Source organism: Streptomyces hypolithicus, from assembly GCF_052934925.1.
Genome location: NZ_CM128811.1, coordinates 5053022 through 5109249, shown reverse-complemented (window position 1 = coordinate 5109249; position 56228 = coordinate 5053022). Strand labels below are relative to the sequence as shown.

52 protein-coding genes, 3 rRNA genes and 1 pseudogene (2 of these 56 running past the window's edge) are annotated in these 56228 nt (G+C 69.2%); 17 read left to right on the top strand and 39 right to left on the bottom strand.

From position 1 onward, the window contains the following. Window positions 1-902, bottom strand: partial view of an APC family permease gene (locus ACU6WZ_RS24035; protein ID WP_447030280.1) — the 5' portion only. The gene continues 610 nt to the left of window position 1, outside the view; only the first 902 of its 1512 coding nucleotides appear in the window; the start codon lies at window positions 900-902; its stop codon lies beyond the left edge, outside the window. A 192-nt stretch (window positions 903-1094) separates the two neighbouring features. Here ACU6WZ_RS24035 and ACU6WZ_RS24030 point away from each other — a divergent pair, with 192 nt between their 5' ends. Next, window positions 1095-2741, top strand: a complete 1647-nt coding sequence (locus ACU6WZ_RS24030) for a PucR family transcriptional regulator (protein WP_447030279.1) — start codon at window positions 1095-1097, stop codon at window positions 2739-2741. 84 nt (window positions 2742-2825) lie between these two features. Here the strand turns inward: ACU6WZ_RS24030 and ACU6WZ_RS24025 are convergent, their stop codons facing one another. The 5 genes from ACU6WZ_RS24025 to ACU6WZ_RS24005 form a co-directional block, all read right to left on the bottom strand. Then, a complete protein-coding gene (locus ACU6WZ_RS24025; RefSeq protein ID WP_447030278.1) occupies window positions 2826-3923 on the bottom strand; it encodes a glycosyltransferase family 4 protein in 1098 nt (365 codons plus the stop codon). A gap of 243 nt (window positions 3924-4166) precedes the next feature. Then, window positions 4167-5885 carry a DNA repair protein RecN gene (gene recN, locus ACU6WZ_RS24020; RefSeq protein WP_447034220.1) on the bottom strand — a complete coding sequence of 573 codons (1719 nt, stop codon included), beginning with the start codon at window positions 5883-5885 and terminating at the stop codon, window positions 4167-4169. 122 nt (window positions 5886-6007) lie between these two features. Next, window positions 6008-6952 carry an NAD kinase gene (locus tag ACU6WZ_RS24015; protein ID WP_447030277.1) on the bottom strand — a complete coding sequence of 315 codons (945 nt, stop codon included), beginning with the start codon at window positions 6950-6952 and terminating at the stop codon, window positions 6008-6010. Continuing rightward, entirely contained in the window at window positions 6949-7764 is an 816-nt protein-coding gene (locus ACU6WZ_RS24010; protein WP_447030276.1) for a TlyA family RNA methyltransferase, read from the bottom strand. Before ACU6WZ_RS24010 ends, ACU6WZ_RS24015 begins: the two co-directional genes overlap by 4 nt. Before the next feature lie 7 nt (window positions 7765-7771). Continuing rightward, complete coding sequence (locus tag ACU6WZ_RS24005; RefSeq protein ID WP_447030275.1) at window positions 7772-8044, bottom strand: hypothetical protein; 273 nt, start codon at window positions 8042-8044, stop codon at window positions 7772-7774. A gap of 41 nt (window positions 8045-8085) precedes the next feature. Between ACU6WZ_RS24005 and ACU6WZ_RS24000 the strand changes: the two genes are divergently transcribed. Beyond that, a complete protein-coding gene (locus tag ACU6WZ_RS24000) occupies window positions 8086-8433 on the top strand; it encodes an SCP2 sterol-binding domain-containing protein (protein WP_447030274.1) in 348 nt (115 codons plus the stop codon). Here ACU6WZ_RS24000 and ACU6WZ_RS23995 read toward each other — a convergent pair. The 4 genes from ACU6WZ_RS23995 to ACU6WZ_RS23980 are packed head-to-tail and all read right to left on the bottom strand — an operon-like array spanning window position 8417 to window position 12544. Further along, complete coding sequence (locus tag ACU6WZ_RS23995) at window positions 8417-9268, bottom strand: ABC transporter ATP-binding protein (protein ID WP_447030273.1); 852 nt, start codon at window positions 9266-9268, stop codon at window positions 8417-8419. The genes ACU6WZ_RS24000 and ACU6WZ_RS23995 overlap by 17 nt on opposite strands. A gap of 53 nt (window positions 9269-9321) precedes the next feature. Further along, on the bottom strand, window positions 9322-10389 hold the full coding sequence (locus ACU6WZ_RS23990; protein ID WP_447034218.1) for a FecCD family ABC transporter permease: 1068 nt from the start codon (window positions 10387-10389) through the stop codon (window positions 9322-9324). Window positions 10390-10409: 20 nt separating this feature from the next. Further along, entirely contained in the window at window positions 10410-11459 is a 1050-nt protein-coding gene (locus tag ACU6WZ_RS23985; protein ID WP_447034217.1) for a FecCD family ABC transporter permease, read from the bottom strand. A 56-nt stretch (window positions 11460-11515) separates the two neighbouring features. Further along, a complete protein-coding gene (locus ACU6WZ_RS23980) occupies window positions 11516-12544 on the bottom strand; it encodes an HAD-IIA family hydrolase (protein ID WP_447030272.1) in 1029 nt (342 codons plus the stop codon). Window positions 12545-12648: 104 nt separating this feature from the next. Between ACU6WZ_RS23980 and ACU6WZ_RS23975 the strand changes: the two genes are divergently transcribed. Beyond that, window positions 12649-13932, top strand: coding sequence for a DUF1015 domain-containing protein (locus ACU6WZ_RS23975; protein WP_447030271.1), 1284 nt, complete (start codon window positions 12649-12651; stop codon window positions 13930-13932). 60 nt (window positions 13933-13992) lie between these two features. On the opposite strand, the gene ACU6WZ_RS23970 is transcribed toward ACU6WZ_RS23975, so the two are convergent. The 6 genes and pseudogenes from ACU6WZ_RS23970 to ACU6WZ_RS23945 form a co-directional block, all read right to left on the bottom strand. Beyond that, a complete protein-coding gene (locus ACU6WZ_RS23970; protein WP_447034215.1) occupies window positions 13993-14808 on the bottom strand; it encodes a tetratricopeptide repeat protein in 816 nt (271 codons plus the stop codon). 327 nt (window positions 14809-15135) lie between these two features. Next, window positions 15136-16215, bottom strand: a pseudogene (locus ACU6WZ_RS23965) (hypothetical protein); the annotation flags it as partial. A 124-nt stretch (window positions 16216-16339) separates the two neighbouring features. After that, a 5S ribosomal RNA gene (gene rrf, locus ACU6WZ_RS23960) occupies window positions 16340-16456 on the bottom strand. A 111-nt stretch (window positions 16457-16567) separates the two neighbouring features. Then, a 23S ribosomal RNA gene (locus tag ACU6WZ_RS23955) occupies window positions 16568-19691 on the bottom strand. A 301-nt stretch (window positions 19692-19992) separates the two neighbouring features. Then, window positions 19993-21532 (bottom strand): 16S ribosomal RNA (locus ACU6WZ_RS23950). Together the 16S, 23S and 5S rRNA genes form the textbook arrangement of a ribosomal RNA operon. Before the next feature lie 563 nt (window positions 21533-22095). After that, window positions 22096-22749 carry a DNA-3-methyladenine glycosylase gene (locus ACU6WZ_RS23945; protein WP_447030270.1) on the bottom strand — a complete coding sequence of 218 codons (654 nt, stop codon included), beginning with the start codon at window positions 22747-22749 and terminating at the stop codon, window positions 22096-22098. Window positions 22750-22900: 151 nt separating this feature from the next. On the opposite strand from ACU6WZ_RS23945, the gene ACU6WZ_RS23940 reads away from it, so the two are divergent. From ACU6WZ_RS23940 to ACU6WZ_RS23930, 3 genes are all read left to right on the top strand, one after another. Then, window positions 22901-23683 (top strand): sporulation protein, encoded by a 783-nt coding sequence (locus tag ACU6WZ_RS23940; RefSeq protein ID WP_447030269.1) that lies wholly within the window; start codon window positions 22901-22903, stop codon window positions 23681-23683. Between the two features lie 70 nt (window positions 23684-23753). Next, window positions 23754-24290 carry a YbhB/YbcL family Raf kinase inhibitor-like protein gene (locus ACU6WZ_RS23935; RefSeq protein ID WP_447030267.1) on the top strand — a complete coding sequence of 179 codons (537 nt, stop codon included), beginning with the start codon at window positions 23754-23756 and terminating at the stop codon, window positions 24288-24290. A 145-nt stretch (window positions 24291-24435) separates the two neighbouring features. Further along, window positions 24436-24942, top strand: a complete 507-nt coding sequence (locus ACU6WZ_RS23930; RefSeq protein WP_447030266.1) for an HNH endonuclease — start codon at window positions 24436-24438, stop codon at window positions 24940-24942. Window positions 24943-24984: 42 nt separating this feature from the next. On the opposite strand, the gene ACU6WZ_RS23925 is transcribed toward ACU6WZ_RS23930, so the two are convergent. The 4 genes from ACU6WZ_RS23925 to ACU6WZ_RS23910 all read right to left on the bottom strand — a co-directional run bounded on the left by ACU6WZ_RS23925 (window position 24985) and on the right by ACU6WZ_RS23910 (window position 28180). Next, window positions 24985-25752: a sulfite exporter TauE/SafE family protein gene (locus ACU6WZ_RS23925; protein WP_447030265.1), complete on the bottom strand. Its 768-nt coding sequence runs from the start codon at window positions 25750-25752 to the stop codon at window positions 24985-24987. A 62-nt stretch (window positions 25753-25814) separates the two neighbouring features. After that, window positions 25815-26744: an SPFH domain-containing protein gene (locus ACU6WZ_RS23920; protein WP_447030264.1), complete on the bottom strand. Its 930-nt coding sequence runs from the start codon at window positions 26742-26744 to the stop codon at window positions 25815-25817. A 160-nt stretch (window positions 26745-26904) separates the two neighbouring features. Beyond that, entirely contained in the window at window positions 26905-27333 is a 429-nt protein-coding gene (locus tag ACU6WZ_RS23915) for an NfeD family protein (protein WP_447030263.1), read from the bottom strand. Window positions 27334-27382: 49 nt separating this feature from the next. After that, a complete protein-coding gene (locus tag ACU6WZ_RS23910; protein WP_447030262.1) occupies window positions 27383-28180 on the bottom strand; it encodes an ABC transporter ATP-binding protein in 798 nt (265 codons plus the stop codon). A 125-nt stretch (window positions 28181-28305) separates the two neighbouring features. On the opposite strand from ACU6WZ_RS23910, the gene ACU6WZ_RS23905 reads away from it, so the two are divergent. Continuing rightward, window positions 28306-29091, top strand: a complete 786-nt coding sequence (locus tag ACU6WZ_RS23905) for an Rv1486c family protein (RefSeq protein ID WP_447030261.1) — start codon at window positions 28306-28308, stop codon at window positions 29089-29091. A gap of 87 nt (window positions 29092-29178) precedes the next feature. On the opposite strand, the gene ACU6WZ_RS23900 is transcribed toward ACU6WZ_RS23905, so the two are convergent. The 3 genes from ACU6WZ_RS23900 to ACU6WZ_RS23890 form a co-directional block, all read right to left on the bottom strand. Continuing rightward, window positions 29179-29430, bottom strand: coding sequence for a chaplin (locus tag ACU6WZ_RS23900; protein WP_447030260.1), 252 nt, complete (start codon window positions 29428-29430; stop codon window positions 29179-29181). A 184-nt stretch (window positions 29431-29614) separates the two neighbouring features. Next, entirely contained in the window at window positions 29615-30277 is a 663-nt protein-coding gene (locus ACU6WZ_RS23895) for a response regulator (RefSeq protein WP_447030259.1), read from the bottom strand. Then, window positions 30270-31415: a GAF domain-containing sensor histidine kinase gene (locus ACU6WZ_RS23890; protein WP_447030258.1), complete on the bottom strand. Its 1146-nt coding sequence runs from the start codon at window positions 31413-31415 to the stop codon at window positions 30270-30272. Before ACU6WZ_RS23890 ends, ACU6WZ_RS23895 begins: the two co-directional genes overlap by 8 nt. A gap of 199 nt (window positions 31416-31614) precedes the next feature. On the opposite strand from ACU6WZ_RS23890, the gene ACU6WZ_RS23885 reads away from it, so the two are divergent. From ACU6WZ_RS23885 to ACU6WZ_RS23875, 3 genes are all read left to right on the top strand, one after another. Next, on the top strand, window positions 31615-32316 hold the full coding sequence (locus ACU6WZ_RS23885) for an SDR family NAD(P)-dependent oxidoreductase (RefSeq protein WP_447030257.1): 702 nt from the start codon (window positions 31615-31617) through the stop codon (window positions 32314-32316). Between the two features lie 65 nt (window positions 32317-32381). Then, window positions 32382-33137 carry an S-adenosylmethionine:tRNA ribosyltransferase-isomerase gene (locus ACU6WZ_RS23880; protein ID WP_447034213.1) on the top strand — a complete coding sequence of 252 codons (756 nt, stop codon included), beginning with the start codon at window positions 32382-32384 and terminating at the stop codon, window positions 33135-33137. 235 nt (window positions 33138-33372) lie between these two features. Further along, on the top strand, window positions 33373-34116 hold the full coding sequence (locus ACU6WZ_RS23875; RefSeq protein ID WP_447030256.1) for a transglycosylase SLT domain-containing protein: 744 nt from the start codon (window positions 33373-33375) through the stop codon (window positions 34114-34116). 100 nt (window positions 34117-34216) lie between these two features. Here the strand turns inward: ACU6WZ_RS23875 and ACU6WZ_RS23870 are convergent, their stop codons facing one another. Continuing rightward, window positions 34217-36769 carry an ABC transporter ATP-binding protein/permease gene (locus tag ACU6WZ_RS23870; RefSeq protein ID WP_447030254.1) on the bottom strand — a complete coding sequence of 851 codons (2553 nt, stop codon included), beginning with the start codon at window positions 36767-36769 and terminating at the stop codon, window positions 34217-34219. A 192-nt stretch (window positions 36770-36961) separates the two neighbouring features. Between ACU6WZ_RS23870 and serB the strand changes: the two genes are divergently transcribed. Then, complete coding sequence (gene serB, locus ACU6WZ_RS23865) at window positions 36962-38179, top strand: phosphoserine phosphatase SerB (protein ID WP_447030253.1); 1218 nt, start codon at window positions 36962-36964, stop codon at window positions 38177-38179. A gap of 97 nt (window positions 38180-38276) precedes the next feature. Here the strand turns inward: serB and ACU6WZ_RS23860 are convergent, their stop codons facing one another. From ACU6WZ_RS23860 to ACU6WZ_RS23845, 4 genes are all read right to left on the bottom strand, one after another. After that, window positions 38277-38795, bottom strand: coding sequence for a SixA phosphatase family protein (locus tag ACU6WZ_RS23860; protein ID WP_447030252.1), 519 nt, complete (start codon window positions 38793-38795; stop codon window positions 38277-38279). A gap of 107 nt (window positions 38796-38902) precedes the next feature. Continuing rightward, window positions 38903-39115 (bottom strand): hypothetical protein, encoded by a 213-nt coding sequence (locus tag ACU6WZ_RS23855; RefSeq protein ID WP_447030250.1) that lies wholly within the window; start codon window positions 39113-39115, stop codon window positions 38903-38905. Between the two features lie 140 nt (window positions 39116-39255). Continuing rightward, complete coding sequence (locus ACU6WZ_RS23850) at window positions 39256-39372, bottom strand: SGM_5486 family transporter-associated protein (protein ID WP_447030248.1); 117 nt, start codon at window positions 39370-39372, stop codon at window positions 39256-39258. Window positions 39373-39393: 21 nt separating this feature from the next. Further along, the gene (locus ACU6WZ_RS23845) at window positions 39394-40707 is read right to left on the bottom strand and encodes a CynX/NimT family MFS transporter (protein ID WP_447030247.1); all 1314 of its coding nucleotides are present in this window, start codon (window positions 40705-40707) and stop codon (window positions 39394-39396) included. 56 nt (window positions 40708-40763) lie between these two features. Between ACU6WZ_RS23845 and ACU6WZ_RS23840 the strand changes: the two genes are divergently transcribed. Further along, the gene (locus tag ACU6WZ_RS23840; protein WP_447030246.1) at window positions 40764-41438 is read left to right on the top strand and encodes a FadR/GntR family transcriptional regulator; all 675 of its coding nucleotides are present in this window, start codon (window positions 40764-40766) and stop codon (window positions 41436-41438) included. Between the two features lie 83 nt (window positions 41439-41521). On the opposite strand, the gene ACU6WZ_RS23835 is transcribed toward ACU6WZ_RS23840, so the two are convergent. The 7 genes from ACU6WZ_RS23835 to ACU6WZ_RS23805 all read right to left on the bottom strand — a co-directional run bounded on the left by ACU6WZ_RS23835 (window position 41522) and on the right by ACU6WZ_RS23805 (window position 47208). Beyond that, window positions 41522-41881 carry a hypothetical protein gene (locus ACU6WZ_RS23835; protein ID WP_447030245.1) on the bottom strand — a complete coding sequence of 120 codons (360 nt, stop codon included), beginning with the start codon at window positions 41879-41881 and terminating at the stop codon, window positions 41522-41524. A gap of 188 nt (window positions 41882-42069) precedes the next feature. Next, window positions 42070-42837 (bottom strand): enoyl-ACP reductase FabI, encoded by a 768-nt coding sequence (fabI, locus tag ACU6WZ_RS23830; RefSeq protein WP_447030244.1) that lies wholly within the window; start codon window positions 42835-42837, stop codon window positions 42070-42072. Window positions 42838-42841: 4 nt separating this feature from the next. Next, window positions 42842-43561 carry a 3-oxoacyl-[acyl-carrier-protein] reductase gene (fabG, locus tag ACU6WZ_RS23825; RefSeq protein ID WP_447030243.1) on the bottom strand — a complete coding sequence of 240 codons (720 nt, stop codon included), beginning with the start codon at window positions 43559-43561 and terminating at the stop codon, window positions 42842-42844. A gap of 130 nt (window positions 43562-43691) precedes the next feature. Next, window positions 43692-44078 carry a PIN domain-containing protein gene (locus ACU6WZ_RS23820; protein WP_447034212.1) on the bottom strand — a complete coding sequence of 129 codons (387 nt, stop codon included), beginning with the start codon at window positions 44076-44078 and terminating at the stop codon, window positions 43692-43694. A gap of 5 nt (window positions 44079-44083) precedes the next feature. Then, the gene (locus ACU6WZ_RS23815; RefSeq protein WP_447030242.1) at window positions 44084-44371 is read right to left on the bottom strand and encodes a type II toxin-antitoxin system Phd/YefM family antitoxin; all 288 of its coding nucleotides are present in this window, start codon (window positions 44369-44371) and stop codon (window positions 44084-44086) included. Between the two features lie 331 nt (window positions 44372-44702). Next, complete coding sequence (locus ACU6WZ_RS23810) at window positions 44703-45557, bottom strand: helix-turn-helix transcriptional regulator (protein ID WP_447030241.1); 855 nt, start codon at window positions 45555-45557, stop codon at window positions 44703-44705. Between the two features lie 280 nt (window positions 45558-45837). Then, window positions 45838-47208 (bottom strand): IS4 family transposase, encoded by a 1371-nt coding sequence (locus ACU6WZ_RS23805; protein ID WP_447030240.1) that lies wholly within the window; start codon window positions 47206-47208, stop codon window positions 45838-45840. A gap of 317 nt (window positions 47209-47525) precedes the next feature. On the opposite strand from ACU6WZ_RS23805, the gene ACU6WZ_RS23800 reads away from it, so the two are divergent. The 3 genes from ACU6WZ_RS23800 to tyrS all read left to right on the top strand — a co-directional run bounded on the left by ACU6WZ_RS23800 (window position 47526) and on the right by tyrS (window position 51802). Continuing rightward, a complete protein-coding gene (locus ACU6WZ_RS23800; protein WP_447030239.1) occupies window positions 47526-49049 on the top strand; it encodes a TldD/PmbA family protein in 1524 nt (507 codons plus the stop codon). Further along, window positions 49046-50437: a metallopeptidase TldD-related protein gene (locus tag ACU6WZ_RS23795; protein ID WP_447030237.1), complete on the top strand. Its 1392-nt coding sequence runs from the start codon at window positions 49046-49048 to the stop codon at window positions 50435-50437. Before ACU6WZ_RS23800 ends, ACU6WZ_RS23795 begins: the two co-directional genes overlap by 4 nt. A 96-nt stretch (window positions 50438-50533) precedes the next feature. Continuing rightward, window positions 50534-51802 (top strand): tyrosine--tRNA ligase, encoded by a 1269-nt coding sequence (gene tyrS / locus ACU6WZ_RS23790; protein ID WP_447030236.1) that lies wholly within the window; start codon window positions 50534-50536, stop codon window positions 51800-51802. Window positions 51803-51956: 154 nt separating this feature from the next. Here tyrS and ACU6WZ_RS23785 read toward each other — a convergent pair whose 3' ends face one another. Next, window positions 51957-52232, bottom strand: a complete 276-nt coding sequence (locus ACU6WZ_RS23785; RefSeq protein ID WP_447030235.1) for a GlsB/YeaQ/YmgE family stress response membrane protein — start codon at window positions 52230-52232, stop codon at window positions 51957-51959. Between the two features lie 214 nt (window positions 52233-52446). Between ACU6WZ_RS23785 and ACU6WZ_RS23780 the strand changes: the two genes are divergently transcribed. After that, entirely contained in the window at window positions 52447-52821 is a 375-nt protein-coding gene (locus tag ACU6WZ_RS23780) for a DUF3099 domain-containing protein (RefSeq protein ID WP_447030234.1), read from the top strand. A 189-nt stretch (window positions 52822-53010) separates the two neighbouring features. Beyond that, the gene (locus ACU6WZ_RS23775; protein ID WP_447030233.1) at window positions 53011-53274 is read left to right on the top strand and encodes a hypothetical protein; all 264 of its coding nucleotides are present in this window, start codon (window positions 53011-53013) and stop codon (window positions 53272-53274) included. On the opposite strand, the gene moaA is transcribed toward ACU6WZ_RS23775, so the two are convergent. The 3 genes from moaA to ACU6WZ_RS23760 all read right to left on the bottom strand — a co-directional run. Continuing rightward, window positions 53257-54246, bottom strand: a complete 990-nt coding sequence (gene moaA, locus ACU6WZ_RS23770) for a GTP 3',8-cyclase MoaA (RefSeq protein WP_447030232.1) — start codon at window positions 54244-54246, stop codon at window positions 53257-53259. The genes ACU6WZ_RS23775 and moaA overlap by 18 nt on opposite strands. A gap of 181 nt (window positions 54247-54427) precedes the next feature. Next, on the bottom strand, window positions 54428-56062 hold the full coding sequence (locus ACU6WZ_RS23765) for a monocarboxylic acid transporter (protein WP_447030230.1): 1635 nt from the start codon (window positions 56060-56062) through the stop codon (window positions 54428-54430). Beyond that, on the bottom strand, window positions 56059-56228 hold the 3' end of the coding sequence (locus ACU6WZ_RS23760; RefSeq protein ID WP_447030229.1) for a DUF485 domain-containing protein. It continues 196 nt past the right edge of the window; 170 of the gene's 366 nt are visible here — the last part of the coding sequence; its start codon lies off the right edge, out of view — the gene reads right to left on this strand; the stop codon is at window positions 56059-56061. Before ACU6WZ_RS23760 ends, ACU6WZ_RS23765 begins: the two co-directional genes overlap by 4 nt.

Here is a 56228-nt window from a genome sequence, read left to right as displayed (position 1 = left end):
AGCAACCACTGGAAGGCGTCGACAGCCCACGCGCCGATGAACTTGTCCGTCGGATCGAAGAAGAGGTCGAGGGGAGAGGCGGAGGACGACACCTTGACCGCGCCGTCGAGGCCGTTGCCGGCGATCGTCATCCAGGAGACGTAGATGTAGAAGAGGCCCACGCCGATCACCGAGATCAGGGTCGCGCGCGGTATGACGCGCTTCGGGTCGCGCGACTCCTCGCCGTACATCGCCGTCGACTCGAAGCCGACCCACGACCAGAAGGCGAAGAAGAGCCCGAGCCCAGCGGAGCTTCCCGTGAACGCGTTGACCGGGTTGACCGGCTCGACGGGGATGCCGTCGGGGCCGCCACCCGCGAGCAGGACGGCGGTGGCGACGGCGAAGAGCACGGCGATCTCGGCGACGAGCATGACACCGAGGGCCTTGGCGGTGATGTTGATGTCGAAGTACGCGAGAACGCCCGTCACGGCGAGCATTCCCACGGCGTACACGATCCAGGGAACGTCTATTCCGAGCTGGTCGGCGACGGTCGTCTGTCCGAAGTAAGCGAAGATGCCGACGATGGAGGCCTCGAAAACGATGTACGCGAGAACGGCGAGCATCCCGGAGGCCATGCCCGCGATGCGGCCGAGGCCGTGCGAGATGTAGCCGTAGAAGGCGCCCGCGGCGGTGATGCGCTTCGCCATGGCGACGTATCCGACCGAGAAGACGGTCAGCACGACGGTGGCGAAGAGGTAGCCGGCGGGGGCGCCCGTTCCATTGCCGAAGCCCACGGCGATGGGGAGATTCCCGGTCATCGCGGTGATCGGTGCCGCGGTGGCCACCGCCATGAAGACCACACCGACCAGTCCGACGGAATTCGCCTTGAGCCGCTGGACCTCGCGTGCGGGTTTGTCTGACATGCCGCGCCCTCTCTCACGAACCACAGTTGTGCGGGGCGACAGTCTTGGCCCGCGTGACGCACACCACAATCGACACGGGGTCACTCAAAAGGAGTGCGGGGGCGACGAGTTGTCGGGCCCAGCGCCCGCGACATGTGTGCCGTGACCGCCGGGTGATGTTCCTGGAACAGACACGCGAGTAGCGTCGGCAGGATGGAGACGCAAGGCAGCATCACCGTGCAGCGGGCGCTGGAGCTGCCGGGGCTCCGCGGCGGCCTTCCCGAGGTCGTCGCCGGCGCCGACCGGCTGAACCGCACCGTGCGCTGGGTGCACGCCGGTGAGGTCCCGAACATCGCGTCGCTGCTCAAGGGCGGCGAACTGCTCCTGACGACCGGTCTCGGTCTCGGCACCCGCCCCGCAGAGCAGCGCGCCTTCGTACGGCGGCTCGCGGAGCGCGGGATCGCGGCGCTGGTGGTGGAGCTGGGCCCGCGCTTCAGCCGGTTGCCCTCGACCATCGTGGAGACCGCGCGGGCGGCCGGCCTGCCGCTCGTACAGCTGCACCGCGAGGTGCCGTTCGTATCGGTCACCGAAGAGGTCCACACCGAGATCGTCAACGGCCACTACACGCTCCTGCGGCGCGCCGAAGAGGTACATCGCCGGTGTACGGAGGCGCTGCTCGGCGGCGGTGGCATCCCCCAGGTCCTGGGCATCCTCGCGGACTTCACCGCCAACCCGGTCTTCCTGGAGACGGCGGACGGACAGCTCCTGTACGCCGCCGCTCCCGAGGCGGGCGAGGCATGCGCCGACCCGCTCCAGGTGTGGGAGGGCCTGCGCGGGCAGCGGGAGGCCCGCGAGGAGGGCCCGCCGGCGAACGGCGTGCTGGTGGACGTGCCCGGCGGCGGCCACGGCGCGGGCGCGGTGCGCGCCAGGATCGCCCTGCTCGCGGTCTCCGCCCCGCTGCTCCCCGTCCACCGGATCGCGGCCGAGCGCGCGGCGGGAATCCTCGCGGTGGTCCTGATGCAGGCACGCCAGGAGGAGGAACTGGCGGCCCGGGGGCGCGGCGACTTCCTCACCGACCTGGCCGAGGGCCGCATCGCGGCCGACGACGCGCCCGCCCAGGCCCGGGTCCTGGGCTTCAAGCCGGGCGAGGGCCCGCTGCTGCCGGTCGTGATGCGGCTCGCGGCCGAGCTGGCGCCCACGGGCAACTGGGCGGTGCTGGCACGGGCCGTCCTGGAGGAGCTCTCCGCCGTCGGCGTACCGGTCCTGCTGGGCGTACGCCCCGTGGAGGGCCGGGTGCCGCTCCTGCTGGGCCTGCGCTCGGAGTCGGAACGTACAGCGGTCGCGGACCGGGTGGCGGCCGCGCTGCGCGCCGGGGTGGAACGGGCCGGACTGGGCCGCGCCGGCGGCCATCCGCCGGTCGTGGTCGTGGGAGTGGCGGGCAGCTGGACAGCGGCGTCGGCGGGCCTGCGGCACGCGGCGGAGACCGCCACGGCTGCCCAGGGTCTGTCCGACCGCCCCTGGTACGACGCACGGCGCCTCGACATCGACCTGCTGCTCTGGCGGCTGCGGGAGCACCCCGATCTGGCCGCTTTCGTGGAGCGGGCGATCGGTCCGCTCCGCGACCACGACCAGACGTCGCGTCCGCCCCTGCTCCCTACGCTGCAGACGTACCTCGCGAACGCGGGCCGCAAGGCGGAGACGGCCCGCGAGCTCCATCTGAACCGCCAGACCCTCTACAACCGCCTGGCCCGCATCTCCGAACTGCTCGGCACGGACCTGGACGACCCGCAGACGGTCCTGGCTCTGAGCCTAGCCCTGCGCGCCCGGCGCCACACACCGCAGCAGATCAACCCGTCGTAAACGTCCCGACGTACCCACGTCCCGACGTCCTGGCAGGTCGGCCCGTCGTACACGGCTCAGCAGGGTCGGCCCGTCGTACTCGGCTCAGCAGGTCAGCTCGTCGTAGATGCTCAGCACCTGCGCCACGGTCTCGTCCTCGGTCGGCCAGGTCGCCGCCTGCCGCCTGCCCGCATCGGCCAGCCACGACCGTCGGCCCGCATCGCCCAGCAGCCGGCCGACCGCGCCCGCGAGCGCCTCACTGTCGCCGTACGGAACAAGCTCGGCCGCGTCGCCGACCAGCTCCGGCACCCCGCCGACCGCCGTGGCGACCAGCGGGACCCCGGCCCGCAGCGCCTCCTGGGCCAGCACGGACCGTGCCTCCCACCGGCTGGCGAGCACCGCGACATCGGCGGCGGCGAGCAGCTCGAAGATGTCCTCACGCCGGCCGATGAGCCGCACGGGCAGCGACTCGGCCGCGATACGCCGCTCAAGGGCGCCCCGCTCCCGCCCTTCACCGGCGACGAGCACCAACGGGGCGGGGTCGAGGTCACGCCACGCCCGGGCGGCGTCCAGAAGCACGTCGTACCCCCGGTGCGGTACCAGGCTCCCGACGGCGACGATCAGCGGCCGGTCCATCGCGCCGAGTTCGGCGCGCGCCTTGCCCTCCGAGACGTTCACCGCTGGACGCGGAACGGTCACCGGCGCGAGCCGTGCGTCGCGCGCCCCCCGGCCCCGGGCCCGGTCGACGAGGTCGGACGACGTACCCAGCACCACGGCCGCGGCCCTGAGCACCCGCCGCTCCATCAGCCGTACGACGTGCCCGCGCGCCCCGACGTCGTCCGCGCGGTTGTGCAGCGTGACCACGAGCGGAACTTGCAGCCCCCTGAGCGCCAGAGCGCTGCGCACCGCGGCGTGCAGCCCGTGGGCGTGCACCAGGTCGGCACCGGCACACGCCGCCCGCAGCGCCGCCACCGAGGCGGGATCACCACGCCGGGGTACGGACACGAACCGCGCGCCGCAACCGCCGAAGTCGTACGCCGGTTCAGCCGCCGCCGGGGCGCAGACGGCCACGCGCAGTCCCCGCGCCACCAGCCCGGCGGCGAGCGACCTGACGTGGGTGCTGCTGCCCGCGCTGCCGCCGCCGAGGACTTGGACCACGCTCAGCGGCGACTGGCCGTACGGCGGGACCGGAGTGCTGCTCACGTCGGTCGGAGCTCCTGAGTCGGCGTCGAACGGCGGGGACGTACTGCGCCAAGAATGCCAGCCCGCACGCGCGTTCCGGCACCGCGAAGGGGTCGAACCCCTGGTCGCACCGGACCGTCATCACCCACACGGGTGATCAGCGACCCTCGTGCCCCGGCGGCGGCCCCCAAGCGGTGTCCGGAACGTAAGGCGTGATGTGCGGACCACGCGTGATGTGCTGCGGACTACGTGATGTGCTGCGGTCTATCCGTCTCCGCGCGCCGCCGCCAGCAACTCCTCCGCGTGCGCCCGGGCCGTCTCCGAGTCTTCCTGGCCCGCCAGCATGCGCGACAGCTCCCGGACCCGGTCCTCGCCCTCCAGCACGGTGACGCCACTCCTGGTGACCGAGCCGTCGTTGGTCTTCTCGACGAGCAGTTGCCGGTCGGCGAAGGCCGCGACCTGCGGCAGGTGCGTCACGACCACGACCTGCGCCGACTTGGCGAGCTTCGCCAGCCGCCGCCCCACCTCGACCGCCGCCTTGCCTCCGACACCGGCGTCGACCTCGTCGAACAGATACGTCGGAACCGGATCGGACCCGGCGAAGACGACCTCCACTGCGAGCATGACCCGGGAGAGTTCACCCCCGGAAGCCCCCTTGGCGATCGGCCGCGCCTGAGCGCCGGGATGCGGCGCGAGCAGCAACTCGACCTCGTCGACACCGGACGCCCCGTACGCCACCGGCCGCCCGCCGACCTCCACCCCCTCGGGGTCCTCGGTCTGCCGCACTTCGATGGAGACCCGCGCGTGCGGCATGGCCAGCGAGGCAAGCTCCTCGGTCACCGCCCCGGCGAACCGCTCGGCGGCCTCCGTACGCGCGTCCGTCAACGCCTGCGCCAGGTGCGCCAGTTCGGCCCGCAAGCCGTCGCGCTCGGCGGCGAGCTCCGCGATCCGCTCGTCGTCGCCCTCGAGCTCAGTCAGCCGGGCGACGCCGTCCTCGGCCCAGCCCAGCACCGCCTCGGCATCCTCGCCGTACTTCCGTGTCAGCAGGGTCAGGGCCGCGCGCCGCTCCTCGACCGCCGACAGCCGCAGCGGGTCGGCGTCGAGATTGTCGGCGTACCCGGCCAGCTCCCCCGCCACATCGCCCAGCAGAATCCCGATCTCCCCGATGCGCTCCGCGAGCACCGCGAGCGCCGGGTCATGGGCGCGTACGGCCTCCAGTGCCCGGTGCGCCCCGGCGACCAGCGTGGTCGCGTCGACGGTCTCCGGGTCCTCGGGGTTGCCGGCCAGCGCGGCATGCGCGACCGACGCCGCCGAGGCCAGCGCCTCGGCGTGGCCGAGCCGCTCCGCCTCCGCGGCCAGTTCGACGTCCTCGCCCGCCCGCGGCTCGACCCCGGCGATCTCCTCCAGCCCGAAGCGCAGCAGATCCGCCTCCTGGGCCCGCTCCCGCGCCAGCGTGGTCAGCTCGTCCAACTGCGTGACCACGGACCGCAGCCGCCGGTACGCGGCCGCGTACTTCGTGTGCGGTACGGCGACGGCGTCGCCGGCGTACCGGTCGAGGGCCTGCCGCTGCCGGGCCGGCCGCAGCAGACCCTGCTGATCGGTCTGCCCGTGCACGGCGACGAGATCGTCGGCCAACTCGGCCAGGAGCCCCACGGGGACGGAACGCCCGCCGAGGTGGGCGCGCGAGCGCCCCTCGGCGGAGATGGTCCGGCTGATCAGCAGCGCCCCGTCGTCCAGTTCCGCCCCGGCCTCACCCGCCCGAACGGCTGCGGGCGCGTCTGGCGCCATCGTGAGCCGCCCCTCGACGACCGCGGCCTTCGCCCCGATCCGTACCAGGGCCGCGTCGGCGCGTCCGCCGAGCAGCAGCCCGAGGCTGGTGACGACCATGGTCTTGCCCGCGCCGGTCTCACCGGTCACCGCGGTGAACCCCGGTGAAAGCTCGACGACGGCATCGTCAATGACACCCAGCGACCGTATCCGCATCTCCTCCAGCACGGACACGACCTTACGAGGTCCGGGCGGCCCCGTGCGACGGGCCCCGCGCCGACACTCCCCCGTGCCGCCGCCGGCCGGGGCCGCGACGGCCGCCGCCTCGCCCGCGACGGTCAGTGCGGCGCCCCGCGCCAGCCCGACACGGGAAGGGCGAATTTGGCGACCAGCCGGTCGGTGAAGGACGCGTGGTGCAACCGTGCCAGCCGCACCGGCACGGCTCCCCGCCGCACCACGACCCGCGCACCGGCGGGCAGTTCGACGGTCCGGCGGCCGTCGCACCACAGCACGCCGTGCGGCGTGTGCGGCTGGACCTCCACGGCCAGCACCGAGTCCGGCGAGGTCACCAGCGGCTTGGCGAACAGCGCGTGCGCACTGATCGGCACCATCAGCAGGGCTTCCACCTCGGGCCAGACCACGGGGCCGCCCGCTGAGAAGGCGTACGCCGTGGAGCCGGTCGGGGTGGCGCAGACGATTCCGTCGCAGCCGAACCCGGTCACGGGACGGCCGTCGATCTCCAGCACCACTTCGAGCATCCGCTCGGGCGACACCTTCTGCACGGCGGCCTCGTTGAGCGCCCAGTCCTCGTGGATCACATCGCCGTTGTTGTGCACGAGGACGTCGAGGGTCATGCGTTCCTCGACCTCGTACGCCCGGGTGACGACCCGGTCGACCACCTTGTCGAGGTCGTCGCGCTCCGCCTCCGCGAGGAACCCGACGCGGCCCAGGTTGACGCCGAGCATCGGCACCCCGGAAGCGCGCGCGAATTCGGCGCCGCGCAGCAGGGTCCCGTCCCCGCCGAGCACGACCAGCAGCTCGCACCCGTCGAGGACGTGCGGCGAGGCCTCCGCCACCAGCTCGACGGAGGAGGGCAGCGGCAGGTCGGCGGCCTCGGCGGCGAGCACCCGCACGCCGATTCCACTGCGGAGCAGGCCCTCAACGACCAGTTCGGCGCTGCGGATCGCGGCGGGACGCCCGGTGTGGGCGAGCAGAAAGACGGTGCGCGCGTCTCCCCCGGAATCCCCTGGCGTGTTAGCTGTCGTAGCTGTCGTCGTCGTCAACTCGGCCCCTCCGCCACTGCACGGTCAACATCGTCCGGGTCGAGCTCGGCTGCCCCTGCCCGGAGCCACAGAAAGTATTCAACGTTCCCCGAGGGGCCCGGCAGCGGACTCGCGGTCACGCCCCGCACACCGAGCCCGAGGTCCCACGCCTGCCGGGCCACGGCCCGCACGGTTTCGGCGCGCAGTTCGGGGCTGCGCACGACACCCCCGCTGCCCAGGCGGTCCTTGCCCACCTCGAACTGCGGCTTGACCATCATCACGAGATCCGCGTCGGGCGCGGCGCACCGCACGAGCGCCGGAAGAACCAGCCCCAGGGGAATGAAGGACAGGTCACCGACGATCAGGTCCACCGCCTCCCCGTCGATCATGTCGAGTGTCATTTCCCGCACATTGGTACGGTCCTTGACGCTCACCCGTTCATCGGACTGCAGCGACCAGGCGAGCTGGCCGTATCCGACGTCGACCGCGACGACGCGCCGCGCCCCGGCCCGTAGCAGCACATCGGTGAATCCGCCGGTCGACGCCCCGGCGTCCAGGGCCCGTCGGCCCTCGACGCGCAGCCCGAGCGGTACGAACGCCTTCAGCGCGCCGGCCAGCTTGTGGCCGCCGCGCGAGACGTAGTCGGGGTCGTTGTCGTCGGCCAGCACCACGACGGCGGCGCTGGTCTCCACCTGCGTGGCCGCCTTGGCTGCGACGGCTCCGCCCACCTTCACCCGCCCCGCCGCGATCAGCTGGCTCGCGTGCTCCCGCGAGCGGGCGAGGCTGCGGCGGACCAGTTCGGCGTCGAGGCGTCGGCGCGCGACTCCTGCCACGTTCGGTTCAGCTCCTGTTGTCGTACGACGATGGGGGCGCCGGAGGTCCCGGTCGGGCGTCCAGCGCGGTCAGCGCCTCGCGCAGCCCCCCGTGCACATCCTCGTACACGTCGAGGTGCCCGTCAGCCGGGAGGTGGTCCGCGTCGCCGAGGCGCTCCAGCCGTGCGTCCACGTCGGGGTGCCCGGTGGGAGTGCGGTCCACTCCGAGCGGGGCAGGCGCGGCAGGTTCCGCGGCCGCGAAGCCTGCCGCGGATCCTGCCGTCTGGCCGTCGTCGTTCATGCCCCGACGCTACCGCGAAGCACTGCGGTAACGTCGCTTCGATGGCAACGATGGAGGAGTGCCGCAGCGCACTCGGTGAGCTCTCGGACAACCTGGCCCGGACCGACGACGACGTTCGCGGCGCAGTCTCGCTCGACCGTTCGCTGAGCTGTCACCTCACGGATCTCGACGCCACGTTCACCGGCCGTCTCGTGGACGGCCGGATCGACGTACGCGACTCCTTCGACGGACCGCCGCGCGAGCGCGCCGAGATCCGCCTGGCCATGGCAGGCGACGATCTGCTGGCCCTGGTCGGCGGCGAGCTGAACTTCGCGAAGGCGTGGGCGTCGGGCCGGGTGAAGCTGGAGGCGGGGTTTCGCGACCTGATCCGGCTCAGGAAGATGCTGTAGCAGCGGCCGAGGCCTTCTCGGCCCCCGCGTGCGCGGTGCGCGCCTTGCGCGCGGCCGGCACCACCAGCGGTGTTCCCGTCTCCGGGTCGTCGATGACCTGGCAGCGCAGCCCGAAGACCCGCTCCACCAGCTCCGCCGTGACCACCTCGGCAGGCGGCCCCTGCGCGACGATCTCACCGTCGCGCATGGCGATCAGGTGGGTGGCGTAGCGAGCCGCGTGGTTCAGGTCATGCAGTACGGCGACCAGGGTGCGCCCCTGCGTCTCGTGGAGTTCCGAGCACAGGTCGAGGACGTCGATCTGGTGCTGGATGTCGAGGAACGTCGTCGGCTCGTCGAGCAGGAGCAGCGGAGTCTGCTGGGCGAGGGCCATGGCGATCCAGACGCGCTGGCGCTGTCCGCCGGACAGTTCGTCGACGTACCGGTCGGCCAGCTCGCCGACGCCCGTGGACGCCATCGACTCCTCGACGACCCGCTCGTCGTCGGGTGACCACTGCCGCAGCACCCCCTGGTGCGGGTAGCGGCCTCGGGCGACCAGGTCGGCGACCGTGATCCCGTCCGGCGCGATGGACGACTGGGGCAGCAGCCCGAGGGTCCTGGCCACCTTCTTCGCGGGCATGGAGGCGATGGCGTTGCCGTCGAGCAGGACCCGGCCGTGGGTGGGCTTGAGCATCCGGGAAAGGGCCCGCAGCAGCGTCGACTTGCCGCACGCGTTCGGCCCGACGATGACGGTGAAGGAGTTGTCGGGTATCTCGACGGACAGGTCCTGGGCGATGATCCGCTGGTCGTACGCGAGGGTCACGGATTCGGCGCTGAGTCGCTGGCGCTGCACGGGCATGCTCCTGGGGGTCTTCTCAGTCGGGTGCGGGTGCGTCGGGGCCGTACGCCGGCTCATATACGTCCCGCCTTGCGTTCGGTGACCAGCAGCCACAGCAGATAGCAGCCGCCGAGCACGCCGGTCACCACACCCACCGGCAGCTGGGTGTCGCCGAAGGCCTGCTGGGCGACCCAGTCGGCGACCACGAGCAGAGCGGCTCCCATGCACGCGGAGGCGCCGAGGTTCGGGCCGGGCGAACGGGTCAGCCTGCGGGCGAGCTGCGGCGCGCTCAGGGCCACGAAGGCGATGGGGCCGGCCGCCGCCGTCGCCACGGCGATGAGCAGGACGGCGGACAGCATCAGCACGAGCCGGCTCCGCTCGACGCTGACCCCGAGGGCGTACGAGGCGTCGTCGCCCATCTCCATCATGCGCAGCGAACGCCCGTGTCCCAGCACCAGCGGCACCAGGACGGCGCAGGAGGCGAGCAGCGGCCAGGCGTGGTCCCAGCCGCGTCCGTCGAGCGAGCCGGTCATCCACACGGTGGCGCGGGTGGCGTCGATGATGCTGGCCTTGGTGATCAGGAAGTGGTTGAGGGCGGTGAGCATGGCGGCCGCGCCGATTCCGACGAGCACGAGCCGGTAGCCGTGCACTCCTCGCTTCCACGCGAGGAAGTAGACGAGGACGCCGGTCAGCAGGCAGCCGGCGAGCGCGCCGCCCGTGACCGCGAACGTGTTGCCCTTGAAGAGCACGATCACCACGAGCGCGCCGGCCGTCGCACCCTGCCCGAAGCCGATCACGTCGGGGCTGCCCAGCGGGTTGCGGGAGACCGACTGGAAGACCGCCCCCGACACCCCGAGCGCCGTTCCGACGAGCAGCGCGACGACGACTCGCGGCACGCGCAGCTCGGTGACGATGAACTCCTGGGAGGCGGTGCCGTTGCCGAGCAGCGTGCGCACGACGTCGGCCGGGGCCATCGGGTAGTCGCCGCTGCCGATGAGTACGACGCCCATGGCCAGGGCCGCCGCGCAGAGCAGCAGCGCGGCCAGCCAGGCCCGGGGCTCGACGCGGAAGGAGAGCCCGCCGCGGGTGCGGATCGCGCGGGGTGTGTGCGCGCGGGGGGTGCGCGAGGTGATGGAGGTGATGGAGGTGCGCGAGGTGGCAGTCACAGGTGGGCCATCTTCCGGCGGCGTACGAGATGGATGAAGACGGGGCCGCCGAGCAGCGCGGTCACAATCCCGACCTGCAGTTCGGATGGCCGGGCCACGATCCGGCCGACGACGTCCGAGCCCAGCAGCAGCACCGGCGCCAGCACGGCGGCGTACGGCAGAATCCAGCGCATGTCGGGCCCGGTGATGGCCCGTACGAGGTGCGGCACCATCAGCCCGACGAAGATGATCGGCCCGCACGCGGCGGTCGCGGCGCCGCACAGCAGCGTCACGGCGACCATCGCGAGTACCCGGGTACGGGTCAGATGCGCGCCCAGGGCCTGAGCGGTGTCGTCGCCCATCTCCATGGCGTTCAGCGGCCGCGCGATCAGCAGCGCGAGCACCACCCCGGCGGCGATGAACGGCCAGATCCTGCCGATGATCTCCATGTCGGCGGATGCCAGTGAGCCGACGGTCCAAAAGCGCAGCTGCTCCAGGGCGGCCGAGTCCATCAGCTGTACGGCGTTGACGTACCCGTAGAGGGCGGCGGTCGCGGCGGTCCCGGCGAGCGCGAGCCGCACGGGGGTCGCACCGCGGCTCCCGCCGAGGATGTACACGAGTACGGAGACGACGCCGGCGCCGACGAACGAGAACCAGACATATCCGGTCAGCGAGGTGACGCCGAGGAAGCTGATGGCGGACACGACCGCGGCCGACGCTCCCGCGTTCACCCCCAGGAGTCCCGGCTCGGCGAGCGGGTTGCGGGTGAGCCCCTGCATGACCGCCCCGGCGAGCCCGAGCGCCGCGCCGACGAGGACACCGAGCAGGGTGCGCGGAATCCGCACGTCCCGCACGATGACATCGTTGCCGGTGCCCGTGAAGTGGAAGAGGCCGTGCCACACATCGCCGAGCGGGAGCGGTTTGGCTCCCACCGCGATGCTGGCGACGGCGATCAGGAGCAGCACGCCGAGCGAGACGAACAACCCCACGGCCCGTACGGCATGGCGTTTGCGGGGCGCGGGGGCCGGGGCCTGCGTCGCGCTCTGTCTGGGAGGACTGTCGACCAACACCAGGTTAGGTTAGCCTACCCTCGCATTCCGGCAAACAGCCTGCGGGCTTCCGTTCAGAGGCCCACCCGTGCCAGGGCCTTGCCCGCGTCCAGTTCGCATGTCCCGTCGCCGGCCTGGGCCCAGGCCGCCGCACACAACGCCCGGAGCCCGTCCAGCGCCGTACCCTCACCGTCGGCCACCAGCGCGTCGCCCTGCACGGACGCGGTCCACCCGCCGCAGACGAACCCCCCGTCCGCCTCCGTCACTTCGGGCTGTCCGGTCAGCAACCCCCGCAGATCCGCGTCGACATACGTCGGCCGGTATTTCGGCGCGGCGGCCAGCAGCTGAGCTGCGTCCGTCACTCCGGTCAGGACGAGCAGGGAGTCCACGCCGCCCTTGTTCGCGCCCTCGATGTCCGTGTCCAGCCGGTCCCCCACCACCAGGGGCCGCTTCGCGCCGGTCCGCAGAATCGTCTCGCGGTGCATCGGCGGCAGCGGCTTGCCGGCCACCTGCGGCTCGGCGCCCGTGGCGATCCGTACGACCTCCACGGCGGCGCCGTTGCCGGGTGCGATGCCCCGCGCGCTCGGAATAGTCAGGTCGGTGTTGGACGCGTACCACGGCAGGCCCCGGGCGATCGCGTACGACGCTTCGGCGAAGCGGTCCCAGGCCAGGTCGGGTCCGCCGTACCCCTGCACCACGGCCACGGGATCGTCGTCGGCCGACTCCACGGGTACGAGCCCGCGCTCGCGCAGCGCGACCCGCAGCCCCTCTCCGCCGATCACCAGCACCCGCGCCCCGGCCGGTACCTGATCGGCGATCAGCCGGGCCACCGCCTGGGCGGAGGTGATGACGTCCGCGGCCTGCGCCGGCACCCCGAGCTCCGTGAGATGCTCCGCCACCGCGTCGGGCGTCCGCAGCGCGTTGTTGGTCACGTACGCCAGGTGCATCCCGGCGTCCCGGGCCACCTCGAGCGCGTCCACCGCATGTGCGATGGCCTCACCGCCCGCGTACACCACACCGTCCAGATCCAGCAGAGCGGTGTCGTACGCCTCGCTCAACGCCTGCGCGTTCCCGTCGGGCCGGATCCTGCTCTGCTGGCTCATCGTGTCTCGCTCCCAGGTCGGTGTCTGTCCCCGTCGGTGTCTGTCCCCGTCGGTGTCTGTCCCCCGATCATCGCCCATACGGGGACCCGACTTACGATGCACCAATGAGTACACCTGGTCGGCCAGAGGAGGTCCACGGCCTGCGCCTGGCCCCGTTCCGTGGACTGCGCTACGTGCCCGAGCGGGTGAGCGGCCTGGCCGCCGTGACGTCGCCGCCGTACGACGTGGTCGTCCGGCCGGACGGCCTCCACCACCTGGAATCGGCCGATCCGTACAACATCGTCCGGCTGATCCTCCCCCAGGCCGCCTCGTCGGCCACCCGCAACCAGCAGGCCGCCGACACCCTGCACCGCTGGCTCGCCGAGGGCGTGCTCGCCCCGGACCCGGAACCGGCTCTGTACGTGTACGAGCAGCGCAACGGCGACCTCCTGCAGCGGGGCCTGATCGGCGCCCTTGCCCTCTCGGCCCCCGCCGAGGGCATCGTCCTGCCGCACGAGGACGTGATGCCGCACGTGGTCGCGGACCGCGCGGCGCTGATGCGCGCCACCGCCGCCAACCTCGAACCCCTCCTGCTGACTTACCGCAGCGGCGGGAAGGCCACCGGCGCGACCGCCGTCATCGAGCGCACCATCCGCCGCTCCCCCCTTCTGTCGACGACCACAGAGGACGGTTTCAGCCACCGCCTGTGGTCGATCACGGACCCGGCCGACCTGTCCGAGGTGACGGCGGACCTGTCCCGGCGTCAGGCCCTGATCGCGGACGGCCACCACCGCTGGGCGACGTACCTGCGTCTGAGGGCGGAACAACCGGACACCGGTCCCTGGGACTGGGGTCTGGTCCTGCTCATCGACTCGGCCCGCTATCCGCTCCAGGTGCGTGCCATCCACCGCCTGCTGCACCGGCTGTCCGTCGCCGACGCCCTCGCGGCGGTCGCCGGCACGTTCCGCGTCCGTGAAGTCCCGGGCCCGGTGGCGAACGCCCTGGACGCGCTCGCCGATGCGGCGGCCACCGGCAACGCGTTCGTCCTGGCCGGCGACGGCGCGTACCACCTCATCGACCGCCCCGACGAGGCCCTGCTGGCCCGTACGGTCCCGGCCGGCCCACCCGAGGCCTGGCGCACCCTGGACGCGACGGTCCTGCATTCCACGCTCCTGGACCACGTGTGGTCGGTGCCCGACGCACCGGAGCACATCGCGTACATTCACGGCACGGAGGCGGCCGTCACCCAGGCGGAACGGCACGGCGGCACGGCGGTGCTGATGCATCCGGTCCGCGAAGAAGTCGTACGGGACCTGGCCAGGCAGGGCGCCATGATGCCCCGCAAGTCGACGTCCTTCGGCCCCAAACCGGCGTCGGGCCTGGTCCTGCGCAGCCTCGACCTGAGCTGACCGGCGCGAGAACGCGAAAGGGCGGCACCCGGCCGGGTGCCGCCCTTTGTCACAGGGACATCAGTCCTTGTCCACGTCCTTGTCCTCGTCGAGGCCCTCGTCCTGGTGTTCGTCCCGGCGCTCGTCGTCGTCCTTGACGACGGGCTCGGCCGCGGTCTTGCCCACGGCGTGCTCGCCGCTACCCTGCTCGCTGTCCTCGTCGAGCGCGTCGACGAAGTCGACGCCGTCGAGCTCCGCGAGCCGGTCCGAAGCGTCCGTCGAACCGTCCTTGTCGGCTTCGATCGCCTTGGCGAACCACTCGCGTGCCTCGGCCTCACGACCGGCGGTCAGCAGAGCATCGGCGTAGGCGTACCGCAGTCGCGCGGTCCACGGCTGCACCGAGTTCGACGCCAGCTCAGGGCCCTGGAGGGTCACGATGGCAGCGTCGATCTGGCCCATGTCCCGGCGCGCCCCGGCCGCGACCAGTCGCATTTCGACCTGCCCCGCCTTGTCGAGCCGCTGCACCTCGGGCTCACCGGCCATCGCCATCGCACGCTCCGGCCGGCCGAGCCCGCGCTCGCAGTCCGCCATGACGGGCCACAGCTCCACGGTCCCGGTCATGCGGCGGGCCGCGCGGAACTCGGCGAGCGCCTCGGTGTACCGCTGAGTCGCGTACGCCGCGAAACCGGCCGCCTCACGTACGGCGGCCACGCGCGAGGCGAGCCTCAGGGCGATACGCGAGTACGCGTACGCCTCTTCGGGCTCGTCGTCGATGAGGTTCGCAACCATGACGAGGTTCTTGGCGACGTCCTCGGCGAGCGTCTTCGGCAGGCTCTGCAGCTCCTGACGCACGTCCTTGTCGATCTCGTGACCGGTGACGTCCTCGGGAATGGGCAGCCGCTTGACCGGCTCGCGCTCACGGTCCCGGTCGTCACGCTGGCCGCGGTAGCCGTCGCGGTCCCCCCGGTCGTCCCGGCGCGGCGCACGATCGTCACGCCCACCGCGGAACCCACCACCGCGCTGGTCGTCGCGGCGGGGGCCGCTGGAACGGTCATCACGGGGGAAACGACCACGCTCGTCATCACGACGAGGCGCACGATCGTCACGCCCACCACGCTCGTCGTCCCGACGCGGACCACTGGAACGGTCATCACGGGGGAAACGACCACGCTCGTCATCACGACGAGGCGCACGATCGTCACGCCCACCACGCTCGTCGTCCCGACGCGGGCCAGCGGGACGGTCGTCACGACGCTGGAAACCACCGCCACCCGTGCTCGGACGGTCATCACGGCGCTGGTAACCGCCGCCACCACCGGTGGGACGGTCGTCCCGACGCTGATAGCCACCGCCACCCGTGCTCGGACGGTCATCACGGCGCTGGTAACCGCCGCCCCCACCGCTCGGACGGTCGTCCCTGTCCCTGCGCTGGAACCCACCGCGGTCGTCGTCCCGGCGCGGCGCGCGGTCGTCACGGCCGCCACGGAACCCGCCACCACCGCTGGGCCGGTCATCTCGACGCTGGAAACCGCCGCCACCACCGGACGGCCGATCGTCACGACGCTGATAGCCAGCGCCGCTCGGACGGTCGTCACGACGCTGATAACCGCCTCCGCCGCTACCACCGCTCGGACGGTCGTCACGACGCTGGTAACCACTGCCACCGCTGCTCGGCCGCCCACCACGGTCGTCATCACGACGGGGGCCGCCGGTGGGGCGGTCGTCCCGACGCGGGCCGCTCGGACGGTCGTCACGACGCTGGTAACCACTGCCACCGCTGCTCGGCCGCCCACCACGGTCGTCATCACGACGGGGGCCGCCGGTGGGGCGGTCGTCCCGACGCGGGCCGCTCGGACGGTCGTCACGACGCTGGTAACCACTGCCACCGCTGCTCGGCCGCCCACCACGGTCTTCATCACGACGGGGGCCGCCGGTGGGGCGGTCGTCCCGACGCGGGCCGCTCGGACGGTCGTCACGACGCTGGTAACCACTGCCACCGCTGCTCGGCCGCCCACCACGGTCTTCATCACGACGGGGGCCGCCGGTGGGGCGGTCGTCCCGACGCGGGCCGCTCGGACGGTCGTCACGACGCTGGTAACCACTGCCACCGCTGCTCGGCCGCCCACCACGGTCGTCATCACGACGGGGGCCGCCGGTGGGGCGGTCGTCCCGACGGAAACCACCGCGATCGTTGTCCCGGCGTGGCGCACGGTCGTCACGACCGCCGCGGTATCCGCCCCTGTCTTCGCCGTCCCGGCGGCGCGGCTCGCGCTCCGGACGATCCTCGGGGGAGTTGGTGGACATCGGCATGGCTCCTGTCTTGGGGTAACGCAGTCATTCTCGCGCAGCCGGCGATCGGCCGCGCTTCGGAAAAACAAAAAGGACCCTTGGTCCAGCATGAACGCTGGACCAAGGGTCCTGAAAGATTGTTCGGCGGTGTCCTACTCTCCCACAGGGTCCCCCCTGCAGTACCATCGGCGCTGAAAGGCTTAGCTTCCGGGTTCGAAATGTAACCGGGCGTTTCCCTAACGCTATGACCACCGAAACCCTATCGGGCTTAGCGAACAAGCACACTCTTCAATTAAGTAAGTGGATCTGTTCAACCGGTGCGATAACTGTTCGCAACCCGGGAACAACACAGTGGACGCGAGCAACTGAGGACAAGCCCTCGGCCTATTAGTACCAGTCAGCTCCACCCGTTACCGGGCTTCCACATCTGGCCTATCAACCCAGTCGTCTACTGGGAGCCTTAACCAATCTAGTTGGTGGGAATACTCATCTCGAAGCAGGCTTCCCGCTTAGATGCTTTCAGCGGTTATCCTTTCCGAACGTAGCCAACCAGCCATGCCCTTGGCAGGACAACTGGCACACCAGAGGTTCGTCCGTCCCGGTCCTCTCGTACTAGGGACAGCCCTTCTCAATATTCCTACGCGCGCAGAGGATAGGGACCGAACTGTCTCACGACGTTCTAAACCCAGCTCGCGTACCGCTTTAATGGGCGAACAGCCCAACCCTTGGGACCGACTCCAGCCCCAGGATGCGACGAGCCGACATCGAGGTGCCAAACCATCCCGTCGATATGGACTCTTGGGGAAGATCAGCCTGTTATCCCCGGGGTACCTTTTATCCGTTGAGCGACAGCGCTTCCACAAGCCACTGCCGGATCACTAGTCCCGACTTTCGTCCCTGCTCGACCCGTCGGTCTCACAGTCAAGCTCCCTTGTGCACTTACACTCAACACCTGATTGCCAACCAGGCTGAGGGAACCTTTGGGCGCCTCCGTTACTCTTTAGGAGGCAACCGCCCCAGTTAAACTACCCATCAGACACTGTCCCTGATCCGGATCACGGACCGAGGTTAGACATCCAGCACGACCAGAGTGGTATTTCAAGATTGACTCCACACACACTGGCGTGCATGCTTCACAGTCTCCCACCTATCCTACACAAGCCGAACCGAACACCAATATCAAACTGTAGTAAAGGTCCCGGGGTCTTTCCGTCCTTCTGCGCGAAACGAGCATCTTTACTCGTAGTGCAATTTCACCGGGCCTATGGTTGAGACAGTCGAGAAGTCGTTACGCCATTCGTGCAGGTCGGAACTTACCCGACAAGGAATTTCGCTACCTTAGGATGGTTATAGTTACCACCGCCGTTTACTGGCGCTTAAGTTCTCAGCTTCGCCATGACGAATCATGACTAACCGGTCCCCTTAACGTTCCAGCACCGGGCAGGCGTCAGTCCGTATACATCGCCTTACGGCTTCGCACGGACCTGTGTTTTTAGTAAACAGTCGCTTCTCGCTGGTCTCTGCGGCCACCCCCAGCTCACGGAGTAAATCCGATCACCAGTGATGGCCCCCCTTCTCCCGAAGTTACGGGGGCATTTTGCCGAGTTCCTTAACCATAGTTCACCCGAACGCCTCGGTATTCTCTACCTGACCACCTGAGTCGGTTTAGGGTACGGGCCGCCATGAAACTCGCTAGAGGCTTTTCTCGACAGCATAGGATCATCCACTTCACCACAATCGGCTCGGCATCAGGTCTCAGACTATATGCACGACGGATTTACCTACCGTGCGTCCTACACCCTTACCCCGGGACAACCACCGCCCGGGCTGGACTACCTTCCTGCGTCACCCCATCGCTTACCTACTACCGCATTGGGCCGGCGGCTCCACCACTCCCCTTTGCCCGAAGGCTCCAGGGCGGCTTCACGGCCTTAGCATCAACGGATTCGATACTGGGCGTTTCAAAGCGGGTACCGGAATATCAACCGGTTGTCCATCGACTACGCCTGTCGGCCTCGCCTTAGGTCCCGACTTACCCTGGGCAGATCAGCTTGACCCAGGAACCCTTAGTCAATCGGCGCACACGTTTCTCACGTGTGTATCGCTACTCATGCCTGCATTCTCACTCGTGAACCGTCCACAACTCGCTTCCGCGGCTGCTTCACCCGGCACACGACGCTCCCCTACCCATCCACACTCCCGTTGGGGATATATGTGTGAATGACACGACTTCGGCGGTACGCTTGAGCCCCGCTACATTGTCGGCGCGGAATCACTTGACCAGTGAGCTATTACGCACTCTTTCAAGGGTGGCTGCTTCTAAGCCAACCTCCTGGTTGTCTCTGCGACTCCACATCCTTTCCCACTTAGCGTACGCTTAGGGGCCTTAGTCGATGCTCTGGGCTGTTTCCCTCTCGACCATGGAGCTTATCCCCCACAGTCTCACTGCCGCGCTCTCACTTACCGGCATTCGGAGTTTGGCTAAGGTCAGTAACCCGGTAGGGCCCATCGCCTATCCAGTGCTCTACCTCCGGCAAGAAACACACGACGCTGCACCTAAATGCATTTCGGGGAGAACCAGCTATCACGGAGTTTGATTGGCCTTTCACCCCTAACCACAGGTCATCCCCCAGGTTTTCAACCCTGGTGGGTTCGGTCCTCCACGAAGTCTTACCTCCGCTTCAACCTGCCCATGGCTAGATCACTCCGCTTCGGGTCTAGAGCGTGCAACTCATGCGCCCTATTCGGACTCGCTTTCGCTACGGCTTCCCCACACGGGTTAACCTCGCTACACACCGCTAACTCGCAGGCTCATTCTTCAAAAGGCACGCAGTCACGACGCACTGAGTAAACTCAATGCGCGACGCTCCCACGGCTTGTAGGCACACGGTTTCAGGTACTATTTCACTCCGCTCCCGCGGTACTTTTCACCATTCCCTCACGGTACTATCCGCTATCGGTCACCAGGGAATATTTAGGCTTAACGGGTGGTCCCGCCAGATTCACACGGGATTTCTCGGGCCCCGTGCTACTTGGGTGTTGCACAAGCAAGCCGTTGATGTTTCAGCTACGGGGGTCTTACCCTCTACGCCGGACCTTTCGCATGTCCTTCGCCTACACCAACGGTTTCTGACTCGCCCAACAGCCGGCAGACTGTTGAAGTGCAATCCCACAACCCCGTATGCGCAACCCCTGCCGGGTATCACACGCATACGGTTTGGCCTCATCCGGTTTCGCTCGCCACTACTCCCGGAATCACGGTTGTTTTCTCTTCCTGCGGGTACTGAGATGTTTCACTTCCCCGCGTTCCCTCCACATACCCTATGTGTTCAGGTATGGGTGACAGCCCATGACGACTGCCGGGTTTCCCCATTCGGAAACCCCCGGATCAAAGCCTGGTTGACGGCTCCCCGGGGACTATCGTGGCCTCCCACGTCCTTCATCGGTTCCTGGTGCCAAGGCATCCACCGTGCGCCCTTAAAAACTTGCCCACAGATGCTCGCGTCCACTGTGCAGTTCTCAAGCAACGACCAGCCACCCATCACCCCGCTCCGAAGAACGAGTGCACTGGGGCCGGCATCGCGAAGATAAGGACCGAAGTCCGTACCCTCAGATACCCAACAGCGTGCCCGACCCGGCCAATCCAGACTGTGTTCCACGCCGAAGCAGTACTAACAGTCCCAACCAACCGTGCCGAATAGTCAACGTTCCACCCATGAGCAACCAGCACCGGACGTTCGCCGATGAACTGGCCTCTGACCAAACCGAAGCCTGGTAAGAAGTGCTCCTTAGAAAGGAGGTGATCCAGCCGCACCTTCCGGTACGGCTACCTTGTTACGACTTCGTCCCAATCGCCAGTCCCACCTTCGACAGCTCCCTCCCACAAGGGGTTGGGCCACCGGCTTCGGGTGTTACCGACTTTCGTGACGTGACGGGCGGTGTGTACAAGGCCCGGGAACGTATTCACCGCAGCAATGCTGATCTGCGATTACTAGCAACTCCGACTTCATGGGGTCGAGTTGCAGACCCCAATCCGAACTGAGACCGGCTTTTTGAGATTCGCTCCGCCTCACGGCATCGCAGCTCATTGTACCGGCCATTGTAGCACGTGTGCAGCCCAAGACATAAGGGGCATGATGACTTGACGTCGTCCCCACCTTCCTCCGAGTTGACCCCGGCGGTCTCCTGTGAGTCCCCATCACCCCGAAGGGCATGCTGGCAACACAGGACAAGGGTTGCGCTCGTTGCGGGACTTAACCCAACATCTCACGACACGAGCTGACGACAGCCATGCACCACCTGTATACCGACCACAAGGGGGCACCTATCTCTAGGTGTTTCCGGTATATGTCAAGCCTTGGTAAGGTTCTTCGCGTTGCGTCGAATTAAGCCACATGCTCCGCTGCTTGTGCGGGCCCCCGTCAATTCCTTTGAGTTTTAGCCTTGCGGCCGTACTCCCCAGGCGGGGAACTTAATGCGTTAGCTGCGGCACCGACGACGTGGAATGTCGCCAACACCTAGTTCCCAACGTTTACGGCGTGGACTACCAGGGTATCTAATCCTGTTCGCTCCCCACGCTTTCGCTCCTCAGCGTCAGTAATGGCCCAGAGATCCGCCTTCGCCACCGGTGTTCCTCCTGATATCTGCGCATTTCACCGCTACACCAGGAATTCCGATCTCCCCTACCACACTCTAGCCTGCCCGTATCGAATGCAGACCCGGGGTTAAGCCCCGGGCTTTCACATCCGACGTGACAAGCCGCCTACGAGCTCTTTACGCCCAATAATTCCGGACAACGCTTGCGCCCTACGTATTACCGCGGCTGCTGGCACGTAGTTAGCCGGCGCTTCTTCTGCAGGTACCGTCACGTCCGGGAAAACCCAGTCGCTTCTTCCCTGCTGAAAGAGGTTTACAACCCGAAGGCCGTCATCCCTCACGCGGCGTCGCTGCATCAGGCTTTCGCCCATTGTGCAATATTCCCCACTGCTGCCTCCCGTAGGAGTCTGGGCCGTGTCTCAGTCCCAGTGTGGCCGGTCGCCCTCTCAGGCCGGCTACCCGTCGTCGCCTTGGTAGGCCATTACCCCACCAACAAGCTGATAGGCCGCGGGCTCATCCTTCACCGCCGGAGCTTTTAACCCCTCCCCATGCAGGGAAGAGTGTTATCCGGTATTAGACCCCGTTTCCAGGGCTTGTCCCAGAGTGAAGGGCAGATTGCCCACGTGTTACTCACCCGTTCGCCACTAATCCACCCCGAAGGACTTCATCGTTCGACTTGCATGTGTTAAGCACGCCGCCAGCGTTCGTCCTGAGCCAGGATCAAACTCTCCATGAATGTTTGCTCGTAATCGAGCTCACACACACTTAGAGCGGAACAGATCGGGCCGGAATATGGCCCGCTGTCCTCAGCGTCCTCGCTGTGTTCGCCTGACCACCACAAGGGCGGCCAGGACTTTTCAAAGGAACCACCAACCCACCAGAGGTGGGCCGGGGTATCAACATATCTGGCGTTGACTTTTGGCACGCTGTTGAGTTCTCAAGGAACGGACGCTTCCTTTGTACTCACCCTCGCGGGCTTTCCTCCGGGCGGCTATCGTTCGGCACTTCGTGTTTCCGACTCTATCAGACGCTTTCGCGTCCGACTTTCTCGGCGCTTTCCAGTTCTTCGCTTTCGCGTTTCCCTTTCGGCGTGGTCACTACTTTAGCGGATTTCCCTTGCGGCTCATAATCGAGCCAGTGAGTCCGATATTCGGGCACGCCGAAATTCGAACCCCGTCAGGGAAGTCGTAGGCAGTGGTTGGCCGCTTCGGGGCTGCTGTGGGTGGTCCGGAGACGCGCTCCAGCAACAGTGTCCGTTTCAAGCGGCTCGGGCTACGTTAGTGAGCTGCCCGGGGCGCGTCAAGTTGAGCGGCGACGGGGCGTGTGGGCCCGGAAGGGGCTCACAGTGGGATCGCCGTCGACCCAGAAGCGCCAGGGGTGCGCTGCCCCGTCGCCCCCCACCCCGGTGCGCGGACCATTCAGCACCAGGTCAGTGGCGGCCGGCGTGCCATGCAGTACGGACAGCGGGGACTTCGGACCAGCGCAGAGGTCGGTGCCGTCCAGGCTGCGGTCGATGGCGAGCCCGGTCGCGAGGCGGGCAGGGCCTTTGGCCAGTTCCTTGTCGTTTCGGGCCGAGAGTCGTCGTCCGCGCACCAGGTCGTGGCCCCGGATCACCTCACCCGCCCGCAGCAGGACACCGCTCGCGGTGTCCTGCCGGCCGCAGACCAGGTTGAGGCTGAACCACATGCCGTAGATGAAGTAGACGTACGCATGACCGGGCGGCCCGAACATGGAGGCGTTGCGCTTGGTCTTTCCACGGTAGGCATGCGATCCGGGGTCGCCCGGGCCGTCGTACGCCTCGACCTCGGTGATGCGCAGTTCGATCGGTCCGTCATCGGTCGCTCGCACGAGGGTGCGGCCCAGCAGGTCGGGGGCGACCTCCAGTACAGGGCGGTCGAAGAAGGTCCTGCTGAGCGGCGTACGGTCGGGGCCGGTGATCGGGTCCTTGAGCATGCCGTCCGAGCGTAGTGGACGTCGTGCGTCCGGGTAGGTGGTCAGCAGGTCACGTACCGCTGGGGTGCGGTACCTGCTGAGATGCGTTGCGGAACCGGACGCGGTCGTCGCGCGTTTGTACTGGTCAGAACGAATAATCTGCGGAGGAAGAATGGGCTTCAAGAGGTTGCTCGCGAGCATGGGCGCCGGTGGTGCCTCTGTGGAGACTGAGCTCACCGAGGCGAACGTCGTGCCCGGTGGTGTCGTGCAGGGCGAGGTACGCATTCAGGGTGGCTCGGTCGATCAGCAGATCGAGGGGCTCTCCGTCGGCCTGCAGGCCCGCGTCGAGGTCGAAGGCGGTGACCAGGAGGTCAAGCAGGACATCGAGTTCACCAAGCAGCGGCTCGGCGGTGCCTTCGAGGTTCAGGCCGGCGCGGTTCATGTGGTGCCGTTCGGGCTGGAGATCCCGTGGGAGACCCCGGTCACCAGCATCGCCGGTCAGCAGCTGCACGGCATGAACATCGGGGTGACGACCGAGCTGGAGATCGCGCGGGCGATGGACTCGGGCGATCTGGACCCGATCAACGTCCATCCGCTGCCGGCCCAGCAGGCTGTGCTGGACGCCTTCGTGCAGCTGGGTTTCCGTTTCAAGAGCGCGGACATGGAGCGCGGTCACATTCGCGGGACGCGTCAGAAGCTGCCGTTCTACCAGGAGATCGAGTTCCTGCCGCCGCAGCAGTACCGCGGGCTCAACCAGGTCGAGCTGACGTTCATCGCGGACGACCGCGAGATGGACGTCGTCCTGGAGATGGACAAGAAGCCGGGGCTCTTCAGCGAGACCAGCGACTCCTACCGGGCCTTCAAGGTTGGGCTGAACGACTTCCAGGGCACGGACTGGGTCGCGTACCTCAATCAGTGGCTCGCCCAGGTCGGCGGACAGCGCAACTGGCTGTAAGGGGTCGGACACCCCCTAGGGTCGAGGTGTCAGGCAGGACTGGCAGGACAGCACCATCGGAGGTTCAGACGTGTCCGAGGCGAAGAGGCCGCCACTTCCCCATGACTTCCATCCGCCCGTGCCGTCGTTCACCGTGGTGAGCGAGGACGTCACGCACGGAGCGGTGTTGCAGGACGCCCAGGTGCACGACGCCGGGAACACCTCGCCGCAGTTGCGGTGGGAGGGGTTTCCGGCCGGCACGAAAAGCTTCGCCGTGACGTGCTTCGATCCCGACGCACCGACCGGCAGCGGATTCTGGCACTGGACTGTCTTCGACATTCCGGCATCGGTGACGGAGCTGTCGGCCGGGGCAGGTACGGGGAAGTTCGAGGGGCTGCCAGAAGGCGCCGTTCAGGCTCGTAACGACTACGGGACGAAGGACTTCGGCGGAGCCGCGCCACCGGCGGGCGAAAATCACCGTTATGTCTTCACCGTGTATGCGGTGGACGCCGAGAAACTCGGTCCCGACGCCGACACCCCTCCCGCCGCAGTGGGTTTCAATCTGCGGTTCCACACACTCGGACGTGCGCAGCTCGTCGCCGAATACGAGGCTCCTGCAGCGAGTTGACCGTTCATCTTCTGTTTGCCCGTCCCTGGTCTTGGAAGAGATCAGGGACGGGCATCTTTTTTATTGCGTTGTCCATCTCGGTGTGCCCGGTCAGAGTTGATCCAAGCCCACCAGGCGGTGGGCCGGGGCAGGGAGGGTGGGCGGGATGCGGGACACGCTGGTACTGAATGCGAGCTTCGAGCCGCTGTCTACGGTGACGCTGAACCGGGCGGTGGTGCTTGTCCTGACGGACAAGGCCGTCGTAGAACAGGCCCATCCCGATCTGCTGATGCGAGCGGCCGCCGTGGAGCTCCCGGTGCCGCAGGTCATCCGGCTCTGCCGGTATGTGCGGGTGCCCTTCCGAAGACAGGCACCGTGGTCGAGGCGCGGTGTGCTGATACGTGACCAGCACCGGTGCGCGTACTGCGGGCGGCGGGCCACCACCGTCGACCACGTGGTGCCGAGGGCCCAGGGCGGTGGTGACTCCTGGCTGAACACGGTCGCGTCCTGCGCCGAGGACAATCACCGCAAAGCGGACCGTACGCCGGACGAGGCCGAGATGCCGCTGCTGCGGCGGCCGTTCGTGCCCTCCCCCGCCGACGCGATGCTGCTGTCGCTGGGCGTCGGCGAGCGGTCCGTGCTGCCGCAGTATCTGGCGCAGCCCGCCGCATGAGGGTTGCGTGAGCCCGCCTTCGTGTCGGAGGCGGGCCGCGCGTCAGCGCAGGACCAGCTGCACGATGGCCACGGTGCCGACGGCCACGATCAGTACGCGCAGTGCCATCGGTGGCAGACGGCGGCCGATGGTGGCTCCGACCTGGCCGCCGAGGGCCGAGCCGACCGCGATGAGGGCGACGGCCGTCCAGTCGAATTCCGCGGCGAAGAGGAAGAACGTCGCGGCCACGGTGTTCACGATCGCCGCGAGGACGTTCTTGGTGGCGTTCAGGCGTTGCAGGCTGTCGGCCAGCAGCATGCCCATCAGCGCGACGTAGATGATTCCCTGGGCCGCGGTGAAGTAGCCGCCGTACACGCTGGCGATGAGCAGGCAGATGATGAGGAGCGGGCCGCCGTCGGGGTCGGTCTCGGAGCCCTTGCGTTGGCGGCGGCGCTGGACCGCCTTGGTGATACGCGGTTGCAGGATGACCAGGACGAGGGCGATGCCCACCAGGACCGGCACGATCGTCTCGAACGCGGTCGCGGGCAGGGCGAGGAGGAGGACCGCTCCGCCGAGCGCGCCGGTCGCGGCCGCCGCTCCCAGGCGCAGGATGCGGCGCCGCTGTCCGGCGAGTTCCTTGCGGTAGCCGATGGCGCCGCTGATCGTGCCGGGGATCAGGCCGAGGGCGTTGGAGACGGTGGCGGTCACCGGCGGCAGGCCGGTGGCGAGCAGCACTGGGAAGGTGATGAGGGTCCCGGAACCGACGATGGTGTTGATCGTTCCGGCGCCGATGCCTGCGGCGAAGACGGCGAGCATCTCCCAGATGGTCACGGTGTGCCCTCCGTGCGTGATCGTTGCTTGGTGCACCGATCATGCACGATGGGCTGCACGCGTCAGTCGACGGGGGGGTTCTGCCGGCGCTCCGTGCCCGTGCTGAAGCCCGGGCCTCCGCCGGTGAGATTGCCGAAGGCGCCGCTGAGGCCCTTGAGGGCGTCGCCGATCTCGCTGGGCACGATCCAGAGCTTGTTGGCGTCGCCCTCGGCGATCTTCGGGAGCATCTGGAGGTACTGGTAGGCGAGGAGCTTCTGGTCCGGGTCGCCGGCGTGGATGGACTCGAAGACCGTACGGATGGCCTGGGCCTCGCCCTCGGCGCGCAGCGCGGCCGCCTTGGCCTCACCTTCGGCGCGCAGGATCGAGGACTGCTTCTCGCCTTCGGCGGTGAGGATCGCGGACTGCCTGATGCCCTCCGCGGTGAGGATGGCCGCGCGCTTGTCGCGGTCGGCGCGCATCTGCTTCTCCATCGAGTCCTGGATGGAGGTGGGCGGCTCGATGGCCTTGAGTTCGACGCGGTTGACGCGGATGCCCCACTTGCCGGTCGCCTCGTCGAGGACCCCGCGCAGTGCGGCGTTGATCTCCTCGCGGGAGGTCAGGGTCCGTTCCAGGTCCATGCCGCCGATGATGTTGCGCAGGGTGGTGACGGTGAGCTGCTCGATCGCCTGGATGTAGCTGGCGACTTCGTACGTGGCGGCGCGGGCGTCGGTGACCTGGTAGTAGATGACCGTGTCGATGTTGACGACCAGGTTGTCCTGGGTGATCACCGGCTGCGGCGGGAAGGGTACGACCTGTTCACGCAGGTCGATGCGGTTGCGGATCGAATCGATGAACGGGACGACGATGTTCAGCCCGGCGTTGAGGGTCCGGGTGTAGCGGCCGAACCGTTCCACGATGGCGGCGCTGGCCTGCGGGATGACCTGGATCGTCTTGATCAGGGCGATGAAGACCAGCACCACCAGAATGATCAGGACGATGATGACGGATGACATCGCGTTTCCCGTGCCCTTCGTTTCGTGCTTCTCGGGAGACCGGTCGGGTCGGTCAGGACGATCTGATGATCGATCTTTTCAGAACACGGTGCGGCGTGCGAGCTGTTCGGCTCACATCGGGCCATGTGCGGGCGTCTGCCCGTCACATGGCCTCACGCACTCACATGACAATGGCCGTCGCCCCGTCGATTTCGACGACGTCGACCTGCTGGCCCGGCTCGAAGCTCTGGCCGGCGTCGAGAGCGCGCGCGGACCAGACCTCGCCCGCGAGCTTGATCCGTCCGCCGCCGCCGTCGACCCGTTCGAGCACCACCGCCTGACGACCTTTCAGCGCGTCTACCCCGGTGGCGTGTTGGGGCCGTTCGGAGCGGTGTCTCGCCGCGATCGGGCGTACGACCGCGATGAGCGCGACCGAGACGGCGGCGAAGGCCAGTACCTGGGCCACGATGCCGGCGCCCAGGGCCGCGGTCAGTGCGCCGGCGACCGCTCCGGCCGACAGCATTCCCAGTTCGGGCATCGCGGTGACGACGAGCAGGATTCCCAGCCCGACAGCCCCGGCAAGCCACCACACCCACGCGTCGATGTCCACGTGGTCATCGTAGGTGCGGGGTCTCCTCGCGGACAGGGCGCGAGCGGGGTCAGCCGAGCGGCAGACCCTGAGCGGTCCAGCGGTCGGCGCGGCGCTCGACGACGAGCGGCAGGCCGAAACACAGGGAGAGGTTGCGGGAGGTCAGTTCGGTCTCCACCGGACCCGCGGCCAGCACCTTTCCCTGACGGATCATCAGGACGTGGGTGAAGCCCGGGGCGATCTCCTCGACATGGTGGGTCACCATGATCATCGAGGGGGCGTACGGGTCGCGGGCGAGGCGGCCGAGGCGGCGTACGAGGTCTTCGCGTCCGCCGAGGTCGAGACCGGCGGCGGGCTCGTCGAGGAGCAGCAGTTCGGGGTCGGTCATCATCGCCCGGGCGATCATGGTGCGCTTGCGCTCGCCCTCGGAGAGGGTCCCGAACTCGCGGTTCAGGAAGTCCGTCATGCCGAGGCGGTCGAGGAAAGCGCGGGCACGCTGTTCATCGACCTCGTCGTAGGCCTCGTGCCAGGTGGCGGTCATGCCGTACGCGGCGGTGAGGACGGTCTGCAGCACGGTCTGGCTCTTCGGCAGCTTGTCGGCCATCGCGATGCCGGCCATGCCGATGCGCGGGCGCAGTTCGAAGACGTCGGAGCCGGGGCTGCCGAGCGTCTCGCCGAGGACCGTGGTGGTGCCGGTGGACGGGAAGAGGTAGCTGGAGGCGATGTTCAGCAGGGTGGTCTTGCCGGCGCCGTTGGGGCCGAGGATCACCCAGCGCTCACCCTCCTTGACCGACCAGGAGACGTCGTCCACCAGAGCGCGTCCGTCGCGGACCACGGATACGTCCACCAGCTCCAGTACATCGCTCATGAGCGCGTTGTCTCCCCATGCAGTCTCGATATCGTCGGGTGTGCCTGTGGGCACAGCTCCCGAGGGAAAACCTACGCCACCGGTCGAGTGTGCCGAGATTGAGGGCTATTCCCTAGGGTGGGGGGATGCTTTCCGAACCTCGCTCAGGACGACTGGCCGCATGGGGAAATGCCCTTTTGGTCGGACTTGTTTCGCCGGACGACGTCGCGCTCGCCATCGTCGGCCAGGACGCGGTGCACCGGGTGGAGGGTGTGCCCGGGGAGGCGGGGCCGGTCGGACTCACCCTGGCGCTGGGGCGGTTGCGCACGCTGGGCGTGACCGGGTTCCGGGTGGCGCTGCCGGCGCCGGGGCATCCGCTGGGACTCAGCGGGCCGCCGGAGTTCAACGCGCGTGCGCTGGAGGCGGAGGAGGCGGTGGTCTGTTCCGGGACGGCGCTCGGCCTGGTGCCGGAGCTGTACGAGGCCGGGCCGGCCGGGGACGTGCACACCGAAGTGCTGTGGCACTGCCTGCCGGTGCGGGAGGCACCGCCGGCGGATGTGCCTTCCCTCGGGGAGGCGGAGCGGGAGCTGGCGGAGGCGCTGCGCGATGCGACGGCGGCGCTGTCGCGGCTCGATGTCGCCGGGTCGGGCCCGGTGGCGGAGGCGGCGATCGACGCGTACCGGGCGCGGGTGGAGGGGGGCGGCGGCGAAGTGCTGGCGCCCGGATATCCACCGCGGGCGGTTCGGGTGCTGGAGCTGGCGCAGCGGGTGGGCCTGCTGATCTCGGTCGCGTACGAAAACGGGCACGGCGGCGCGGTGAGCGCGTCGGAGATGGCGGCGCGAGGTGAGGCTCTGCGGCCGGTTGAGCGGGTGGCCCGGCGGGCACAGGTAGCGGCGTACAACGCCTGGGTCGAACAGCGAGAACGGGGCTGAGACGCCCGCGGTGTTGGAGAAACGGGAGCGGCGCGGGTGCCCGGCGCCAGGCGGGCTCGGTGTGAGCCCGGCCGGCGCCGGGGTGCGTCAGGGGTTGACGCCGAGGTTCCCGAACGCCGGGTTGAGGAGGCCGATGACGTTGACGGTGTTGCCCACCGCGTTCACCGGGACGCTCACCGGGGCCTGGACCAGGTTGCCGGAGACAACGCCCGGGGAGTTGACGGCCTTGCCGTGGGCGTCCGCACCGCCGTGGGTGGTGGCGGACGCGGCACCGGCGGCAGCGGCGACGAGGCCACCCGCGACCATGGTGACGGCAGCGGCCCTCTTCAGGTTCTTCACTTCAGGATCCTCCTAGCGATTGCCGCGGCCAGCCGCCGCAGCACGCCATGAAGAACGTTCGCGGGCCGACCAGGATGCGCCATGTGGGGGACGTACGCCCGACAGTATGAATTTCCGATCGGATGCAATCCGGACGCCATCCGGATGCGATCCGGGTGCGATCTGGGTGCAACAGCCGCCCGCGTCAGCCCGTGACCCCGTGCCGCACGGCCCACAGCGCCGCCTGGGTGCGGTCCGACACGTCCAGCTTCATCAAGATGTTCGACACGTGCGTCTTGACCGTCTTCTCGGAGAGAACGAGCGCCCGCGCGATCTCCCGGTTGGAGCGGCCGTCGGCGATCAGGCCGAGCACTTCCCGCTCGCGTTCGGTCAGGTTGCTCCCCCGGCCCGTGCCGGCGTATCCGTCGTCCTGGGAGAGCAGCGCGTCCGCGACCTCCGGCTGGAGGAGGACATGGCCCGCGTGCACGGAGCGGATGGCGCCGGCCAGGGCTTGGGGGTCGACGTCCTTGTAGACGTATCCGAACGCTCCCGCGCGCAGCGCGGGCACGACGGTGCGCTGCTCGGTGAAGCTGGTGACGATCAGCACCCTGGCGGGGTTGGCCAGCTCGCGGAGTTTGCGCAGTGCGTCGATGCCGTCGGTGCCGGGCATCTTGATGTCCATCAGGACGACGTCGGGGCGCAGCTCCTCGGCGCGGGCGACTCCCTCAGCGCCGTCGCCTGCCTCGCCGACGACCTCGATGTCGTCCTGGATCTCCAGGAAGGTCCGCAGGCCGCGGCGTACGACCTGGTGGTCGTCGACCAGCAGCACGCGAATCCCGTTCTTCGACCGCTCAGGGACCTCAGCCACCGGGGACCTCCATCTCGATCGTGGTGCCCTTGCCGGGCGCCGATTCGACGGTGAGCCTGCCACCCACGCCGCCCGCGCGGTCGCGCATGGAGACCAGTCCGAGGTGGCGGCCCGCTCTGCGCACGGTATGCGGGTCGAACCCGCTGCCGTCGTCGGTGACCCGCAGCCGGGCGCCGGGGCCGCTCCTTTCCAGTACGACCTCGACCCGCTCGCCGCCCGAGTGGCGCAGCGCGTTGTGCAGGGCCTCCTGGGCGACGCGCAGGAGCGCTTCCTCCTGGGCGGCGGGCAGTGCGCGTACACCGCTGCTGTCGAAGGTGACGCGGGCGGTGTGGGCGCGGTCCATGACCTGGATCTGGGTGCGCAGGGTGGCGATCAGGCCGTCCTCGTCCAGGGCTGCGGGGCGAAGCTCGACGACGGCGGCGCGCAGTTCGTCGGCGGCCTCGGCGGCCAGGGCGGCGACCTGCTGAAGTTCGCCCTTGGCGCGGGCGGGGTCGCAGTCGACGAGGGCGGCGGCGGCCTGGGCGGTCAGGCGCAGCGAGAAGAGCTTCTGGCTGACGGCGTCGTGCAGCTCGTGGGCGAGGCGGGAGCGTTCCTCGGCGATGGTGAGTTCGCGGCTGCGTTCGTAGAGACGGGCGTTGGTGAGGGCGATCGCGGCGTGCTGGGCGAGCATGGAGAGCAAGTCCTCGTCGTCCTCGGTGAAGGCGCAGGCTCCGTCGGCTTTGCGGCAGCGTTTGTTGGCGAGGAAGAGCGCGCCGATGATCTCGTCGCCGTCGCGGATGGGCAGACCCAGGAAGTCCGACATGTCGGGGTGCGCGGAGGGCCAGCCCTCGAAGCGCGGGTCCTTGCGTACGTCGCCGAGCCGCTCGGTGGCGCCGCCCTGCAGCATCGCGGCGAGGATGCCGTGCTGGCGGGGCAGCGGGCCGATGGCCTTCCACTGTTCGTCGCTGACGCCGTCGACGACGAACTGGGCGAAGCCGCCGTGGTCGTCAGGAACCCCGAGCGCCGCATACTCCGCGTCCAGGAGCTCACGGGCGGAGGCGACGATCGTCTTGAGGACGTCCCGCACCTCCAGGTGACGGCTCATGGCAAGCAGGGCGGAACTTACGGCGGTGAGGCCGGAGCGGGGGCGGTCGGTCATGGGATCACCGTACCGGCGGGTCCGGCGGTACGTATCGGCCCTGCGGCCCCCTCGACCTGGGGCGCAGGACCTAGGCCGAAGTGACCTGGCGCGGTGGGGCCCGCGCCCGAGGCGCGGGGCGGGGGCGGGTTCCTACGTTGGGGGCATCGCCCCGATCACATGCGATCGGGGCCACGGTGCGGTGAAGGGGACGGTCGACATGCCGGTTGCGATCATCACGGGGGCCTCGAAGGGGCTGGGGCGGGCGCTGGCGACGGCGCTCGCCGAGCGGGGCTGGGACCTGGTACTGGATGCCAGGTCGACGGACGTACTGGAGGAGGCCGCGCGCGGGATACGGGTGCACGGGACGCGGGTGGTGGCCGCGGCGGGGGATGTCACCGACTCCGGGCACCGGGCCGCGCTGGTGGCCGCGGCGCTCGGTCTTGGCGGGCTCGATCTGCTGGTGAACAACGCGAGCGCGCTGGGTGCGGAGCCGCTCGTACCGCTGGCGCGGCTTGAGGTGGATGGGCTGCGGGCGGCGCTGGAGACCAATGTGGTGGCGGCGTTCGGGCTGGTGCGCGAGGCGCTGCCGCTGCTGCGGGGCGGTGCGGCGGGGGCGGTGGTCTCGGTGAGTTCGGACGCGGCGGTCGAGCCGTACGAGACCTGGGGCGGGTACGGCGCGTCGAAGGCCGCGCTCGACCATCTCTCGGCGGTGCTGGCCAGGGAGGAACCGGGGCTGCGGGTGTGGGCGGTCGATCCGGGTGACATGGCGACCGATCTGTACGCGGCCGCCGTACCGGGCGACGACGACCGGCGGCCGGAGCCCGCTTCGGTGGTTCCGGCGTTCTTGCGACTGCTCGACGAGCGGCCGGCCAGCGGCCGGTACACGGCGGCCGCGCTGCGAGAGGGAGCGGGGCGATGAGGGGGACGACGGATCGGCGCGGCGGGGGCGGCATCGGGGTGGATGCGGTGAACGCGGTGGACGCGGTGGACGACAGGATCGTGGTGCGGGTGCCGGACGAGCTGTCGGCGCGGGTGCCCGCCGAGGAGCGCGGGGCCGGACGGGACGACGTACGCCTCCTTCTCTCGCGCGGTACGGAGGTCACCCACCATGCCTTCCGCGAGCTGACGGGGCTGCTGCGGGCCGGGGACGTGCTCGTGGTCAATACGTCGGCCACGCTGGCGGCAGCGGTGGACGGGCGGGTGGGGCTGGAGACGGGCTCGGCGGTGGGGAGCCGGGTCGTGGTGCACTTCTCCACCCGGGGCGACGACGGACGCTGGGCCGTCGAGCTGCGCAGCGGGGTGGGCGCGGGGGTCGCTTCGGCCGAGGCGCATGAGCCGCCGTACCCGGAGCGCTTCGCGGTGCCTGCCTCGACGGCCCGGCTGGTCAATGCGGCGCGAGCCGAAGGGGGGCACATTGTCGCGGTGGGGACGACCGCGGTGCGGGCGCTCGAGTCGGCGGCCGGGCCGGGCGGGGTGGTGCGTGCGCGAAGCGGCTGGACGGACCTCGTGATCACGCCGGAGCGCGGCGTGCGCGCGGTGGACGGGCTGCTCACCGGGCTGCACGAACCGGAAGCCTCGCATCTGCTCATGCTGGAGGCGGTCGCCGGGCGGGCCGCGCTGCGGGGCGCGTACGCCGAGGCGCTGAGCCATCTCTACCTCTGGCACGAGTTCGGCGACGTACACCTCATCCTGCCGGCGGAGGGCACTCACGCTGAGCATCGCGGTCGCAACGATTGGTGAGGTCGGGCCCTGCTGGATGTGAGCCCGGGCATAGGACTTGGGTCACTTACGAAGCCTCGTAGTGGATGCGAAATGCCCAATTCGGCTGGGTAGCGCCCGATGTTTAACACCCCTGCCAGGCGCCTGTGCCACTACCTGACTTCGTACGTCACACCTTTGCCACAGGATTTTGCGGACGCTAACAATGGCTGCCGTCGCGGACTCCGCGGCTTCCGCTATCGAGAGGTTCGACTGCATGTCCGCGTCCAGCACCCGCCTGAACAAGACTCACAAGGTCTCGATCGCCGGTGTCGCCGCCCTCGGCGCCGCCGCCCTCACGTTCTCCCTCGCCCCCGGCAACGCTTCCGCCGAGTCCGAGGCCAAGACGGTTGCCGAAGCCCCGGTGGCCTGGTCCGCCGCTGCCGACAGCGCGCAGGCCAAGTCCGTGCACACCAGCATTTCCGAGCAGCAGGTCGGCGCCGACAAGGTGGCCAAGGCTGTCGCCGAAGCGCGAGCCAAGGCCGACGCCAAGGCCGCTTCCGAGGCAAAGGCCAAGGTGAAGGCCGCCGCCGACAGCAAGGCGAAGGCCGCCGCCGAGGCGAAGGCCAAGATCGCCGCGAAGAAGCGCGCCGAGGAAAAGGCCGCCGCGAGCCGCGCCGCCGCGCGCAAGCCGGTCTACGCCAACAACCTCGACGGCTGGATCCGCGAGTCGCTGGCCATCATGAAGGACAAGGGCATCCCCGGCACGTACGAGGGCCTGCACCGCAACATCATCCGCGAGTCCAGCGGTGACCCGCGCGCCATCAACAACTGGGACATCAACGCCCAGAACGGCATCCCGTCCAAGGGCCTGCTGCAGGTCATCAAGCCGACCTTCGACACGTACCACGTCAACGGCACGCCTCACGACCAGTACCACCCGGTCGCCAACATCACGGCCGCGGCCAACTACGCCGCCGACCGTTACGGCTCGATCGACAACGTCGACAGCGCGTACTGAGCCTGACGCACAGCTCGGCACACGCGAGAACGCATGCGAAAACACATGCGAGAAGGGCGGCACCCGCGAGGGGTGCCGCCCTTCGGCACGTTGCGCGTTGTTACTTGCGCATCACTTCGGGCTCGTGGCGGCGCAGCAGGCGCACCACCGCGACGCCGCAGGCCACACCGATGACGACCAGCGCGAGCATGTCGATGCCCCACTGAGCCGCGGTGTGCTCCCACAGCGGGTCAAGGCTGGTGGGATTCTGCCGGTCCCACGGAGCCATGAGGTGTGAGAGGTCGAGGGTCGCGCCGGACGCGCCGACCGCCCAGCGGGAGGGCATCAGCCAGGCGATCTGCTCCAGACCGGGCTTGTCGAAGATCTGGAACAGCGTGCCGGTGAACACGAGCTGGATGATCGCGAACATCACCAGCAGCGGCATGGTCTTCTCGGCCGTCTTGACCAGGGCGGAGATCAGCAGGCCGAACATCATCGAAGTGAAGCCGATGGCGATGATCGCCAGGCAGAGCTCGACGGCCGCGGGCATGATCAGGCCCTCGTCGGGCAGTTCGCGGACGGAGAAGCCGATGGCGCAGATGATCACGCCCTGGAGGACCGTGATCAGACCCAGCACGATCACCTTCGACATCAGGTACGCGGACCTGGACAGGCCCGTCGCGCGTTCCCGCTCGTAGATCACCCGTTCCTTGATCAGCTCGCGGACGGAGTTGGCGGCGCCGGAGAAGCACATCCCGACCACGAGGATCATCATGATCATGCCCGCTCCGCCGTTGAAGGGGTCGGGCGGCGTCGGGGGCGCGAGGCCGTACTTCGCTGGAATGACCGCGCTCACACCGCCGAGAATCGCCGGCAGCAGCACCATCAGGCCGATGAAGCCCCTGTCGGAGGCGATGACGGACACGTAGCGGCGCACCAGGGTCCACAGCTGAGAGCCCCAGCTCTGCGGCTTGGGCGGGCGCATCTGCTGCGCGGGCGGCATGTGTACGGGCTGTGCGGCGACGGCGTCGATGTCGGCGGCGTACAACTGGTAGTGCTGGGAGCCGCGCCAGCGGCCCGCCCAGTCGTAGTCGCGGTAGTTCTCGAAAGCGGAGAAGACGTCGGCCCAGGTGGTGTAGCCGAAGAAGTTGAGCGCTTCCTCCGGCGGGCCGAAGTAGGCGACGGAACCGCCGGGGGCCATGACCAGGAGCTTGTCGCAGATCGCGAGCTCGGCCACGGAGTGGGTGACCACCAAGACGGTGCGGCCGTCGTCGGCGAGACCGCGCAGCAGCTGCATGACGTCGCGGTCCATGCCCGGGTCCAGACCGGAGGTCGGCTCGTCGAGGAAGATCAGCGACGGCTTGGTCAGCAGCTCCAGGGCCACCGAGACGCGCTTGCGCTGGCCGCCGGAGAGGGAGGTGACCCTTTTCTCCTTGTGGATGTCCAGCTTGAGCTCGCCGAGGACCTCGTTGATGCGCTGCTCGCGCTCGGCCTCGGTGGTGTCGGCGGGGAATCGGAGCTTGGCGGCGTACTTCAGCGCCTTCTTCACGGTCAGTTCCTTGTGCAGGATGTCGTCCTGCGGGACCAGACCGATGCGCTGGCGGAGCTCGGCGAACTGCTTGTACAGGTTGCGGTTGTCGTAGAGGACGTCGCCCTGGTTGGCGGGCCGGTAGCCGGTGAGAGCCTTGAGCAGGGTCGACTTTCCGGAGCCGGACGGGCCGATGACCGCGATGAGCGACTTCTCGGGTACGCCGAAGGAGACGTCCTTGAGGATCTGCTTGCCGCCTTCGACCGTCACGGTCAGGTGGCGGGCGGAGAAAGAGACCTCGCCGGTGTCGACGAACTCTTCCAGCCGGTCCCCGACCAGGCGGAACGTCGAGTGGCCGACGCCGACGATGTCGCTGGGGCCGAGCAGGGCGGTGGAGGACTTCGGGATCGGCTGGCCGTTGACGTACGTGCCGTTGTGGCTGCCGAGGTCGCGGATCTCGAAGCGGCCGTCGGGAGTCGCGGTGAACTCGGCGTGCAGGCGGGAGACCTGGAGGTCGGAGACGACCAGCTCGTTCTCCAGCGCACGGCCTATGCGCATCACGCGGCCGAGGGCGACCTGGTGGAACGTCGTCGGGCTGCGGTCGCCGTACCCCGGCTGAGGTTCCGCGGCGACGGGGACCCCCTGGTGCGGGACCTGGGGGTGGTGGGCCTGGGGGTGCTGGGCATGCGGGTGCTGGGCTGCCTGCGGCTGGTGTGGGGCCTGCTGCCAGGCCTGCTGGGCTGCCTGCCGGGGTGCCTGCTGCGGAGCGGGCTGGTGCTGCGGAGCGGCCTGGTATTGCGGTGCCGAGTGCTGCTGGGCCATCGCACCCTGCCCGTCGGCCACGCCCGCCGTGCCCACGCCGGACAGACTCAGCCGGGGGCCGTCGGTGGCGTTGCCCAGGTGCACGACGGAGCCGGGGCCGATCTCCGTCCGCTGGATCCGCTGGCCCTGCACGTACGAGCCGTTGGTGGAGCCGTGGTCCTCGATGACCCAACTGCTGCCGCCCCAGCTGACGGTCGCGTGCCGCCACGAGACCCTGGCGTCTTCGACCACCATGTCGCCCTGCGGGTCACGCCCGAGGGTGTACGACCGGGACGGGTCGAGCGTCCAGGTCCTTCCATTCAATTCCAGTACGAGTTCCGGCACTCCGCGCCCCACTAGTTGTCCCCCGAGTTCCCCCCGTCGCAGGGAGTCTAGGGATGCTGAACATCGTGGGGAACTATTTCAGGCTCGGTCCCCGATGGGAAAGCCGGGCCGGGCCAGGAGGAGTGGCCCCCGGTGTCCGGAGAGCGGGACGGGGGTGAGGGCCGGCGCGGGCGGCGATACGGTGGGGGCATCATGAGCGCATCGCAGCCCAGCCAGGCCACTGACGCCCCGACCCTTCTCGTCAAGATCTTCGGGAAGGACCGTCCCGGGATCACCGCCGGGCTCTTCGACACCCTGGCCGCCTTCTCCGTCGACGTCGTCGACATCGAGCAGGTCGTCACCCGTGGCCGCATCGTCCTGTGCGCCCTGGTCACGGAGCCGGGCGTGAGCTCCGCCGGTGAGCTGCGCGCCACCGTACACAGCTGGGCCGGTTCGCTGAAGCTCCAGGCCGAGATCATCTCGGGTACGGGCGACAACCGGCCGCGCGGCAGCGGGCGTTCGCACGTCACGGTGCTCGGCCACCCCCTCACCGCGGAGTCGACCGCCGCCATAGCGGCCACGATCACCGGTACCGGCGGCAACATCGACCGTATCTTCCGGCTCGCGAAGTACCCGGTCACCGCCGTGGAGATCGCGGTGTCCGGTACGGAGACCGAGCCCCTGCGCACCGCGCTCGCCCTGGAGGCGGCCCAGCTGGGCATCGACGTGGCCGTGGTGTCGGCCGGGCTGCACCGGCGGGCGCAGCGGCTCGTCGTGATGGATGTGGACTCCACGCTCATCCAGGACGAGGTCATCGAACTGTTCGCGGCGCACGCGGGGTGCGAGGACAAGGTCGCCGAGGTGACGGCCCAGGCGATGCGCGGCGAACTGGACTTCGAGCAGTCACTGCACGCCCGGGTGGCGCTGCTGGCCGGACTCGATGCCGCGATCGTGGACAAGGTCCGCCAAGAGGTGCGGCTCACGCCCGGGGCGCGGACCCTGATCCGTACGCTCAAGCGGCTCGGCTATCAAGTGGGCGTCGTCTCGGGTGGGTTCACCCAGGTCACCGACGACCTCAAGGAGCGGCTCGGGCTGGACTTCGCGTCCGCCAACACGCTGGAGATCGTGGACGGCAAGCTCACCGGCCGCGTCCTCGGCGAGGTCGTGGACCGGGCGGGCAAGGCCCGGCTCCTGCGGCGCTTCGCCGCCGAGGCCGGCGTACCGCTCGCTCAGACGGTGGCGATCGGCGACGGGGCGAACGATCTCGACATGCTGAACGCGGCGGGTCTGGGTGTCGCCTTCAACGCCAAGCCCGTGGTGCGCGAGGCCGCCGACACTGCGGTGAACGTGCCCTTCCTGGACACCGTGCTGTATCTGCTCGGCATCACCCGCGAAGAGGTCGAGGCGGCCGACGGCCTTACCGAAGACTGAGCGGCGAGGGACATGACGAAGGCCCCGGCGAAGAAGACCGGGGCCTTTCAGGCGGTCAGCCACAGCGGGCTCACGCAGCAGGGTCAGCGATACGGGCTCAGTCGTGCGGGGCCCAGTAGTCCAGCAGCCTGCACGCACCGTGCTCCACCGACTTCCAGTCGCCGGCGAAGCCGAGGATCGCGAACGACGACGTCGGGAACGCGGTCTTCGTCATCCGCGCCGCCGCGTCCCCCTCGGCCGAGCCCGCGAGGGCGTCGGCCACCGCGTGTATACCGGGGTTGTGGCCGATGACGAGCAGGTCCGACACCTCGTCGGGGGTCTCGTTCAGCAGCGCGATCAGGTCGCCGAGGGAGGCTTCGTACAGCCGCTCCTCGTAGACCGTCTTGGGGCGCTGCGGCAGCTCCTGCACGGCGAGCTTCCAGGTCTCGCGGGTCCTGGTCGCCGTGGAGCACAGAGCCAGGTCGAAGGCGATGCCCGTGTCTGCCAGCCGGTGGCCGGCGACCGGCGCGTCCGAGCGGCCCCGGTCGGCGAGCGGCCGATCGTGGTCGGACACCTGCGGCCAGTCGGCTTTCGCATGCCGGAGTAGGACGATCCTGCGGGGTGTATCGACGCTCATGCACTCCAGCTTCGCACGAATCACGCCACGAGGCGCAGGGTGTTGATGTGCTCCCCCACCACGGGTGAACGCCTCCCGGAACGCCAGGAGGTGGCTGGTAGATCTTCTCAGTGGGACAGCGTCTGCTGGATGCGCTCCACGAGGTAAGCGGCCCCGGTTCCGTCCTGCGCCGCGTGCGCCTGACCGGGCCCCACAATGAGCAGGAGCAGGGCGACGAAGGCCAGTGCCGGCAGGGCGACCGCCCACCACGGGAGGCGGATCCCGACGCCGGAGGTGCCGGTGACAGGGTGGTGGGACCGGGGGTGTGCGCGGGCCGCCATGACCGCCTCCGATGTCACTGTTCGACTGATGTACGTCGAACCTACGGAGTGCGCGCGCCCGAACCCATCCGGTGACCCACCCACTTCACCCTGACCCTGGCCCCCTAGGGGTCAGGGGGTATACCCCACCACCGGGTCGATCAGGGGGAGGCCACCGATGCGATGATCCCGATTACCACCGTGATGGCGAGCATCGCACCGAGCACCAGGAGCAGCTTCTTCTGGCCGTTCTGGGGATGGGGGTCGAGTACAGGCATACGGCCAGTCTCCCATCCCCGCTACCAGCCGGCCCGGTCGGGTCGGCGCAGTTCGTCCTCGATGGTGCGGTTGCGTCCGGCGAGCGCCCCGACCACGATCTGCGGCACCATCAGCCCCGCCATCAGGGCGATCGGCAGGCCCCAGCTGCCGCTGTGCTGGTAGAGCACGCCGATGAGCAGCGGCCCGGGGATGGAGATCAGGTAGCCGACGCTCTGCGCGAAGGCGGAGAGGCGTACGACGCCCGCGCCGCTCCTGGCCCGCATGCCGATCATGGTGAGGGCGAGCGGGAAGGCGCAGTTGGAGACGCCGAGGAGCAGGGCCCAGGCCCAGGCTCCGGAGGCGGGGGCCAGGTAGAGGCCGGCGTACCCCGTCAGGCCGCAGAGGCCGAGGGCGACCACGATCGGGCCCTGGGTGCGCATGCGGGAGGCGGCGCGGGGGATGACGAACGCCAGCGGGATGCCCATGGCCATGGTGCCGGCGAGGAGCACTCCGGCGGTGGTGGCGGGGACCCCGGCGTCGCGGAAGATCTGCGGCATCCAGCCCATGGTGATGTACGCGGCGGTGGCCTGGAGGCCGAAGAAGCAGCCGAGCGCCCACGCCGTACGGCTGCGGGTGATGCTCGGGCTCGATGCCGCGGCGCCGCCCTCTTCCCGGGCTGCGGGGCCTTGCCCCGAGCCGGGGCCACGCGTGCTGCGGTGGCGGGTCAGGACGAGCCAGGGCAGTACGGCGACGGCGGCCAGCCCACCCCACACCGCGAGGCCGGTCTGCCAACTGCCGCCCAGTGCCCGGGTCATGGGCACGGTGGCGGCCGCGGCGAGCGCAGTGCCCAACGAGAGGGCCATCGAGTACAGGCCGGTCATCTGCCCGACGCGGTCGGGGAACCACCGCTTGACGATGACCGGCATCAGAATGTTGCTGACCGCGATACCCATGAGGGCGAGGGCGCTGGCAGCGAGGAATCCGGCGGTGCCGACGGCGCCACCGAGATACGGGCGGATCAGCAGGCCGGTCGCGATGGCCGCCATCGCGGCGCAGACGATCACGCCGGGACCGAAGCGGCGGGCCAGGCGGGGGGCGGCGAGGCCGAAGACCGCGAAACACAGGGGCGGTACGGAGGTCAGGAGGCCGGCGACGCTGCCGCTCATGCCGAGGCCGCCGCGTACCTCTTCGAGCAGCGGGCCGAGGCTCGTGATGGCGGGGCGTAGGTTGAGTGCGGCGAGGACGAGGCCGACGATCACGAGGCGGGTGACCCAGGCGGGCCGCGGTGGCCGGTGCTCCTGGGATACGGAGGCGGTGGGGCTCAGGGGCCTGGTACGAGTCGCGTCGTCGAGCATGGGGCCATCATAGAATCATGGGATGATTGGTTGTCCAATCCTTGATGAGGAGCAACATGGCGCTGACCTCTCCCCGGCGTTCCGCACTCGCCGACCAGGTGATCACGGAACTGCGCAACCAGATCACGTCCGGCGAGTGGCCCGTGGGCTCACGCATCCCGACCGAGTCCGCACTGGTCGAGCAGCTGGGCGTGGCCCGCAACACCGTCCGTGAAGCGGTGCGCGCGCTCGCGCACAACGGGCTGCTGGACATCCGGCAGGGCTCGGGCACGTACGTCGTCGCCACCAGCGAGCTGGCCGGCGTCATGCACCGGCGCTTCGCCGACGCCGACCCGCGGCACATCGCGGAGCTGCGTTCCACCCTGGAGTCCTCGGCGGCCCGACTGGCGGCCGAGCGGCGCACCGCACGCGACATGCGGCAGCTGGACGCGCTGCTGGCGCGGCGGGAGGAGGCGTGGGCGTCGGGGGACGCGGAGCTGTTCGTGAGGGCGGATTCGACGCTGCACCTGGCGGTGGTGGCGGCCTCACACAACGACGTACTCGTCGGGCTGTACGCCGACCTGGGCGACCTGCTGCGCGACTGGCTGCGCGACGACGTGGGTCACGAGCTGTCGCCGGAGAGCCATATGGATCACGGGCTGCTGGTCGAGGCGATCCGCAGGGGTGACAAAGAGACGGCGGCCACGGAGGCAGCGGGCTACGCGTTCAAGTGCGCCGGGGAGCGGGTGTAGCGGAAGGGGAAGCGGAGGCAGCGGACGTACGGGCGGTCCGGCGGTCCCGCGGTCGGCGGTCCGGCGGTCCGGCGGTCCCGCGGTCATATCCGGTGGTGGCTCACCCAGGCCATCCGCACTTCCTTCCAGCAGCGGTCGGTCAGCCGCACCGTCTGCGCGGGGCCGACCTCGACCGGCGCGGCGTCGGTGTCTATGTCCCACCAGCGGTCGCACTCGATGTGCAGCCGCACCAGGTCGGTCTCGGGGTAGGGGTTGTGGCAGTACGCGACGACCCGGGAGCCCTGGACCGCCGTACGGCAGCTGGAGCCGAAGGGTACGGCGACCTCCTTCGCGGACCTCCGCTCGGGTTCGGCCGCGCGGTCGGCGACGGCGGGGGCAGCCAGTGCGGTCACGCTGACCGTGGCCAGGACGAGGGCTGCCGCTCGACGGTTCGACGGGCGCAACCGCGCCACCTCCTCCCCACAGAGCGCCGGGTAAATCCCGGTTCGCCCATTCTGCGTGGAGTCGACGTTCTTTTCGACTCGGGGCCCGGAACACGGCCCAGCACGCGGCGGGGCACGCGGCCCAGCACACACGGAAGCCGCGCGCCGTCACCCGGACGGCCGCGCGGCTTCCTGATAGCTGGGCGGGGTTACGCGCCGATCGCGTGCAGCCCGCCGTCGACGTGGACGATCTCGCCGGTCGTCATCGGGAACCAGTCGGAGAGCAGCGCGACGACGCCGCGCCCGGCCGGCTCCATGTCGGACATGTCCCACTTCAGCGGAGAGCGGTCGTCCCAGACGCCCGCAAGCTCCGCGAAGCCGGGGATGGACTTGGCGGCCATGGAGGCGAGCGGTCCGGCGGAGATCAGGTTGCAGCGGATGTTGTCCTTGCCCAGGTCACGCGCGAGGTAGCGGGACGTGGCCTCCAGCGCCGCCTTGGCCGGGCCCATCCAGTCGTACTGCGGCCAGGCGAACTGGGCGTCGAAGGTGAGGCCGACGACCGAGCTGCCGCCGCTCATCAGCGGGCGGCAGGCCATCGTGAGCGACTTCAGTGAGAACGCCGAGACGTGCATCGCCGTGGCGACGGACTCGAAAGGCGTGTTGAGGAAGTTGCCGCCGAGCGCGTCCTGCGGGGCGAACCCGATGGAGTGGACGACGCCGTCGAGGCCGCCGAGCTCCTCGCGTACCAGGCCTTCCAGCCGGTCCAGGTGCTCGGTGTTGGTCACGTCCAGCTCGATGACCTTCGCCGGCTTCGGCAGCTTCCGCGCGATGCGCTCGGTCAGCGTGGGCCGGGGAAAGGCCGTCAGGATGACTTCCGCGCCCTGCTCTTGGGCCAACTTCGCGGTGTGGAACGCGATGGACGACTCCATCAGCACCCCCGTGACGAGGATGCGCTTGCCGTCGAGAATTCCGCTCATGTGATCAGTGACCCATGCCCAATCCGCCGTCAACCGGGATGACGGCTCCAGTGATGTACGACGCGTCGTCGGAGGCGAGGAAGCGCACCGTGGCGGCGATCTCCTCCGGCTGCGCGTACCGGCCGAGCGGCACCTGGGCGACGATGCCCGAACGCTGCTCGTCGGTGAGCGCCTTGGTCATGTCGGTGTCGACGAAACCGGGCGCGACGACGTTGAAGGTGAGGTTGCGCGAGCCCAGCTCACGGGCGAGTGAGCGGGCGAATCCGACCAGGCCGGCCTTGGAGGCGGCGTAGTTGGCCTGCCCAGCCGCGCCGAGGAGCCCGACGACCGAGGAGATCAGCACGACCCGGCCCCTCCGGGCGCGCAGCATGCCGCGGTTCGCACGCTTGACGACCCGGAAGGTGCCGGTCAGGTTGGTGTCGAGTACGGACGTGAAGTCCTCCTCGGACATGCGCATCAGGAGCTGGTCCCTGGTGACGCCCGCGTTGGCCACCAGCACCTCGACGGGGCCGTGCTTGTCCTCGATCTCCTTGTAGGCCTGCTCCACCTGGTCGCTGTCGGTGATGTCGCACTTGACGGCGAGGCACCCGAGGTCCGTGAGGGCGGCCGGAGGTTCGCCGGAGCGGTACGTGAACGCGACCTTGTCGCCGGCATCGACGAAAGCGCGGGCGATGGCGAGGCCGATGCCCCGGTTTCCTCCAGTGACGAGAACCGAGCGGCTCAACGGATCACCCTTTCCATAGCAGTCTGGTACCGACCGAAACTATCGGTACCGGTCCACGTACGGAGAATCGGGCCCTGACAGCGCATGCACCCGGTCGCTGTCGGGTCTCCACAGTTGGGCGGCCACCCACTCAGTCGGCCATGCCGGGCGCGTACGCCGCGATCCCTGCCTCTCTGGCTGCTTCGAGCATCCGCTTGTCGTACGTCACCAGTGAATCCAGCGCGTCACCAAGCACCAGCGCGCTCGCCACATGGACGGCGTCCAGGGTGCACAGGCCTCCTGAAACCCTGGTCGCCAGATCCCGGACCTCCTCGGTGAGCAGGATCTCGGTGACCGTTCCGGCAAGGTCCGCCAGAGCATTGGGATATGAGCCGACTCTGTCCAGTTGTCGGACGGATTCCACGATGCCGATGCTGCTGGTGGCCATGGGAAGCCCCGGCCGCTCAACAAGGAAGTTTCTGAGCTCGGGGGCGTTGGCCCTGCCCGTCAGCAGGGTGATGAGCGCCGAGGAGTCCATATAGATCAACGTTCGTCCTCCTCACGCTCGGTCAGGAGAAGCTCCAGCGGGTCGGCGGCGTCGGCGGGCAGCACGTACCGCGGGAAGTGGTCGAGGTCGGAGGTCGTCGCGGCCCTGAGCCGGATCTTCCCCTGAGCGACGAGGTCGGAGTACCTGGCGGTCGGACCGGAGCCGGGCAGCAGTATGGCGATGACGTTGCCGTGCCGGGTGACCTGGACGGTCTCCCCCTTCTCGACCCGGGCGAAGACCGCGCTCGGGTTGTACGAGAACTCTCGTACGGAAATCGTGCTCATCGGGGCTCCCTTCGACACACAGCCCAGAAAGTACCTACACTCCGAGATTGTACCTACAATGCGTGATGCGCTCACGACAGCGATCGTGCAAGGGATTCTGCGAGCCGGTCCATGCCGACGCTCAGTTCTTACGGCCTGGTGCGCGATAGGGGGCGGGACTCGGCCAGGACCGCGCCCGAGCCGGATCGCGCCTGCTCCGGAGTCAGCGACCACTCGGACCAGCCGTCCCCTTCGCGGAGCCGTACGGGCTCGGCCTGCGTCATACACCGTCGCCGGGCTTGCAAGCCCGAGGTCTTCCTTTCCTGGGCCCCGCAAGGGCGTTCTGCGCGGTTCAGCCGAGGGCTACGGGGGTGGTCGGCTGTACTGCTCCGTTCGCGACGACCAGGAGCAGATCACCGACGGTCGCGTCGTCGCTCAGGCCCAGTTCCGAGACGGGTCGTGCGCCTGGGACATCCCGCGCGGCGACGGGCATGAGATGCAGTTCGTTCTTCTCCCCCTGGAAGGCGAGCATCACCCAGGTCTCGTCCTGGCGGATCCTCGCGACCACGGTGCTCAGCCGGTCCGGCAGTACGGCGCAGACCACGGTCAGCAGCCGGCGTTCGGCCCGGGGGAACGCGGAGATCATGTCGAGCAGCCCGGGGGCGGAGAGTGTGCCGTCCAGCAGCCGCGCCGCACCCACACGATCGTCCGAGCGCTCGTCATCCTGCGCGTGCACGAAGCGCACGATCGGTAGGCCCTCGGCCAGCGCCTGTTGCCAGCGGGGCAGCATGAAGTCGATGTGCAGGGCGTCCGGCCGGGTCGCTCCCGCATCGCCGGACCGCTCGCCGATACCCGCCAGCCAGGCGTTGACCTCGGCCCAGCGCCAGACGAGGCAGCGCCCGGCCGCGCCTTCCGGATCCGGGAACGCCCCAGCGTCCGTACGTCGCTCGGCGTTCACCCACTGCAGGATGTTCTGCCGGGTACGGCCCGTGCGCTCGGCAATGTCCGAGACGCCCACCAGATCGGGGTCCAGCCGCAGCAACCGCAGCTGTGGCAACTCCTTTCGCAGCCGCACGACCAGGCGGTGCGCGGCGTCGATGGCACTGTCACCGGACTCGGCCAGATCGAGCAGGTGCTTGTCCCGGTGGCGGGTGAGCAGCCCGTCGAACTCGTCGAAGATGACGCCGACCGCCACATCGTCGTCCATGCTGACACCATCCACGACAAAGAGAAACTCGTACTCCATTCCGCCCTCAACCCCCTTCGACCGTGCCCTCACAAGCCTCCAACCCAGCACCCATACGTTGTCAAACGACAACGCCCCCTCCGGGGGGTACGGCGCGGGTCACCTTCGGGGAGCGGGCAGAGTTTCGCGCGCTGCGTGAGACGGCGCGCCGCGCGCCGCGGGTCCTTTGCTGTACCCGAGCGAGAAGCCGTTGTACTGCTCCGGCCCTGCCCGTATCTCAATGCCGGGAAGCTTGGCTTGATCATCTCGTGTGGCTGTCGGGCTCCGCGGTGGTCGGCGGGGTTGTGTCGAGTGGGATGATTTCGATCCCGTATCCGGTGATTTTTGTGCTGCGGCTGGCCGGCCCGGCGGGTTTCGAGGGGAAGATGGAGCTGGGGCGTTTCACGGTCCGGGGGCAGACCCGCAGGCGTCGCTCGGCCGATCGCAGGTTCGCCAGCAGCGACGTGGTCATCTCGGCGAGGTGGGTGCCGATCCGCGCCGTGGTGCGGATCACGGTGTCCCGGGCGACGGTCAGGGCGACAGTGAAGGAGAGCCGGTCGGCATCGAGCCCGTGGCCGGCGGCGGTGGAACTGATCGTGCGGCGGATCGCCTGGTGGGTGACGAGATACGCCCAGATCTCCTGGTTGACCAGCGCGGGTGTCTTCGATCTCAGGACGGCGCGTGCCCCGCGCTGAGTGATCTTCAAGTCCCGGAATTCGAGCTCGGATTCCCACCGCTGGGAATACAGTGCGGCCAGTTCACCGGCGGGGAAGGCCGCAGGGTCGAGCAAGGTGGTGATGAGCCGGTAGGGCTCATGGCGTCGTGACCCGTCGGCGGCCTCGATGACGACCACCATCTCGATCACCCGGATCCGTACCGACCGGGGCCGCCCCGCCAGGGCTTTCGTGATGTTCTTGTGCGCGTGCCGGGTCGCGAGCCAGGAGCCGTCGGGCAGGACCTCGTCGGGGACCAGCCGCACCGCCGCCGAGATCCGCCACAACAGATCCGCCCCGCCGGCGGCGGCATCGACCCACAGCAGCCAGCCCGGGAATCCCCGGTCGGCCAGGACCAGCATCCCGGGGCGCATCCGGTCCAGCAGGCGCCGTGTCAGGTCCTGCTCACAGACCCGGCGGATGTCGAACGCCACCCCGAGCAGCGCCCGGGTCCCGCACTCGATCAGCGCGACCAGGCGGACCTGGGGGAACGCGGCGATCCGCCGCTGATTGCGGGTCCGGCCGAACACCGCGTTCACCGCGGTGTCGGCGACCTCGAGAAACGTGCCGTCCACCGAGGCCAGCCGAAGCCCCCGCCAGAACACCCCCGGCATCGCGACCGTGCCGACCGGCCCGGCGATCCGCTCGAACAGTAACCGGAACGGCTCCGGGCCCAGCGTGACGCGGCGCTGCCGCAGCGCCGAGGAGGAGACCAGCTGGCCCCGCGCGGCCAGCCGCGCCGTCCCACCGGCCAGCTTCGACAGCACCGACCGGTAGCCGTCTCTCGGGAACAGCGTCAACGCGAGCACGAAGAACACACACGTCACCGCGCAGAGTTTGCCGTCACTACGCCGGTCCCCGCGGCCGGAAGCCGCCAGCACATCCGTGACCATCCGCCGTGTCACAACCTGGCGCAACACACCCAGCTGCCCCGTCTGTCCCGCGCTCGCACGCGACGACCCCTCTATGCCAGACTCCCCAGACAACGAAGCTCCTGTTCCGAACAAGTCGATCGTGGTAGATCGCTCGTTCTACAGGAGCTTCGCTGCATCCAGCGCCCGCACACGAGATGATCAAGCCAAGCTTCCCGGCATTGGCCCGTATCTCTGCGGGCCCCGGGATCCGCAACGGTCAGTCCAATGCCGGGCAGCACGCACAAGACCCGGAAACCTGTAGCCGACCAGTGACGGTGCGCTCCATGATTCACTGCGAGCACTGTCGAAGGAGGGGAGCCCCCGTGGCCCACGAGGTAGATCAGTCATTCCTGGCCCTGCCGCTGCGCGCGCTCGCCGACGCGGCGCTCGCGCGGGCACGCGCGCTGGGCGCCGATCATGCCGATTTTCGGTTCGAGCGGGTGCGCAGCGCGGCCTGGCGACTGCGCGACGCCAAGCCGTCGGGCTCCTCCGACACGACGGATCTCGGCTATGCGGTACGGGTGGTCCACGGCGGCAGCTGGGGGTTCGCCTCCGGGGTCGACCTGACCATGGACGCCGCCGCCCGGGTCGCTGGACAGGCCGTGGCGATGGCCCGGCTGTCGGCGAAGGTGATCAAGGCGGCGGGGTCCGACGAGCGGGTGGAGCTGGCGGACGAGCCGGTGCACGCCGACCGGACCTGGGTCTCGGCGTACGAGATCAATCCCTTCCACGTGCCCGACGAGGAGAAGTCGGCGCTGCTCGCCGACTGGAGCGCGCGGCTGCTGGCGGGCGACGGTGTGGCGCACGTGGACGCCTCGCTGATGACCGTGCAGGAGAACAAGTTCTACGCGGACACGGCCGGCACGGTCACCACCCAGCAGCGGGTGCGGCTGCATCCGCAGCTCACGGCGGTCGCGGTGGACGCCGGCAGCGGCGAGTTCGACTCGATGCGGACCATCGCGCCGCCGGTGGGGCGGGGCTGGGAGTACCTGCTGGGGACCGGCTGGGACTGGGAGGCGGAGCTGGAGCAGATCCCGTCGCTGCTGGCGGAGAAGATGCGGGCGCCGAGCGTCGAGGCGGGTGCGTACGACCTGGTGGTGGACCCGTCCAATCTGTGGCTGACCATCCACGAGTCGATCGGGCACGCGACCGAGCTGGACCGGGCGCTGGGGTACGAGGCGGCGTACGCCGGGACCTCCTTCGCCACCTTCGATCAGCTCGGGAAGCTCGCGTACGGCTCGTCGGTCATGAACGTGACGGGTGACAGGACCGCCGAGCACGGGCTCGCGACGATCGGATACGACGACGAAGGTGTCGAGGCCCAGTCCTGGGACCTGATCAAGGACGGGACGCTCACCGGCTACCAGCTGGACCGGCGCATCGCCAAGCTGACGGGGCTGGGGCGGTCGAACGGCTGCGCGTTCGCGGACTCCCCCGCGCATGTACCGGTGCAGCGCATGGCGAACGTGTCGCTCCGGCCGGATCCGGGCGGGCTGTCGACCGACGATCTGATCGGCGGGGTCGAGCGCGGTATCTACGTCGTCGGGGACCGGTCCTGGTCGATCGACATGCAGCGCTACAACTTCCAGTTCACCGGGCAGCGCTTCTTCCGGATCGAGAACGGCCGGCTGGCCGGGCAACTGCGGGATGTCGCGTACCAGGCGACGACGACTGACTTCTGGGGGTCGATGACCGCGGTCGGCGGCCCGCAGACGTATGTCCTGGGCGGCGCCTTCAACTGCGGCAAGGCCCAGCCCGGCCAGGTCGCCGCTGTCTCCCACGGCTGCCCGTCGGCCCTGTTCCGGGGCGTGAACATCTTGAACACCACGCAGGAGGCCGGACGATGAACCGCACAGTCAAGCCGTACGAGATCGTCGAGCGGGCCCTGGAGCTGTCCACCGCCGACGGCTGCGTGGTCATCGCCGACGAGCGGTCCTCGGCCAATCTGCGCTGGGCGGGCAACGCGCTCACGACCAACGGCGTCACCCGCGGGCGTTCGCTCACCGTCATCGCGACCGTCGACGGTGCGCAGGGCACGGCCTCCGGGGTCGTGTCGCGCTCCGCGGTCACCGCCGACGACCTGGAGCCGCTGGTGCGGGCCGCCGAGGCGGCCGCCCGCGGCGCCGGGCCGGCCGAGGACGCGCAGCCACTGGTGTCCGGGGTGGCCGCGTCGCCCGACTTCGGCGAAGCACCCGCCGAGACCTCCTCCGGTGTCTTCGACGCCTTCGCGCCCGCCCTCGGCGAGGCCTTCGCCCGCGCCAGGTCCGGCGGCCGCGAGCTGTACGGGTTCGCGCACCACGAGATGACCTCCAGCTACGTCGGTACGTCGACGGGCCTGCGCCTGCGTCACGACCAGCCCAACGGCACCCTGGAGATCAACGCCAAGTCGCCGGACCGCACCCGCTCCGCCTGGGCGGGGTACTCCACCCGGGACTTCAGGGACGTCGACCCGGCGGCGGTTGATGCCGCACTGGCCAAGCGGCTCGGCTGGGCGGAGCGCCGTGTCGACCTGCCCGCCGGGCGGTACGAGACCCTGCTGCCGCCGACCGCCGTGGCCGACCTGCTGATCTACCAGTTCTGGTCGGCGGCGGCCCGGGACGCCACGGAGGGGCGCACGGTGTTCAGCAAGCCGGGCGGCGGCACCCGCGTCGGCGAGACGCTGTCCGCGCTGCCGCTGACCCTGCGCAGCGACCCGAACGAGCCGGGGCTGGAGTCGGCGCCGTTCGTCGTGGCCCACTCCTCGGGCGACGACGCGTCGGTCTTCGACAACGGGCTGCCGCTGACCGCAACGGACTGGGTGCGTGACGGCCGTCTGGAGCACCTCGTCACGACCCGGCACAGCGCGGGCCTGACCGGGCTGCCGGTGGCCCCGTCGATCGGCAATCTGATCCTGGACGGCGGGGGTGAGCGGTCCCTGGAGGAGATGGTCGCGGGCACTGAGCGCGGGCTCCTGCTCACCTGTCTCTGGTACATCCGCGAGGTGGACCCGGCGACGCTGCTGCTGACCGGGCTGACCCGGGACGGGGTCTATCTGGTGGAGAACGGCGAGGTGGTCGGTGAGGTGAACAACTTCCGGTTCAACGAGTCGCCCGTCGACCTGCTGTCGCGGGCCGCCGAGGCCGGGCGCACCGAGAAGACGCTGCCGCGTGAGTGGGGCGACTGGTTCACCCGGGCCGCGATGCCCGCGCTGCGCATCCCGGACTTCAACATGAGCTCGGTCAGTCAGGGCGTGTGACGCCCATAGACTTGGACGCCGTACTGCTGGCCGGTCCTACCTTCGGCCATACGCATCGTTCAAGGCCATTCGCATCATTCAAGGAGAGACAAGACCGTGACGGACATCGTCGACGAGCTGAAGTGGCGCGGGCTGTTCGCCCAGTCCACTGACGAGGACGCACTGCGCAAGGCGCTCGCGGACGGTCCGGTCACGTTCTATTGCGGCTTCGACCCGACGGCGGCGAGCCTGCACGTGGGGCACCTCGTGCAGGTTCTCACCGTCCGCCGGCTCCAGCAGGCCGGGCACCGGCCGCTCGCCCTGGTGGGCGGGGCCACCGGCCAGATCGGTGACCCCCGGCCGACCGCGGAGCGGACGCTGAACGACCCGGAGACGGTCGCGAACTGGGTGGCGCGGCTGCGCGCCCAGATCGAGCCCTTCCTGTCGTTCGAGGGCCCGAACGCAGCCACCATGGTCAACAACCTGGACTGGACCGCCGGCCTGTCCGCGATCGAGTTCCTGCGGGACATCGGCAAGCACTTCCGGGTCAGCAAGATGCTCGCCAAGGACTCGGTCGCGCGGCGGCTGGAGTCCGACCAGGGCATCAGCTACACGGAGTTCAGCTACCAGCTCCTGCAGGGCATGGACTTCCTTGAGCTGTACCGCCGCTACGGGTGCACGCTCCAGCAGGGCGGCAGCGACCAGTGGGGCAACCTGACCGCGGGTCTCGACCTGATCCACCGCTTGGAGCCGGGCGCGAACGTGCACGCCCTGGCGACGCCGCTGATGGTCAAGGCGGACGGCACCAAGTTCGGTAAGTCGGAGAGCGGCGCCGTCTGGCTCGACCCGGAGATGACGACGCCGTACGCGTTCTACCAGTTCTGGCTGAACGTGGACGACCGGGACATCTCGCCGTACATGCGCATCCTCAGCTTCAAGAGCCGCGAGGAGCTGGAGGCGCTGGAGAAACTCACCGAGGAGCGCCCGCAGGCCCGCGCCGCGCAGCGTGCGCTGGCCGAGGAGCTGACGACGCTGGTGCACGGCGCCGGGCAGTGCGAGGCGGTCGTCGCGGCGTCGAAGGCGCTGTTCGGCCAGGGCGAGCTGACGGCTCTCGACGAGGCGACGCTCGCCGCGTCACTGTCCGAGCTGCCGCATGCCGAGGTGTCGGAGGTGGGGTCGGTCGTGGATCTCTTCGTCGAGGTGGGCCTGGCGCCGAGCAAGTCGGCCGCCCGCCGTACGGTCAAGGAGGGCGGGGCCTACGTGAACAACGTCAAGGTCGCCGACGAGGACGCGGTACCGGCGGCCGCGGACCTGCTGCACGGCCGTTGGCTGGTGTTGCGGCGCGGCAAGAAGAACCTGGCGGCGATCGAGGTCGCGGCCGGCTGAGCCAGGGCGTACGGGGGACCGGTCCCGCCGGGACACGGGCAGAGGCGCCACAGCAGAAGCGGCGGCCCGGAGCATGGTGTCCAGCTCCGGGCCGCCGCTTCTGTGTGCGTGGCGGGCTGCGCCGGCTTTGTCGGGCCCGGTGCCTGCCACCCCCTCAGGCCCTGCGTCTGCTGCCCTTCATCTTGGCCCAGAGCATGTCGCCGACCCCGACGACCAGGACGGCGCCGGCCAGCTGCAGCAGGTGCCTGATCCAGTCGATGCCCTTGGTCTCGTTCACACCTGCCCAGGTGGCGACGGCGTTGCCGAGAACGCTGCCGATGATGCCGAAGATCACCGTCAGCCACAGCGGGATCTGCTGCTTGCCCGGGATGATCGCCTTCGCGAGCAGACCGAGCACCAGACCCACGATGATCGCCCACAACCAACTCATGTCGCCTCCTCGTGCGGCGCGGTGCGCGCATGCGCGGCCAGTCTCCGGCGGTGGCCGGTACGCCGCATCCCGGACGCCGCCATACGTGGCCGGGGGGGGGACGTGCGTACGTACAGGTGAGGACGACCCGGTCTCGAAGACGGCGGCCGGTCGGCGTACCGTGGAACGCGTCCGGCTGTCAGGGTCCGGCGCGGGAACCAGGTGGTGCAACGTGATGCGGAAGAAGAACAGCGACGAGGTCTTCCGGATCACCGGGGCCCGGCAGGGGCTGGCCGACGACGTGCGCGGGCGCCAGCGCCGCTACATCATCTCGATGTCGGTGCGGACCGTGTCCGTGGTGCTGGCCGCGACCTTGTGGAACGTGGAGCGGCACGTCGCGATCGTGGCCCTCGCTCTGGGCATCCTGCTGCCATACATCGCGGTGGTCATCGCCAACGCGGGCCGGGAGAACGTTTCTTCGCTGCCCTCGGCGTACGTTCCGGCGCCCGTACGTCCTGCCCTGGACCGCGTCGTGGAACCGGACACCGGGGAGCGCGAGGCGCGGGCATCGGGCGTCGGCCGGGAGCAACAGCCGCACGAGCAGAGTTGATCGTCAGCGGTCCGTAAAGCTCAAGAAAAGCTCAGATCAATCATGCGGTTCCGGTGCACCGCACCCCGCATCGCGTGACATACTTCGTAGGCGCTCCGCATCCCCCGTCGGAGCGACGGACCGACGCCGGGCAGCTCCCCCCGTGGCTGCTCGGCGTCGCCATTGATGGGGGCCATTAGGGTTGAGTGCGTGAACCTCTCCGACTCCCCCGACTCAGCCGGCTCCCCCGCCGCGGAGTCCGCCGTGTGTTCCGCCAAGGGATGCCGCAGCTCTGCCGTCTGGGTCCTGGCCTGGAACAACCCGAAGGTGCACACACCGGAGCGCCGCAAGACCTGGGTGGCCTGCGACGAGCACCGGGAGCATCTTTCGCAGTTCCTCGGCGTACGCGGCTTCCTGAAGGACGTCGTGACGCTGGAGGAGTGGGAGAGGACGCCGTCAGCCTCCGATGGCTGACATGGGACGGTCGGGCTGCAGGAAGGACGGGTCGTCGAGGCCGGATCCGGCCTTCTTGCCCCACATCGCCAGCTTCCAGAGCCGGGAGATCTCCTCGTCCGGGGCCCCGGAGCGCAGTGCGCCGCGCAGGTCGGACTCCTCGCGGGCGAACAGGCAGGTGCGCACCTGACCGTCGGCGGTGAGCCGGGTCCGGTCGCAGGCCCGGCAGAACGGGCGCGTGACGGAGGCGATGACCCCGACGCGGTGCGGGCCGCCGTCGACGGTCCAGCGCTCGGCGGGAGCCGAACCGCGCTCGTCCTCGCCCTCGGCGGTGAGCGTGAAGCGGGTGCGCAGCGAGGTGAGGATGTCGCCCGCGGTGATCATGCCGTCGCGCTTCCAGCCGTGCTGGGCGTCGAGCGGCATCTGTTCGATGAAGCGCATCTCGTAGTCGTTCTCGACGGCCCAGGCGAGCAGGTCGGGGGCCTCGTCGTCGTTGAGCCCGGGCATCAGGACGGCATTGACCTTGACGGGGGTCAGCCCCGCGTCGCGGGCGGCCGCCATGCCGTCGATCACGTCGTGGTGGCGGTCCCGGCGGGTGAGGGTCTTGAAGACATCGGGGCGCAGCGTGTCCAGGGAGACGTTGACCCGGTCAAGGCCCGCCGCTTTGAGGGCGGTCGCGGTGCGCTTGAGTCCTATGCCGTTGGTGGTGAGGGACATCCTGGGGCGTGGCGCCAGGGCGGCGCACCGCTCCACTATGCCGACGAGTCCGGGGCGCAGCAGCGGCTCGCCTCCGGTGAAGCGCACCTCGGTCACCCCGAGATCGGTCACGGCGATGCCGATCAGCCGCACGATCTCGTCGTCCGTGAGCAGGTCCGGCTTGCCGAGCCACTGGAGGCCCTCTTCCGGCATGCAGTACGTACAGCGCAGATTGCAGCGGTCGGTGAGTGAAACACGCAGGTCGGTGGCGACCCGGTCATAGGTGTCGATGAGCATTGTCTGCCCCCTCCCCGATCCGGAGCTTGTCCCTCGGCTTGTCCTGCTTGCTGGGTTTGCTTCCTTGTTGAACGTTGTCGAGCCTACGCCACGCCTCTGACAACCGAAGGGCCCCGAAGCCACCAGGAGCCCGGTGGCCGCGTCGTACGACCCTACGACGCGGCCACCGGGGCCATCGCGGTCAGTGCGCGTCGATGCCGGTGAGCGACTTGACCTCCAACTCCGCGTACTTGCCCTGGTCCGGCTCCTCCTTGGACAGTACGGACCCGAGCCAGCCGAGCAGGAAGCCGAGCGGGATCGAGATCAGCCCCGGGTTCTCCAGCGGGAACCAGGCGAAGTCCACGCCGGGGAACATCGAGGAGGGTTTGCCGGAGACGACGGGTGAGAAGAGCACGAGGCCCACGGAGGCGGTCAGGCCGCCGTAGATGGACCACAGGGCGCCCGGTGTCGTGAACTTCTTCCAGAAGAGGCTGTAGAGGATCGTCGGCAGGTTGGCTGACGCGGCGACCGCGAAGGCGAGGGCGACCAGGCCGGCCACGTTCAGATCGCGGGCCAGTGCGCCCAGCGCGATGGAGACGACGCCGATGGCGACCGTCGCCCAGCGGGCCGCTCGTACCTCTTCCTTCTCGGTGGCCTGCCCGCGCCGGATGACGTTGGCGTAGATGTCGTGTGCGAACGACGACGACGAGGCCAGGGTGAGGCCCGCGACCACCGCGAGGATGGTGGCGAAGGCGACCGCGGAGATCACGGCGAGCAGGATCGCGCCCCCGGTGGAGCCCCCGCCGCCGCCGATCTCCAGGGCGGCCAGCGGGGCCGCCGTATTGCCGGCCTTGTTGGAGGCGATGATGTCGCCGGGCCGCAGCAGCGCCGCGGCGCCGAAGCCGAGCACGATCGTCATCAGGTAGAAGGCGCCGATGATGCCGATCGCCCAGTTCACGGACTTACGGGCGGCCTTCGCCGTGGGGACGGTGTAGAAGCGGATCAGGATGTGCGGCAGGCCCGCGGTGCCGAGAACCAGGGCTATGCCGAGCGAGATGAAGTCGAGCTTCGAGGTCTCGCTGGCGCCGTACTTGAGGCCGGGCTCCAGGAATTTGGCGCCCTGCCCGCTGTTGGAGGCCGCCGTACCGAGCAGGTCGGAGAGGTTGAAGTTGAACTTCAGCAGGATCAGGAAGGTGATCAGCAGGGTGCCCGCGATGAGCAGGACGGCCTTGACCATCTGCACCCAGGTGGTGCCCTTCATGCCGCCGATGGTGACGTAGAGGATCATCAGGACGCCGACCAGGGCGACGATCAGGACCTTGCCGGCGTCGCTGGTGATGCCCAGGAGGAGCGAGACCAGGACGCCCGCGCCCGCCATCTGCGCGAGCAGGTAGAAGATCGACACCACGATGGTGGAGGTGCCCGCGGCGGTGCGTACGGGGCGCTGGCGCATCCGGTACGCGAGTACGTCGCCCATCGTGTAGCGGCCGGAGTTGCGCAGCGGTTCGGCGACGAGGAGCAGCGCGACCAGCCAGGCGACCAGGAAGCCGATGGAGTAGAGGAAGCCGTCGTAGCCGAAGAGCGCGATGGCGCCGGCGATGCCGAGGAAGGACGCGGCGGACATGTAGTCGCCGGAGATGGCGAGGCCGTTCTGGAAGCCGGTGAACTGGCGGCCGCCGGCGTAGAAGTCGGCGGCGCTCTTGGTCTGGCGGCCGGCCCAGACGGTGATGAAGAGGGTCGCGACGACGAACATCCCGAAGAGGGTGATGATCAGCGGCCGGTGTTCGCTGGCGTCGCCGGCGGCGGCGAGCTGGACGGTGGTCAGCACGGTGTTCATACGTCGCCCTCCATGCGGGACCTGATCGCCTCGGACTTCGGGTCGAGCTGCCTGGCCGCGTGGCGCGAGTAGAACCAGGCGATGGCGAAGGTGGTGGCGAACTGGGCGAGGCCGAGGACGAGGGCCACGTTGATGTTGCCGAAGAGTTTGGTGCCCATGAAGCTGC

Bases quoted from the DNA above. Each gene is read 5' to 3' on its own strand.
- ACU6WZ_RS23765 (WP_447030230.1), bottom strand. From the start codon at position 56,062: ATGAACACCGTGCTGACCACCGTCCAGCTCGCCGCCGCCGGCGACGCC.
- serB (WP_447030253.1), top strand. From the start codon at position 36,962: ATGAGCGCATCGCAGCCCAGCCAGGCCACTGACGCCCCGACCCTTCTC.
- ACU6WZ_RS24030 (WP_447030279.1), top strand. From the start codon at position 1,095: ATGGAGACGCAAGGCAGCATCACCGTGCAGCGGGCGCTGGAGCTGCCG.
- ACU6WZ_RS23920 (WP_447030264.1), bottom strand. From the start codon at position 26,744: ATGTCATCCGTCATCATCGTCCTGATCATTCTGGTGGTGCTGGTCTTC.
- ACU6WZ_RS23875 (WP_447030256.1), top strand. From the start codon at position 33,373: ATGTCCGCGTCCAGCACCCGCCTGAACAAGACTCACAAGGTCTCGATC.
- ACU6WZ_RS23940 (WP_447030269.1), top strand. From the start codon at position 22,901: ATGGGCTTCAAGAGGTTGCTCGCGAGCATGGGCGCCGGTGGTGCCTCT.
- fabI (WP_447030244.1), bottom strand. From the start codon at position 42,837: ATGAGCGGAATTCTCGACGGCAAGCGCATCCTCGTCACGGGGGTGCTG.
- ACU6WZ_RS23780 (WP_447030234.1), top strand. From the start codon at position 52,447: ATGCGGAAGAAGAACAGCGACGAGGTCTTCCGGATCACCGGGGCCCGG.
- ACU6WZ_RS24000 (WP_447030274.1), top strand. From the start codon at position 8,086: ATGGCAACGATGGAGGAGTGCCGCAGCGCACTCGGTGAGCTCTCGGAC.
- recN (WP_447034220.1), bottom strand. From the start codon at position 5,885: ATGCGGATACGGTCGCTGGGTGTCATTGACGATGCCGTCGTCGAGCTT.
- ACU6WZ_RS23905 (WP_447030261.1), top strand. From the start codon at position 28,306: ATGCTTTCCGAACCTCGCTCAGGACGACTGGCCGCATGGGGAAATGCC.
- ACU6WZ_RS23840 (WP_447030246.1), top strand. From the start codon at position 40,764: ATGGCGCTGACCTCTCCCCGGCGTTCCGCACTCGCCGACCAGGTGATC.
- ACU6WZ_RS23820 (WP_447034212.1), bottom strand. From the start codon at position 44,078: ATGGACTCCTCGGCGCTCATCACCCTGCTGACGGGCAGGGCCAACGCC.
- ACU6WZ_RS23930 (WP_447030266.1), top strand. From the start codon at position 24,436: ATGCGGGACACGCTGGTACTGAATGCGAGCTTCGAGCCGCTGTCTACG.
- ACU6WZ_RS23785 (WP_447030235.1), bottom strand. From the start codon at position 52,232: ATGAGTTGGTTGTGGGCGATCATCGTGGGTCTGGTGCTCGGTCTGCTC.
- ACU6WZ_RS23810 (WP_447030241.1), bottom strand. From the start codon at position 45,557: ATGGACGACGATGTGGCGGTCGGCGTCATCTTCGACGAGTTCGACGGG.
- ACU6WZ_RS23855 (WP_447030250.1), bottom strand. From the start codon at position 39,115: ATGGCGGCCCGCGCACACCCCCGGTCCCACCACCCTGTCACCGGCACC.
- ACU6WZ_RS23995 (WP_447030273.1), bottom strand. From the start codon at position 9,268: ATGCCCGTGCAGCGCCAGCGACTCAGCGCCGAATCCGTGACCCTCGCG.
- ACU6WZ_RS23885 (WP_447030257.1), top strand. From the start codon at position 31,615: ATGCCGGTTGCGATCATCACGGGGGCCTCGAAGGGGCTGGGGCGGGCG.
- ACU6WZ_RS23850 (WP_447030248.1), bottom strand. From the start codon at position 39,372: ATGCCTGTACTCGACCCCCATCCCCAGAACGGCCAGAAGAAGCTGCTC.
- ACU6WZ_RS23945 (WP_447030270.1), bottom strand. From the start codon at position 22,749: ATGCTCAAGGACCCGATCACCGGCCCCGACCGTACGCCGCTCAGCAGG.
- ACU6WZ_RS24005 (WP_447030275.1), bottom strand. From the start codon at position 8,044: ATGAACGACGACGGCCAGACGGCAGGATCCGCGGCAGGCTTCGCGGCC.
- ACU6WZ_RS23860 (WP_447030252.1), bottom strand. From the start codon at position 38,795: ATGAGCGTCGATACACCCCGCAGGATCGTCCTACTCCGGCATGCGAAA.
- ACU6WZ_RS23890 (WP_447030258.1), bottom strand. From the start codon at position 31,415: ATGACCGACCGCCCCCGCTCCGGCCTCACCGCCGTAAGTTCCGCCCTG.
- ACU6WZ_RS23980 (WP_447030272.1), bottom strand. From the start codon at position 12,544: ATGAGCCAGCAGAGCAGGATCCGGCCCGACGGGAACGCGCAGGCGTTG.
- ACU6WZ_RS23795 (WP_447030237.1), top strand. From the start codon at position 49,046: ATGAACCGCACAGTCAAGCCGTACGAGATCGTCGAGCGGGCCCTGGAG.
- ACU6WZ_RS23815 (WP_447030242.1), bottom strand. From the start codon at position 44,371: ATGAGCACGATTTCCGTACGAGAGTTCTCGTACAACCCGAGCGCGGTC.
- ACU6WZ_RS23975 (WP_447030271.1), top strand. From the start codon at position 12,649: ATGAGTACACCTGGTCGGCCAGAGGAGGTCCACGGCCTGCGCCTGGCC.
- ACU6WZ_RS23845 (WP_447030247.1), bottom strand. From the start codon at position 40,707: ATGCTCGACGACGCGACTCGTACCAGGCCCCTGAGCCCCACCGCCTCC.
- ACU6WZ_RS23910 (WP_447030262.1), bottom strand. From the start codon at position 28,180: ATGAGCGATGTACTGGAGCTGGTGGACGTATCCGTGGTCCGCGACGGA.
- moaA (WP_447030232.1), bottom strand. From the start codon at position 54,246: ATGCTCATCGACACCTATGACCGGGTCGCCACCGACCTGCGTGTTTCA.